Origin of the sequence: Lactiplantibacillus paraxiangfangensis, from assembly GCF_036246185.1 — a bacterium.
GTDB classification, from domain to species: Bacteria; Bacillota; Bacilli; order Lactobacillales; family Lactobacillaceae; genus Lactiplantibacillus; species Lactiplantibacillus paraxiangfangensis.
In genome coordinates, this window is sequence record NZ_BTPW01000021.1 from 1 (window position 1) to 51876 (window position 51876).

The 51876-nt window shown below is 46.5% G+C and carries 44 protein-coding genes and 1 tRNA gene; 33 read left to right on the forward strand and 12 right to left on the reverse strand.

Features of this window, described 5'->3' with window-relative positions:
- Positions 1-413 precede the first annotated feature (413 nt).
- A complete protein-coding gene (locus AAA939_RS11425) occupies positions 414-1391 on the reverse strand; it encodes a Gfo/Idh/MocA family protein (protein WP_338210188.1) in 978 nt (325 codons plus the stop codon).
- Positions 1392-1542: 151 nt separating this feature from the next.
- Here AAA939_RS11425 and AAA939_RS11430 point away from each other — a divergent pair, with 151 nt between their 5' ends.
- The 12 genes from AAA939_RS11430 to rlmD all read left to right on the forward strand — a co-directional run bounded on the left by AAA939_RS11430 (position 1543) and on the right by rlmD (position 16854).
- On the forward strand, positions 1543-2190 hold the full coding sequence (locus tag AAA939_RS11430; protein WP_338210187.1) for a glycoside hydrolase family 73 protein: 648 nt from the start codon (positions 1543-1545) through the stop codon (positions 2188-2190).
- A gap of 45 nt (positions 2191-2235) precedes the next feature.
- Complete coding sequence (locus AAA939_RS11435; RefSeq protein ID WP_338210185.1) at positions 2236-2820, forward strand: xanthine phosphoribosyltransferase; 585 nt, start codon at positions 2236-2238, stop codon at positions 2818-2820.
- 21 nt (positions 2821-2841) lie between these two features.
- On the forward strand, positions 2842-3387 hold the full coding sequence (locus tag AAA939_RS11440; protein WP_338230887.1) for a DUF2179 domain-containing protein: 546 nt from the start codon (positions 2842-2844) through the stop codon (positions 3385-3387).
- A 269-nt stretch (positions 3388-3656) separates the two neighbouring features.
- Positions 3657-4829 (forward strand): 5-(carboxyamino)imidazole ribonucleotide synthase, encoded by a 1173-nt coding sequence (locus tag AAA939_RS11445; RefSeq protein ID WP_338210213.1) that lies wholly within the window; start codon positions 3657-3659, stop codon positions 4827-4829.
- Positions 4830-5407: 578 nt separating this feature from the next.
- Complete coding sequence (gene pcrA / locus AAA939_RS11450; RefSeq protein WP_338210182.1) at positions 5408-7675, forward strand: DNA helicase PcrA; 2268 nt, start codon at positions 5408-5410, stop codon at positions 7673-7675.
- Positions 7676-7694: 19 nt separating this feature from the next.
- Positions 7695-9737 (forward strand): NAD-dependent DNA ligase LigA, encoded by a 2043-nt coding sequence (gene ligA, locus AAA939_RS11455; protein WP_338210180.1) that lies wholly within the window; start codon positions 7695-7697, stop codon positions 9735-9737.
- Complete coding sequence (locus AAA939_RS11460; RefSeq protein ID WP_338230888.1) at positions 9734-10909, forward strand: CamS family sex pheromone protein; 1176 nt, start codon at positions 9734-9736, stop codon at positions 10907-10909. Before ligA ends, AAA939_RS11460 begins: the two co-directional genes overlap by 4 nt.
- Before the next feature lie 32 nt (positions 10910-10941).
- Positions 10942-11271 carry an Asp-tRNA(Asn)/Glu-tRNA(Gln) amidotransferase subunit GatC gene (gatC, locus tag AAA939_RS11465; RefSeq protein ID WP_057705197.1) on the forward strand — a complete coding sequence of 110 codons (330 nt, stop codon included), beginning with the start codon at positions 10942-10944 and terminating at the stop codon, positions 11269-11271.
- Entirely contained in the window at positions 11271-12734 is a 1464-nt protein-coding gene (gene gatA / locus AAA939_RS11470) for an Asp-tRNA(Asn)/Glu-tRNA(Gln) amidotransferase subunit GatA (protein WP_338210176.1), read from the forward strand. The genes gatC and gatA overlap by 1 nt, the downstream gene beginning before the upstream one ends.
- A complete protein-coding gene (gene gatB / locus AAA939_RS11475; RefSeq protein ID WP_338210174.1) occupies positions 12734-14158 on the forward strand; it encodes an Asp-tRNA(Asn)/Glu-tRNA(Gln) amidotransferase subunit GatB in 1425 nt (474 codons plus the stop codon). The genes gatA and gatB overlap by 1 nt, the downstream gene beginning before the upstream one ends.
- 169 nt (positions 14159-14327) lie before the next feature.
- A complete protein-coding gene (locus AAA939_RS11480) occupies positions 14328-15344 on the forward strand; it encodes a diacylglycerol kinase (protein ID WP_338210173.1) in 1017 nt (338 codons plus the stop codon).
- Positions 15345-15483: 139 nt separating this feature from the next.
- Complete coding sequence (rlmD, locus tag AAA939_RS11485) at positions 15484-16854, forward strand: 23S rRNA (uracil(1939)-C(5))-methyltransferase RlmD (RefSeq protein WP_338210172.1); 1371 nt, start codon at positions 15484-15486, stop codon at positions 16852-16854.
- Positions 16855-17418: 564 nt separating this feature from the next.
- Here rlmD and AAA939_RS11490 read toward each other — a convergent pair.
- Together AAA939_RS11490 and AAA939_RS11495 are read right to left on the reverse strand one after the other, a co-directional pair.
- Complete coding sequence (locus AAA939_RS11490) at positions 17419-17760, reverse strand: MmcQ/YjbR family DNA-binding protein (RefSeq protein ID WP_338210170.1); 342 nt, start codon at positions 17758-17760, stop codon at positions 17419-17421.
- Positions 17753-18697: a zinc-binding dehydrogenase gene (locus AAA939_RS11495; RefSeq protein WP_338210168.1), complete on the reverse strand. Its 945-nt coding sequence runs from the start codon at positions 18695-18697 to the stop codon at positions 17753-17755. Before AAA939_RS11495 ends, AAA939_RS11490 begins: the two co-directional genes overlap by 8 nt.
- Before the next feature lie 93 nt (positions 18698-18790).
- On the opposite strand from AAA939_RS11495, the gene AAA939_RS11500 reads away from it, so the two are divergent.
- Positions 18791-19603 (forward strand): MerR family transcriptional regulator, encoded by an 813-nt coding sequence (locus tag AAA939_RS11500; RefSeq protein ID WP_338210166.1) that lies wholly within the window; start codon positions 18791-18793, stop codon positions 19601-19603.
- 78 nt (positions 19604-19681) lie between these two features.
- On the opposite strand, the gene AAA939_RS11505 is transcribed toward AAA939_RS11500, so the two are convergent.
- The 3 genes from AAA939_RS11505 to AAA939_RS11515 form a co-directional block, all read right to left on the reverse strand.
- A complete protein-coding gene (locus AAA939_RS11505; protein ID WP_338210164.1) occupies positions 19682-20344 on the reverse strand; it encodes an MmcQ/YjbR family DNA-binding protein in 663 nt (220 codons plus the stop codon).
- A 146-nt stretch (positions 20345-20490) separates the two neighbouring features.
- The gene (locus tag AAA939_RS11510; protein ID WP_338210163.1) at positions 20491-21243 is read right to left on the reverse strand and encodes a DUF4811 domain-containing protein; all 753 of its coding nucleotides are present in this window, start codon (positions 21241-21243) and stop codon (positions 20491-20493) included.
- Positions 21240-22685 (reverse strand): DHA2 family efflux MFS transporter permease subunit, encoded by a 1446-nt coding sequence (locus AAA939_RS11515; protein WP_338210161.1) that lies wholly within the window; start codon positions 22683-22685, stop codon positions 21240-21242. Before AAA939_RS11515 ends, AAA939_RS11510 begins: the two co-directional genes overlap by 4 nt.
- Before the next feature lie 168 nt (positions 22686-22853).
- Between AAA939_RS11515 and AAA939_RS11520 the strand changes: the two genes are divergently transcribed.
- The 6 genes from AAA939_RS11520 (at position 22854) to AAA939_RS11545 (ending at position 30846) form a co-directional block, all read left to right on the forward strand.
- Positions 22854-23420 (forward strand): TetR/AcrR family transcriptional regulator, encoded by a 567-nt coding sequence (locus AAA939_RS11520; protein WP_057705186.1) that lies wholly within the window; start codon positions 22854-22856, stop codon positions 23418-23420.
- 270 nt (positions 23421-23690) lie between these two features.
- Positions 23691-26030 carry a cation-translocating P-type ATPase gene (locus AAA939_RS11525; RefSeq protein WP_338210157.1) on the forward strand — a complete coding sequence of 780 codons (2340 nt, stop codon included), beginning with the start codon at positions 23691-23693 and terminating at the stop codon, positions 26028-26030.
- Positions 26031-26200: 170 nt separating this feature from the next.
- The gene (locus AAA939_RS11530; protein WP_338210155.1) at positions 26201-26560 is read left to right on the forward strand and encodes a PadR family transcriptional regulator; all 360 of its coding nucleotides are present in this window, start codon (positions 26201-26203) and stop codon (positions 26558-26560) included.
- Complete coding sequence (locus AAA939_RS11535; protein ID WP_338210154.1) at positions 26544-27911, forward strand: DUF4097 family beta strand repeat-containing protein; 1368 nt, start codon at positions 26544-26546, stop codon at positions 27909-27911. Before AAA939_RS11530 ends, AAA939_RS11535 begins: the two co-directional genes overlap by 17 nt.
- Before the next feature lie 729 nt (positions 27912-28640).
- Positions 28641-29972 (forward strand): PTS transporter subunit EIIC, encoded by a 1332-nt coding sequence (locus AAA939_RS11540; RefSeq protein WP_338210151.1) that lies wholly within the window; start codon positions 28641-28643, stop codon positions 29970-29972.
- Entirely contained in the window at positions 29956-30846 is an 891-nt protein-coding gene (locus AAA939_RS11545; protein ID WP_338210149.1) for an alpha/beta hydrolase, read from the forward strand. The genes AAA939_RS11540 and AAA939_RS11545 overlap by 17 nt, the downstream gene beginning before the upstream one ends.
- Before the next feature lie 126 nt (positions 30847-30972).
- On the opposite strand, the gene AAA939_RS11550 is transcribed toward AAA939_RS11545, so the two are convergent.
- On the reverse strand, positions 30973-32463 hold the full coding sequence (locus tag AAA939_RS11550; RefSeq protein ID WP_338210147.1) for a gluconokinase: 1491 nt from the start codon (positions 32461-32463) through the stop codon (positions 30973-30975).
- A gap of 120 nt (positions 32464-32583) precedes the next feature.
- On the opposite strand from AAA939_RS11550, the gene AAA939_RS11555 reads away from it, so the two are divergent.
- Together AAA939_RS11555 and AAA939_RS11560 are read left to right on the forward strand one after the other, a co-directional pair.
- The gene (locus tag AAA939_RS11555; RefSeq protein ID WP_338210145.1) at positions 32584-33462 is read left to right on the forward strand and encodes a MurR/RpiR family transcriptional regulator; all 879 of its coding nucleotides are present in this window, start codon (positions 32584-32586) and stop codon (positions 33460-33462) included.
- A gap of 22 nt (positions 33463-33484) precedes the next feature.
- On the forward strand, positions 33485-34261 hold the full coding sequence (locus tag AAA939_RS11560) for a GH25 family lysozyme (protein WP_338230889.1): 777 nt from the start codon (positions 33485-33487) through the stop codon (positions 34259-34261).
- Positions 34262-34470: 209 nt separating this feature from the next.
- Here the strand turns inward: AAA939_RS11560 and AAA939_RS11565 are convergent, their stop codons facing one another.
- Entirely contained in the window at positions 34471-34854 is a 384-nt protein-coding gene (locus AAA939_RS11565; RefSeq protein ID WP_338210142.1) for a DUF4828 domain-containing protein, read from the reverse strand.
- A gap of 341 nt (positions 34855-35195) precedes the next feature.
- Between AAA939_RS11565 and AAA939_RS11570 the strand changes: the two genes are divergently transcribed.
- The 4 genes from AAA939_RS11570 (at position 35196) to AAA939_RS11585 (ending at position 38062) form a co-directional block, all read left to right on the forward strand.
- A complete protein-coding gene (locus tag AAA939_RS11570; RefSeq protein WP_057705176.1) occupies positions 35196-35399 on the forward strand; it encodes a cold-shock protein in 204 nt (67 codons plus the stop codon).
- A gap of 166 nt (positions 35400-35565) precedes the next feature.
- On the forward strand, positions 35566-36576 hold the full coding sequence (locus tag AAA939_RS11575) for a Gfo/Idh/MocA family protein (RefSeq protein ID WP_338210140.1): 1011 nt from the start codon (positions 35566-35568) through the stop codon (positions 36574-36576).
- Positions 36577-36588: 12 nt separating this feature from the next.
- Positions 36589-37938, forward strand: coding sequence for a DEAD/DEAH box helicase (locus tag AAA939_RS11580; RefSeq protein ID WP_338210138.1), 1350 nt, complete (start codon positions 36589-36591; stop codon positions 37936-37938).
- Between the two features lie 51 nt (positions 37939-37989).
- Positions 37990-38062: transfer RNA gene (locus AAA939_RS11585), tRNA-Arg, on the forward strand.
- Between the two features lie 125 nt (positions 38063-38187).
- Here the strand turns inward: AAA939_RS11585 and AAA939_RS11590 are convergent.
- Both AAA939_RS11590 and AAA939_RS11595 read right to left on the reverse strand, forming a co-directional pair.
- A complete protein-coding gene (locus tag AAA939_RS11590) occupies positions 38188-38715 on the reverse strand; it encodes a hypothetical protein (RefSeq protein ID WP_338210136.1) in 528 nt (175 codons plus the stop codon).
- Positions 38716-38908: 193 nt separating this feature from the next.
- Positions 38909-39349 carry a universal stress protein gene (locus AAA939_RS11595; RefSeq protein WP_338210134.1) on the reverse strand — a complete coding sequence of 147 codons (441 nt, stop codon included), beginning with the start codon at positions 39347-39349 and terminating at the stop codon, positions 38909-38911.
- A 137-nt stretch (positions 39350-39486) separates the two neighbouring features.
- Here AAA939_RS11595 and AAA939_RS11600 point away from each other — a divergent pair, with 137 nt between their 5' ends.
- The gene (locus tag AAA939_RS11600) at positions 39487-40800 is read left to right on the forward strand and encodes a PTS transporter subunit EIIC (protein WP_338210132.1); all 1314 of its coding nucleotides are present in this window, start codon (positions 39487-39489) and stop codon (positions 40798-40800) included.
- A complete protein-coding gene (locus AAA939_RS11605; protein ID WP_338210130.1) occupies positions 40790-41653 on the forward strand; it encodes an alpha/beta hydrolase in 864 nt (287 codons plus the stop codon). Before AAA939_RS11600 ends, AAA939_RS11605 begins: the two co-directional genes overlap by 11 nt.
- Positions 41654-41850: 197 nt before the next feature.
- Here AAA939_RS11605 and AAA939_RS11610 read toward each other — a convergent pair whose 3' ends face one another.
- Positions 41851-42051: a hypothetical protein gene (locus AAA939_RS11610; RefSeq protein WP_338210128.1), complete on the reverse strand. Its 201-nt coding sequence runs from the start codon at positions 42049-42051 to the stop codon at positions 41851-41853.
- A gap of 195 nt (positions 42052-42246) precedes the next feature.
- Here AAA939_RS11610 and AAA939_RS11615 point away from each other — a divergent pair, with 195 nt between their 5' ends.
- Both AAA939_RS11615 and AAA939_RS11620 read left to right on the forward strand, forming a co-directional pair.
- Complete coding sequence (locus AAA939_RS11615; protein WP_338210126.1) at positions 42247-42699, forward strand: hypothetical protein; 453 nt, start codon at positions 42247-42249, stop codon at positions 42697-42699.
- Between the two features lie 409 nt (positions 42700-43108).
- Positions 43109-43672, forward strand: coding sequence for a hypothetical protein (locus AAA939_RS11620; RefSeq protein ID WP_338210125.1), 564 nt, complete (start codon positions 43109-43111; stop codon positions 43670-43672).
- A gap of 67 nt (positions 43673-43739) precedes the next feature.
- On the opposite strand, the gene gdhA is transcribed toward AAA939_RS11620, so the two are convergent.
- Entirely contained in the window at positions 43740-45086 is a 1347-nt protein-coding gene (gene gdhA, locus AAA939_RS11625) for an NADP-specific glutamate dehydrogenase (protein WP_338210123.1), read from the reverse strand.
- 219 nt (positions 45087-45305) lie between these two features.
- On the opposite strand from gdhA, the gene AAA939_RS11630 reads away from it, so the two are divergent.
- The 4 genes from AAA939_RS11630 to wecB all read left to right on the forward strand — a co-directional run bounded on the left by AAA939_RS11630 (position 45306) and on the right by wecB (position 51653).
- Entirely contained in the window at positions 45306-46481 is a 1176-nt protein-coding gene (locus AAA939_RS11630) for a serine hydrolase domain-containing protein (protein ID WP_338210121.1), read from the forward strand.
- 133 nt (positions 46482-46614) lie between these two features.
- Positions 46615-48435 carry a glycoside hydrolase family 53 protein gene (locus tag AAA939_RS11635; protein ID WP_338210119.1) on the forward strand — a complete coding sequence of 607 codons (1821 nt, stop codon included), beginning with the start codon at positions 46615-46617 and terminating at the stop codon, positions 48433-48435.
- A gap of 130 nt (positions 48436-48565) precedes the next feature.
- The gene (locus AAA939_RS11640; protein WP_338230890.1) at positions 48566-50386 is read left to right on the forward strand and encodes a glycoside hydrolase family 53 protein; all 1821 of its coding nucleotides are present in this window, start codon (positions 48566-48568) and stop codon (positions 50384-50386) included.
- A gap of 145 nt (positions 50387-50531) precedes the next feature.
- A complete protein-coding gene (gene wecB / locus AAA939_RS11645) occupies positions 50532-51653 on the forward strand; it encodes a non-hydrolyzing UDP-N-acetylglucosamine 2-epimerase (RefSeq protein ID WP_338210115.1) in 1122 nt (373 codons plus the stop codon).
- Positions 51654-51876: the final 223 nt, after the last annotated feature.

The window sequence follows — 51876 nt, forward strand, 5'->3', positions numbered from 1 at the left end:
CTTCAATTACATTGACCGGACAACACAAAGAAGCGGCTTCACCGCGGTAGAATACCGCGGCAAAGCCGCTTAGACAGAACTCGAAAATTATATTATTTCACCTGTCAACTTGACAGGGACTAGTACATGGATTGGTGTGCTTTAGCTTAATAATTATGAAAAATAACCGGAAATTAAGTGTTGTTGGCTTAATACAAATTGTCGATTTGAAGTTATTTTAGCGGAGGCAGACAGTGTTGTGTGCTGTGCCGGCAAGATTGGCGGGTGGTTTTTGCGCCAATCTTGCGGGGCGATTCAAAGACGTGGGCTGTCGGCTTGGAATTGAGGGAGCAGACCGCACTGTGGCTGCGACCGTCCCCCACAGCACGCAACGCTGTCTGACGGAGCGGCTTTTAGATAATAACTTATTTGAATTAGTTATTTTCGAATGGATAACGGTAATCCCACTGAGCACGCGCAGCGGTCATGATATCCATGACGTCCGTAGTTTTGGCTAAGCCGGTATTGTGAAGTTCGCCGGCAATCATCTTCTGCATGTCGGCAATTTCATAATTCATGGCGTTAGTTGAGTCGCCCGCTTTGATGATTTCACTGTGACCAGTGTTGTCGGTAAACGTGGCTTCGTCAGCACGAGGGTAAGCGTCAATGGTGAAATAGCCGTTTTCATAGGCGACGATGCCACGTTTCGGCATCTTTGCTCGGAAAGTCAGCGCAACCGTTGCGAGTTCATCGTTGGCGTTACGTAACGTAATCGTTTCGGATTCATCGACGCCGCTACTGAAGCGGTGCATGGTGGATCCCGTGATGTAGGGTTTAGCCGTTAAGAATTCTTCTACGAAAGCGAGGGCGTAGACGCCAATGTCGAGTAAGGCGCCACCAGCTAAGTCTGGATTGAAGAAGCGGTTAGTCGGATCCGCTTCCTTAAAACTCCCAAAACTTGCTTGGATCATTTTGAGATTGCCTAAGTGTCGTTCGGCTGCAAATTCGTGCAGTTTTTCGTACAGTGGCATGTGATAGAGGGTCATGGCTTCTGCTAAAATCAGGTGGTTGCTAGCAGCGACTTCCTTAGCAATGTTCAGTTGGTCGCTGGACATGGTGATGGCCTTTTCACTGAAGACGTGTTTACCTGCTCGTAACGCTGGTAAAATGGTGTCGATATGGTAGTTATGGGGCGTTGCCACGTAAACGATGTCCACCTTGTCGTCTTTTAATAAATCATCGAGGTTCCCATACGCCTTGGGGATTTGGTGATCCTTGGCGAACGCGTCCGCTTTGGCTTGTGAGCGTGAGCAGACGGCGTAGATCTCGCCGTCGGGTTGGTCAAAATATTTCACGAAACTGTGGGCAATGTTGCCTAAACCAACAATGGCCCACCGGTAAGTTTTTGCCATAAAAAATTCCTCCTAAGAATCATTTGAGAACACTTACATTTTAGCAAAAAAGTAAGGCGTTGGGGGGCGCATTCCGTTTAATTTTCGAATGAAAATCGGTAAAATAGAGTATGATTCACTAGTGGTTCATTTACATAGAAGGGGGAAAGCCATGGCAACCAAACGCAAACGTCCGCGACGACGTTCAAAAAAACGGCGGAGTCCGTTTGTGAAAAACGGGCGCATTCAATGGCTGAACCTATTACTAGTCTTGGGCGCCGTTGTGGTCCTCGGTGGGATTGCCAAACGTAGTTTTGACGCGCAACCGACGACTTCGACACCGGTGGCGGTCACAACCCATAGCGGCTTTATCCAAAAGCTAGTACCGCCTGCCCAAGCTATTCAGAAGCGTTACCACGTGTTAGCTAGTATCAGTTTGAGCCAGGCCATCCTCGAATCTGATTGGGGACGCAGCACGAATGCCACGGAAAATAATAACTTGTTTGGCGTCAAAGCTTACGCAACCCAGGCGGGCCGGTTGATGACGACGCAGGAGTATTATGATGGGGCGTACCACACCGTTAAACGGCGCTTTGCCGTTTACGATAGCTGGCACGACTCCCTCGTGGCCCACGCCAAGAAGCTCGCTAACGGGACGCCCTGGGATGCGCAGCACTATTCAGCAGTCATTCACGCTAAGGACTACCAAACGGCCGCTAAGGCGCTGCAAACGGCCGGATACGCCACGGATCCTAGTTACGCACAAAAAATAATTAATATTATTCAAAAATACGACTTACAAAGGTATGATAGAGAGTAATAGTTGAATTAGACATACTTATTATTATTAGGAGGTTATTTTTGCATGCGAGAACTTGAAGAACGCATTTTAAAGGATGGCCGGGTCTTACCTGGCGAAGTGTTGAAGGTTGACAACTTTTTGAATCATCAGGTCGATCCCGATTTGATGTTTAGTATCGGGACTGAGTTTGCCCACTTGTTCCGCGATGCCGGCGTGACCAAGATTCTTACGGTTGAATCATCAGGGATTGCTCCCGCAGTGATGGCCGGGTTAGCACTCCACGTTCCGGTTGTTTTTGCCCGCAAACACAAGTCTGTGACACTAATTGACGACTTGTTTACCGCAGAAGTTTATTCATATACGAAGAAAACGTCTAACCACATTTCAATTGCCAAGAAGTTTTTGAGTGCTGGTGATAAGGTCTTACTAATCGATGATTTTTTAGCAAACGGTCAAGCCGTTCAAGGTCTCTTTGAAATTTGTGACCAAGCTAAGGCTGACGTCATGGGTGTCGGAATCGTCATTGAAAAGGTCTTCCAGACGGGGCATCAATTGGTCGAAGACCGGGGCGTTCGGTTAGAGTCATTGGCCCAGATCACATCATTCGATGATGACCGGGTACACTTTGCATCGGAACAAACGGACTAGATCAAGAAAGCGGGGGTAACCATGCGGATTGATATTGGGATGTTAGGCTTTATATTTGTGATTAACTTTGTTTACATTACGTTAAACACGTTGCGATTTTTACTCGTCATGCGCGGGTATCGATATTTTGCAGCTTTTACCAGTGTGATTGAGATCACAATTTACGTTTTAGGACTGTCACTAGTTTTAAATCGGCTCGATAATCCAATCAACCTGGTGGTTTACGCCCTCGGCTATGGTGTCGGGGTCTACGTCGGCATGGTGATTGAAGATAAGTTGGCACTAGGGTATACCATGATTTCGGTTATCTTACCTGACCCGAAATCCACGTTACCGGGAGTGTTACGCGAAAATGGCTTTGGGGTCACCCAGCATATCGCGTACGGCCTAGAAGGTGAACGGCTGCAACTGGACATCTTAGCGCCACGGAAGAATGAACGGCGGTTATACGGTTTGATCAAGGAACAAGAGCCCAGTGCGTTCGTCATTGCCTACGAACCACGCTATATTTCTGGGGGCTTTTGGGTCAAGCGGGTCCGTCATCGAAATGCCCGGCGAAAAATGTAAGCTGGGACTTGCATGCATTCCGTGCACCAAGTATTATTAACTAACGGAACCAGCGTGAACTCAAGAAGCCGTGTTCCGGCGTCGCTAAATAGTCGCTGTTTGCAGGCGGTAATTAGCGAATCAAGCTCACGATAATAATAAGCAATTTTTGAAATTAAAAAACGGCTGGGTGTTTGCCCGGCCATGACATATAGACTCAAAGCTGAGTGTTAAACGGGTTTTAGCATTCGGTGGTAATCGTTAAATGGATTAAGAAAGTAGGGACTGAAGTGGACAACTCGATTTTAAACCCAGGTGGTACGCTAGGCATCATTGGGAGTAGTACTAATGGTGTTGGTTTGGTGATTGCCGCGCGCAATGCTGGTATTAATGTCGGCGTATACGGGGACAATGAGAATACCGAGACCATGGAATTGGCAGACTTTCGCGTTGTCGGAGCGCGCAATGATCAGCAACAATTACAAAACTTTGCTGAACGTTGTGACATTGTGACTTACGAGTCTGAAAGCGTCGATGCGTCGGTCATCAACTTTTTATCAGCGCATACCCGGGTCCCTCAAGGTGGCGACGCGCTGGAAATTATGCAGGACCGTTCGCTTGAACGCGCCTTCTTTAGTCAGTTGAATTTGAACGTGGCACCGTCCGCAACGATCGTTAGTTTGGACGACGTGTACCAAGCCATTGGTTCGATCGGGTATCCTAGCATTTTAAAACCAATTCAAAAGGGACTTGGTCAAAATCGGCAGTTAGTGATTAAGACGCAGTCGGACATCGTGAAGGCCGCGGACCTCTTAGATTGGGGAACGTACCTGTTAGAATCCCTAATTCCTTATGACAAGGAACTCTCCGTTTTTGTTGCGAAGAGCGCCACGAGTACGGAATTCTTCCCGAGTGTGGAAAACCGGTACCGTGACCACGAACTCTTGGCCACGATTGTTCCGGCCCAAATTGATCAGGCCGTCAACGATGAAATGATGCGAATCACGAAGGAAATTAGTGATAACCTCAGCTACACGGGGATCTTTGAAGTTGCGTTCTTCCTGACTAAGAGTGGTAACCTCTACGTTAAGCGGATCGTACCCGCAATGCATCAAGCAGGGTACGTCTTTGAGCGTGCCACAAACATCAGCATGGCCGAACAGCATTTGCGGGCCATTGCGGGCTTACCTTTGATGCCGGTCAAGCAACTCATGCCGGTCGTTGCGGTCTACTTTACCCCTGCTCAAGAAAGTGGCATTCGGACCCAGTGGCAGCTTAAGACGAACTGGTTCTTTAATTTTTACCACCGGACTTTATTACAAGCCGACAAGACGCCGGTTGCGGGCCACGTGTTAGTGGAAGCACCAAGTGTCAAGGAAGCCTTAGAACAAATTGATGATACGAACATCTGGAATTTTAACGCGCCCAGCTCAGAAAATTCGGATGAAAGACCAACTGAATAAAAAATTGTCGTCAGTATCGTACTGACGGCTTTTTTAGTTAGTCCGGTTGGCACTGATGACATACAGTCGTGGGACCGGGGCTAGCCTGGGGGGCGGTCTAGCCCCTCGCCCGGAACGATTGCAAAATGCGCAATTGTCCCGGACCGTCCGCAGTGTAAGGGCGGTAAAAAACGTCGCCCCAACACTGCCGTCACGACTGATGTTATCAGTGCCAGCCTCTGACTATCCCAACGATAATAGCATTAGTAATGATACTTTCAATGGAGCGGATAATTTCGGAATAACTATCGGTACTGTTACGGTGTTGAAGGTGACTTCAGACTTTTTAATCTTTGGTTACTGATTATATGTAGTCATGGGACTGGGGTAAGCCAAAAATGCAATTGTTTTGGGTTGTCCCCCATAGCACACTGGTTCTGACCGCCGGAGCGGGCGGATATGATTGACCGAACAAATACGAACACGGTTTCAAAAATAAGTGGGATTAATGTGAGTGATAGCGCCTTAAAAACCAGCAATCACGCCGAAAATTTGCTATAATATTTGGTGACTGATTTTTAGAAAGGGTGGCGAACAGCGTGTCGAAAGAAAGCCTATTGGCAGGAATGAATGACAAGCAACAGGAAGCCGTTTTAGACACTGAAGGACCGCTACTAATTATGGCCGGTGCTGGCTCGGGGAAGACCCGAGTTCTGACACACCGGGTAGCATATTTAATTGAAGAACAAGGGGTCAATCCCTGGAACGTCTTAGCAATTACGTTTACCAACAAGGCCGCACGTGAAATGCGTGAACGGGTCGGTAAACTATTGGGAGAATCCGCACGCGATGTGTGGGTCTCAACGTTCCATGCGCTCTGTGTCCGGATTTTACGTCGTGACATTGAGCAGATTGGGTACAACCGGGCATTTACGATTGCCGGGACGAGTGAACAGCGGACGCTGGTCAAACGAATTTTGACGGAACAAAATATTGATTCGAAGAAGTTTGATCCCCGGTCGATTTTATCAGCAATCTCAAACGCTAAAAACGATTTGCAGACGCCGGAAATGTATAAAGAATCGGCAGCTAGTCCGTTTGAAAGCGTTGTGGCTGACGTTTATTTACAATATCAACGGGAATTAGCTGCGGACCAAGCCGTCGACTTTGATGACTTGATCATGCTGACGATTCAGTTGTTCAAACAACATAAAGAAACGTTGGAATGGTACCAAAATAAGTTCCATTACATCCACGTTGATGAATACCAAGATACGAATAACGCGCAGTACACGCTGGTCAACATGTTGGCCGACAAGTCCAAAAACTTGTGCGTTGTTGGGGATGCCGACCAATCTATTTACGGTTGGCGGGGTGCCAACATGGAAAATATCCTAGATTTTGAAAAGGATTATCCACAGGCTGACACGGTGATGTTGGAACAAAACTACCGGTCAACGAAGAATATTTTGACCGCCGCAAACGAAGTGATCAACAACAACACGACGCGCCGGCCGAAGAAGTTATGGACGGAAAACACGACGGGTGATTTGATCTCGTATTACCGTGGGCAGAGCGAAAGTGACGAAACCCACTTTGTCATTTCTAAGATTCAAGAAAATATGCAGGAAAAGAAGTTCGATTATGGTGACTTTGCCATTTTATATCGGACCAACGCGCAGTCCCGTGTCATGGAAGAATCGCTAGTCAAGGCCAACATTCCTTACACCATGGTCGGTGGTAATAAGTTCTACGACCGTAAAGAAATTCGGGACGTCTTGTCTTACCTGACCTTAGTTGTTAATGACCAGGATTCAATGAACTTTGAACGGGTCGTCAATGAACCGAAGCGTGGGATTGGGCAAACCAGTGTCGAAAAATTGCGGCTGTTTGCGGATGAAGCCGGCTACTCAATGTTAGAAGCTGCTAGCAACGTGGACATGGCGAACGGGATTTCGACCCGTGCCAAGGGTTCGCTTGCAAAATTTGCAACGACGATGAACGAGTTACGTGCAATGCGCGAATACTTGTCAGTAACCGATTTAACGAACGAAGTTTTGGACCGCACTGGCTACATGAAAGCCTTAAAGGACCAAGCAGCTTCCAAGTCGTTAGAAGCCCAAACGCGGATTGAAAACATCGAAGAATTCTTATCCGTCACGAAACAATTTGATGACAGTTATCAGCCAGAAGAAGAAGACAGTGATAAATTCGTGGACTTCTTAGCTGACTTAGCCTTAGTTTCCGACGTGGATAACGTTGAAGAAGAACCTCAGGCGGTCACGTTGATGACGTTACACGCCGCTAAGGGGCTGGAATTTCCAGTGGTCTTCCTGATTGGGATGGAAGACGGGATTTTCCCTCTATCGCGTGCCATGATGGACGAAGATGAGCTGGAAGAAGAACGGCGTTTGGCTTACGTGGGAATCACGCGGGCTGAAAAGAAGCTCTACTTAACGAACGCTTACTCACGGATGCTCTATGGTCGGCGGCAAAACAACCCGGCTTCACGGTTTGTTGAAGAAATTGATCAGAGTTTAATTAAAAATGAAAATACGTTGGATGGCAGCAGTAGTACCGGACCGGCCGTGCCATTTGGTGACAGTCGTGAACGCCGGGCCTTTACGCCAACGTATAAAAAGAACCCAGTTGGGACTCGGGCAACGGTTAAGAAGGCCGCTGGAACCGGTGCGGATAAGAACAGCTGGCGCATTGGCGACAAGGTCAAACACCGCAAGTGGGGCACTGGTACGGTCGTTAAGGTGACTGGTGCCGGTGAAGATGCTGAATTAGACATTGCCTTCAAATCAGAAGGCATTAAACGATTATTAGCGGCGTTTGCACCGATTGAAAAAGTTCAAGATTAAGTACTAGGAGGCTAGGCTGATGGCAGAACAACCAATCACCGCAATGGATGCGTCCACGGCGGAAACTGAAGCAGCGGGTTTGCGGGTCCAATTGAACCAGTGGCGCAAGGATTATTACGATAACGATGCGCCCAACGTAGAAGACGACGTTTACGACCGGAATTACGCGCGGCTCGTTGCGTTAGAACAAGCCTTTCCACAGTTGATCACACCGGATTCGCCGACGCAGTTAGTTGGTGGGACGGTCAAAGCCGGCTTTACGAAGGTGCAGCATGAAATTCCAATGTTGTCCTTAGGGGATGTCTTTTCCCAAGCAGAGCTACAAGAGTTTAACGATCGGCTCGTCCAAAACGTTGGTGAACCGGTTGATTACAACTGTGAGTTAAAAATCGACGGGTTAGCCTTATCCTTACGGTACGAAAACGGTGTGCTGGTTCAAGGCTCGACGCGGGGAAACGGAACGGTCGGTGAAGATATTACAAAAAATATCATGACGATCGAATCCATTCCGCATCAGCTGACTAAACCGCTGACGATCGACGTTCGGGGTGAATGTTACATGCCCAAAGCGGCGTTTGCCGCGTTAAATGAACGCCGGGAAGCCGCTGGTGAAAGTGTCTTTGCCAATCCGCGTAACGCGGCAGCGGGCTCACTGCGCCAGTTAGATACCAAGGTGACGGCCGAACGGCAACTCAGCACGTTTATGTATAACATCGCTGACTATGAGCCCATCACGGCCCGTACTCAGAGTGATATGCTGACCGAATTTGCTGATCTGGGCTTTGCGATTAATCCAGCATTCAAGGTTGCACACTCCATGGACGACGTTTTCCAATACATCGACCATTATCAAAACGAACGGCCAGACTTGGCGTACGGGATTGATGGAATCGTCATTAAGGCTAATCCGTTGCCATTGCAGCGACAATTAGGTGCGACCGTTAAAGTGCCACGCTGGGCCATCGCCTTCAAGTTTCCGCCAGACGAACAGCCGACGTTGCTCAAGGACGTCGAATGGACGGTTGGCCGGACCGGCGTTGTAACGCCAACTGCCGTGATGGATCCGGTTCAATTGGCCGGGACCACGGTTGCGCGGGCCTCGTTGCACAATCCTGATTACGTGGCTGCTAAGGACGTTCGGATTGGGGATACGGTGCTCTTGCATAAAGCGGGGGACATCATCCCTGAAATTTCGGCGGTCGATTTAACGAAACGGCCCAAGGATGCCGAACCATTAGCGATTCCGACAAATTGTCCTTCATGTGGTGCACCACTAGTCCATTTAGAAGATGAAGTGGCGTTGCGGTGTATCAACCCGAAATGTCCGGCGCAAGTCCAAGAAGGCTTAGTCCACTTTGCGTCTAGAAACGCGATGAACATTGATGGGTTGGGGCCACGGATCATTGCCCAACTTTATCAAAACCACCTCGTGACTGACGTTGCCGGGTTATATCGTTTAACAAAGGATCAGTTACTCACTTTAGATAAAATAAAAGATAAATCTGCAGAAAATCTCTTGACAGCGATTGACCGTAGTCGCAATAATTCACTTGAACGTTTATTGTTCGGCCTCGGTATTCGACACGTGGGTGCGAAAGTCGCCCGCTTGATTGCGCAGCACTTTGTGACCATTGAAGCCTTGATGGCCGCGGGACAAGAAGAAATCGCCGCGATTGATTCGATGGGCGATATCATTGCAAACGCGGTCGTTCAGTATTTTGGAAGCGACGATGTGCATACGTTGATTGCGGAATTACAAGCTGTGAATGTCAACACAACGTATCAAGGTCCGAGTGCCACGGTTGCCGAAGACAGTGACAGTTGGTTTGCCAACAAGCGGGTCGTGTTAACTGGTAAGTTGCAAAGCTTTACTAGGGGCGACGCGACCGCTTGGCTACAAGCTCACGGTGCCACGGTAACGGGGAGCGTTTCAAAGAAGACGGACTTAGTTATCGCCGGGACGGATGCGGGAAGCAAGTTGCAAAAAGCACAACAGCTTGACGTGCCCGTCTGGGATGAAGCTAGGTTCGACGAGACAATGAGGGAGGATCAGCAAGCGTGAATGTAAAACGCATACGCACGATCGGTTTGGTGGCAGTTGTTGCCATCGCACTAGCCGCCTGCGGTAATTTAAAGAACTCATCTTTTGGGTCAAGCAGCAATAATACAACGACGACGGGTTCGAAAACGACCACGACGACGGGCTCGACCGGCAGTGACTTTTATCAAGGGGTCATTAAAAATGGGCAGTACCGGACGAGTAAGTCACGGGGCGTTAACGTATCACAAAATGATAACGTGATGAACCTAAAGAGTTTTGAAATGGGCTTATTAGACGTTTCAAAGAAACAATTCCCAACGAATAAATATGTCTTCCAAGAAGGGCAATATATTAGTTCGTCAACGGTTGAAAATTGGTTAGGTCGTTATTCTAAGAATAATAAGACCGGTTTAAACCCTAAAAATAACGGTAAGAAGGATCCCAATACGCGGAATCCAATCTACCTACAACAACTTGAAGAACAAGATTACATGATTCAAAACGGAAGCAAACTGAGCCTCGGTGGGGTCACCATCGGACTAGGGATGAATTCCGTGGACTACTACACCAAGGTCCAATACGGCGCAACTTACGAAACCAACATTTCGACGACTGAACTAACGGCTAAAGGGAAACAGTACGCCAACACTGTTTTGCAACGGTTACGGCAGAAGTCTGCGTTGAAAGACGTGCCAATCGTCTTAGCGCTTTACAAGCAATCGTCAAATGATAGTCTAGTAGGTGGGAACATGATCGCCTACGGAGTGTCTAAGAGTGGTTCAACGTCAGTTGCTAAATGGAAATCATTGAACTGGAATAATTACGTCTTCCCAGCAACTTCGGAATCGAAGAACGCGGGTGCGAATAACAACGATGAATCTGATTTCAGTTCGTTCAAGTCGCACGTTCAAAACTTCTTCCCGAACTTGTCAGGTGTGACGGCTAACGCGCATTATAAAGACAAGTCTTTGAGTAAGCTCAGCGTTAATGTCACGACGAAATTTTACAGTGAGACCGAAATTATCAGCTTTACGCAGTACTTGGCAACGGCGGCAAAACGTTACTTACCATCGGGCGTACCAGTTGAAATTACGGTTAAGAGTGCCAATGGCGATGTCCAAAGCTTCTTAGCTCGAACCGCTACGGGGAGTTCTTATTACACCCACGTATTTAGTGATCAAGGGAATAACTAAATTAAGTAAGATCTGAGAAAGAAGGAAATTTGATGGCTGAAGAACGTATTAATGCCGACCAAGTTCAACACGTTGCGGGGTTAGCCAAACTTGAATTTACCCCCAATGAACTTGAGACTTTTACGGGTCAACTTGAAAAAATTATTGGAATGTTTGAAGAATTAAGCAAAGTTGATACGACGGACGTTCCCGCAACGATGCGGTTGAGCGATGACACGTTACGTGAAGCAACGTTACGTGAAGATAAAGCCGTAAAGAGTGACGACCAACTTCGCCGCGCATTACTAAACAACGCACCGGAAACGGCCAATGGCTTAATTAAAGTGCCAACAATTATCGATGAAAGTGGGGACGGCGAATAATGAATTATTTCGACCAAGATTTGACCAGCTTACATGCTGATTTAGTCGCAAAAAAAATCAGTGCGGTAGCACTCGCTAAAGCCACTTTTGAAAACTTACGGGAAGTTGACCCCCAACTTGGGGCCTTCTTGAACTTAAACGAAGAAGCCGCTTTAAAGCGGGCTGCTGAAATTGATGCTAAGGGGATCAACCCCGATAACATCATGGCCGGAATTCCGGTTGCCGTTAAAGATAACATTGTGACCAAGGACTTAACGACGACCGCAGCGTCTAAAATGCTGGAACATTTTGTCCCAGTTTACGATGCAACGGTTGTTGAAAAGATGGAAGCTAACGACGCTGTCATCATTGGTAAGAACAACATGGATGAATTTGCCATGGGTGGTTCAACTGAAAACTCCGCGTTTAAAGTGACACGGAACCCTTGGGATGTTAGTCGCGTTCCTGGTGGCTCATCCGGTGGTTCAGCCGTTGCGGTGGCTTCTGGCCAAGTCCCAGTTGCCTTCGGTTCCGATACCGGTGGCTCAATTCGCCAACCTTCTTCTTTCAACGGGGTTGTCGGGATGAAGCCAACGTACGGTCGGGTTTCACGTTGGGGCTTAATTGCCTTTGCGTCGTCACTAGACCAAATCGGTCCGATGACGCGGACGGTGAAGGATAACGCCGCGGCCTTAAACATGATTGCGGGTTACGACCAACACGATGGCACGTCTTCTAAGCGCGAAGTTCCTGATTTTACGGCCGGATTAGACGGTAATATCAAGGGCATGAAGATTGGGTTGCCTAAAGAATACATGGACGAAGGGATTGATCCTAAAGTCCGTGAAGTAATCAACAACGCCGTTAAGAAGTTTGAAGAATTAGGCGCAACGGTGGAAGAAGTTTCCCTACCAAATAGTCGTTACGGTGTTTCTGCTTACTACATCATTGCTAGTTCAGAAGCGTCATCAAACTTACAACGGTTTGACGGAATTCGTTATGGTTTCCGCGCAGACGACGTTAAGAATTTGGAAGACGTCTATGTTCGTAGCCGTTCTGAAGGTTTTGGTGACGAAGTTAAGCGCCGGATTATGCTGGGGACGTTCTCATTGTCCGCCGGTTACTACGACGCGTACTTCCACAAGGCTGGGCAAGTACGGACAATGATCATTAACGACTTCAATAAGGTCTTTGAAGACTATGACATGATCATGGGACCAGTTGCCCCAACGCCAGCTTTCAAGATTGGCGATGAAATCTCCGATCCAATTACGATGTACATGAACGATGTCTTGACGATTCCAGTTAACTTAGCTGGATTACCAGGGATGTCAGTTCCAGCGGGCTTTGCGGATGGTCTACCAGTCGGCTTACAATTGATTGGGAAGGCGTTTGACGAAAGTACGCTCTATAAAGCAGGTTACGCTTTTGAACAAGCCACTGACGTTCATAAGCAAACCCCTAAAGTCGGAGGTGCTAACTAATGAATTTTGTAACTACGATTGGTCTGGAAGTCCACGTTGAATTAAAGACGAATTCCAAAATTTTTAGTCCGTCACCCGTGCAGTTTGGTTCCGAACCAAACGCCAACACGAACGTGATCGATTGGGGTTATCCTGGGGTATTACCAACGCCAAATAAGGGTGTTGTTGAAGCTGGTATCAAGGCAGCCACTGCTTTGCATGCGAACATTGAACACCACACTTATTTTGACCGAAAGAACTACTTCTACCCAGATAACCCGAAAGCTTACCAAATTACGCAACATGACAAGCCAATTGCACACGATGGTTGGATTGAAATCGAAGTTGACGGTAAGAAGAAAAAAATCGGTATCGAAGAAATGCATATCGAAGAAGATGCCGGGAAGAACACCCATGAAAGTGACTATTCCTACGTCGATTTAAACCGGCAAGGCACGCCACTGATTGAAATTGTTTCAAAGCCAGAAATCGCCTCACCAGAAGAAGCTTACGCTTACTGTGAAGCATTGCGGCAACGGATTCAATTTACCGGGGTTTCCGACGTTAAGATGGAAGAAGGTTCCATGCGGGTCGACGTTAACATTTCAATTCGTCCAGCTGGTTCCGATAAGTACGGTGTTAAGACCGAAATGAAGAACTTGAACTCCTTCAACTACGTCCGTAAATCGTTGGAATACGAAGAACAACGGCAACAACGGGTCTTAATGTCTGGTGGCCAAGTTCAACAAGAAACGCGTCGTTTTGACGAAACCACTGGAAAGACCATCTTAATGCGGGTCAAGGAAGGTAGCGATGATTACCGTTACTTCCCAGAACCAGATATTCCTGCTTTAGATATTGACGATGACTGGATTCAAGAAGTTCAAGCAACGATTCCAGAAATGCCAGGCTCACGGCGGGAACGTTACATCAACGAATTCGGCTTGACCCCTTATGATGCGGGCGTTTTGACGCAGACTAAGGAAATGTCAGACTTCTTTGACGCAACGGTTGCACAGGGTGCTGATCCTAAGCTTACTTCCAACTACTTGCAAGGGGACGTTAACGCCTACTTGAACGATAAGAAGGTCGGTTTGTTACAAACTGACTTGACACCAGAACACTTGGCGGGCATGATTAAGATGATTTCTGATGAAACGATTTCAAGTAAAATCGCGAAGAAAGTCTTCAAAGCAATCATGGCTGGTAGCGAACCAGTCAAGTGGGTCAATGACAAGGGCTTGGTTCAATTATCAGACCCTGCTAAGTTACAACCAATCATTGACGGTGTATTAGATAACAACCAACAATCAATTGATGACTTTAAGAATGGGAAAGACCGGGCAGTCGGTTTCTTGGTCGGTCAGATCATGAAACAGACGCACGGCCAAGCTAATCCGAAAGTGGTCAACCTGTTGTTGATGACATCACTAAAAGCACGGTAACACCTAGTATTAGGTGACGACACTGACGATTAAGCGAACCGGTCACATGCGGCTTTTAGCATGGGGCCGGTTTGGTGCTGAACAGGGTCGCGTTTGTCACAAGCCGGTGTAAAAGTGATGATGTATAACGGCTTAAACGGCAAACACTGTGTATTCGGAGGAAAGAAACATGCGTAAACGGGCACGACTTATCTATAACCCAACGTCAGGACGTGAAGCATTAGCGCACGACCTGGTGGAAATTCTTGGCATTTTTGAACAAGCTGGCTACGAGACCAGTGCGTTTGCAACCACAGCGACACCGAACTCGGCAGCTGACGAAGCGCGTCGGTGTGCTAAGGATGGGTTTGAATTGATCATTGCAGCTGGTGGTGATGGGACCATCAATCAAGTTGTCAACGGCTTAGCCGGGTTAAAGCGGCGGCCTAAGATGGCCATCATACCGGCGGGGACGACCAATGACTATGCGCGGGCCTTACGGATTCCCCGTGAAGATCCAGTTGCGGCGGCCAAAGTAGTCTTAAAAAATCAGACGGTCAAGATGGATATCGGCCAAGCCGGTGAGCAATACTTTATTAACATTGCGGCTGGTGGTTTGTTGACTGAACTGACCTACGACGTCCCATCACAGTTAAAGTCAATTTTTGGGTACGCGGCGTACTTGGCCAAGGGTGCCGAGTTACTGCCACGGGTGAAACCCGTTGAAATGGACTTAAAGTATGATGGGGGCCACTTTACGGGGAAGGCATCGATGTTTTTCCTAGCGTTAACGAATTCGGTGGGTGGTTTTGAACAATTAGTTCCGGACGCCTCACTGGATGATGGTAAATTTACCATGATTATCGTGAAGACTGGGAATTTGGCAAAGATGCTACACCTGATGACCTTAGTGCTCAATGGTGGTAAGCACATCAATGACCCAAGCATTATTTACGTTAAGACGCACAAAGTGGTTGCCAAGTCACCTAAGGACCGGTTAATGATCAACATTGACGGGGAATATGGTGGCGACGCACCGATGACGTTTAGAAACTTGAAGCAACACATTGAAATGTTTGCGGATACCGATCGGATTCCAGACGATGCCATTACGGATCCCGAGATTGAAGATGCGGAACGTCATTTTGTGTCAGCGGTCGATCAGTTGCCAAAAACGGACGCTGAAACTGAATCAAAATCTGAATAACTTGCTTAAATTACCGTTTACCTTTAAAATGGGGAACGGTAATTTTTTTAACAAACGGGTGCGGGTATGACCGCACCGGAAGACAAATTTAACCTAATTGGCAAAACCATTAGCCAAAAGAAAGAAAAATGAGGGACCAATGAAAACTAATTTACCAGTACACAATGGTGAAGAACTCGATGTCACCATCATTGATTTAACGTATCAAGGCATGGGGGTTGCCAAGGTAGATAACTACCCAATCTTCATCGAAAACGCCTTGCCCGAAGAAAAAATCACGGTCAAAGTCACGAAAACAACCAAGAACTTTGCGTTTGGTGACGTGGTCAAGATTAACCAAGTGAGTCCTCACCGGGTTAACCCCAAGGGACGGGTTTATCGTCAGACCGGGATTGCACCATTACAACATTTAGAATACAGCGAACAATTAAAGTTCAAGCAACACCAAGTCGCTGAATTATTTGCGAAAGTTCACATGGATGACGTGGAAGTTTTGCCAACCATTGGGATGGAAAATCCAACGCAATACCGAAACAAGGCGCAAGTTCCTGTCCGCCAAGTTCAAGGCAAATTAACGACTGGTTTTTACAAGAAGAACAGTCACCAATTGATGCCAATTGAAGACTATTACATTCAAGATCCTGAAATCGACAAGGCCATCGTGGTTATCCGCGATATTTTACGGAAGTATCACGAAGCAGCCTACGATGAATTCCACCATAGCGGAACGATTCGGACAATCATGGTCCGCCGCGGTTACTACAGCCACGAAATGATGGTTGTCATTGTCACACGGACGAAGCACTTGCCAATGGCTGACGTGGTCGTACAAGAGATTCAAGCGGCATTACCAGAAGTCGTTAGTGTGGTTCAAAACATCAACCAAAAGAAGACTAACGTCATCCTAGGGCCTGATAACAACGTGTTGGCAGGTAAGTCAACCATTGATGATCAATTACTGGGCTTAACGTTTGCCGTTTCGGCACAGTCTTTCTACCAAGTGAACCCACAACAAACGGAAAAGCTTTATCAATTAGCCATTGACCAAGCTGGACTTACGGGTAATGAAACCGTAATCGATGCCTATTCTGGGATTGGGACGATTTCATTAACGATGGCGCAACACGCTAAGCAAGTTTATGGTGTTGAAATTGTGCCAGCTGCCATTGAAAATGCCAAGCAAAACGCCAACAAGAACGGTATTACGAACGCGAAGTTTGTGCTCGGAAGTGCTGAAGATGTTATGGCTAAGTGGCAAGAAGAAGGCATCAAACCGGACGTTGTGGTTGTTGATCCACCACGTAAGGGTTTAGACGCTGAATTCATCAAGAGTACTGGTGAAATGGCGCCTAAGAAGGTGGTTTACATTAGCTGTAACCCATCAACCTTAGTTCGTGACGTGCAACGCTTTGGCGAATACGGCTACGAAATCAGTGCGCCGGTTCAACCCGTCGACCAATTTCCACAAACCCCACACATCGAATGTGTGACGGTCTTGACGCGCAAGTAAGCGTTCAAGTAATTTAAGATAATAAAATCAGCTCAGACTTGCGTTTGCAAGTTTGAGCTGATTTTGGTTTGGAAACGTTTTTTATATTTTCCGGTCGGTGCTGATGACATGCGGTCGTGGGACCGGGCCTAGCCTGGGGAGCGGTCTAGTCCCTCGCCCGGGACACTTGCGCCTTTTGCAAGTGTCCCGGACCGTCCGTGGTATTTGGCCGAAAATCACCGGCCAAATACCACCTTCACGACCGATGTTATCAGCGCCAACCTCCGAGTATCTGACAGTAATAACAGTCCATTGTGTTGATACTCAGACTAATAAAAATTAAACAGTTAGTAGCTAGTCAGAATATTTAATGATTGAGAATAGCCATTCTTAATAGTAAAGCAAAGTTTAGCGAAGTCAGTCAGAACCGGTGTGCAGTGGCGGCAAGATTAGCCGGTGATTTTGGCCGACTAATCTTGCGGGGCGCTTCAAAGACGTGGGCTGGCGGCTTTGAAGTGAGGGCCCAGACCGAACTTTGGCTGGGGCCGTCCCTAACAGCACACCGATTCTGACTGACGAAGCGGATTAATTTGTTAACCGGGCACTTTCCAGAATGATATTGGTTAGCTCCGTGGGTGAGACGACGGTGTCATTTACTTTAATCGTGGTCCAGTACCGGTTATTCAGATGGTAGCCGGGTTCGACACCCGCTGATAGGCGGAGTTCGTCATTTTGAGCCGGCGTCAATTTAACGTCAATCAGGACTTGGTCAGTCTGGGTGTACACCATGGCAATGATTTTATGATTACTACGGTGCTTGATGACGGAAAAAATGACGGTCGACTTTTGGCCGGGACGATTAAAGGGAAAGCCCAGTTCACCATCCGTGTGGTCGAGAACTAATTGAATCAGTTCCTTTTCAGTCATTGTCGACAATGACTTGCCCTAATTCACGGCTAGCCATCACGTACTTGTGTGACGCCACGATGTCTTCAAGTTTAAAGACCTTGGCGATTGGAATTGATAAGTGATTTTGATTGATTAATTTAAACATCTCATCGATTAGGGATTGTTTGACGTCCGTTGAATCAAAGCCGGTCAAAAATTTGCCCGCCAAGGTGAACGGGTTGAAGTTCTTAACAATCCATTCTCCGGCCAACAAGCCAATTAGTGAAACGCCGCCACCTGGATTGAGGTGCGCAATCGAGTTTGTTAACGTGACCGTCCCGACTAGGTCAACGATGCCATCAAATTGTGCGTCCGTAACTAGCTGGTTGTTAGTATCCAAGACCGATTGGTCCGCACCATTAGCGATTAGGGCATCCAATTGATTTTGTCGACGGGTCGTTGCGGTGACCGTGAAGCCCATGGCCTTGGCAAGTTTAATCGCTGCTAAGCCCACGGCACTAGTGCCGCCGCGAACCAATAACGATTGACCTGACTTTAATTTCAGGGAATCAATGGCGCCCATCGCCGTGTAAAAGTTTTCTGGGTATTGCGCTAAGGTGACCCAGTCGCCATCAAAATCAACCGGATATAAATTGGTGTCGGCGACTAAGGCGTAGTCTTGATAACTACCATCGACTTCACGGCCAAAACCGCCCATCATCGTCATGACTTTCTGACCAACTTTTAAGGAACTATTCTTGGATGCTTGATAAATTTCACCAACGGCTTCAACGCCAATGACCCGTGGAAATTTCACTGATGGCGAACCACCGGCCCGGGTCAACGCTTCGTAACGGTGGACCCCAAACGCGTGAATCCGCATGACGGATTGGTCCGCGGTGGCCTCTGGAATTGGGCGTTCAACTAAGTGCATCACGTCTGGATCTCCGGGTGTATCAATAACAACTGCTCGCATAAAATTCATCCTCCAATTATTTTTGTTTTTTCAATAAACTAAGTATAGAGTATGACGTAACGTTACAGTCAAGTTTTAAGTCGAGGTGTTTTGATGTTAACGATTCAGAAATTCGCACAATTAGCGGGGACGACGCGCCGGACCTTAATCTTCTATGACCAAAAGGGACTGTTTCAGCCCAAGCACGTGGCCGAAAATGGTTACCGCTATTACGATTACGACCAGCTTTATGAATTAACTTTTATTTTGGAATTACGGCGGTTAGGTCTGTCCATCGCTGAAATCCAACAATTGAATAACGACAAGCAGGCCAAGTCACTAGATACTGATTTGAAAGCCGTTTTAGCAAAAATCGATGATCAAATCGACAATTTAAGCTTGCTTAAGACGACACTCCAGACCCGGTTTGATCAAGCGGTACCAACCGAAATCATCACTAAAAATCAGCCGTTTGTCACTACCGTCCCGGCTACTCAATTTTGCCGTTCCCGGCAGTCGGTTGCCTGCACCGAAGCGGAAGTCGCTGAAATTTATGCCGACTTTTATGCGCAACTAGGGAAGCTCAAATTAGTTAACCAGCAGGATTCCGGCTTTTTGACGCAGTTACCGCAGAGCGAGGCAAACGACTACCCCACGGCGTCTTTTTGTATTTTAAAGGCGGTCGATGCCCGCACGGATACCGGCGACTTGCCGCTATTGCAAAAGCCCGCCGGCAAATACGTGTCAATCGACACAACTAATGACATGAAAAATATTTGTATTTCCTTACAGATCTTAGCCGAATATATTCAAAAAGAGCAGCTAAAAATCAATGATCAGCTTTGGCAGATGAATTTGGATGAACAGTTCACCAGCAAAGGGGCTTCTGATTTAGTCCGGTTGCAATATCAGCTCCAAACGGTTTAAATATAGCTAAACAAACAAGCAGCGACGCATCTTTGCTGATCAAAAATGCGTCGCTGCTTGTTTGATTGTCATGTACCACTATTTAGCTAACTGATAGCTAGCTTGGAGTCGGTCGACGATGGTGGGCATCGGGACTGAGCCGTCTAAAATAATGGTGATCCAGTTGCGTTTGTTCATATGGTAACCCGGGAAATAAGTGACGTTATCAACCAGCTGTTCAACGACCTCTGGCTGTGCCCGCATGTCGAGTACCGTGACTTCTTCAGCACCATCTAGCCCCAATTTTTGACGCTGAACGGTCAGCAAAGCGGCGTACCACTTATGGGTGTCGGCTCGCCGCCAAACGGCATTTTTAGGAAACTTTTTCCATAAAAATTCCAGTTGATCGCCATAGGTTTGCTCAACGTGGGTCATGACCGCTTGGACCTGGGCACCTTGAAAAACGTTGTTATCCATGCAATCCGCTTCAATTTGATCAAGGACTTGCTGGTAGGCGGTCGCCACTTTACCCACGAATTTTCCGTGAGCTTGGGGTGTCAGGTGTAACACGTATTCCTCATTGGTGTTCATATCGGTCACGTGAGTTGTGAGCTGGTTAGGTTTAGTGGCCGTAATGGTGAGTAAGAACTGGTCATCAACAATTGGCGTTTGATAAGTATAGCTAGTTCCTGATGCTTGAAAACCAAATGTGACTAACCGGTTGAAATCAATTTTTTTATCTTTAAAGGTTAATTCTGCCAAAGTATTTTCCTCCGTAACTCAGATTGATTACTTTTATCATACGCCCGCTAAGGCCTAATATCTTAATAAAAATAATGATAATACCAAAAAAACGTTCAGGACGATCACCCAATCAAGCGGGTAGTTATCCTAGAACGTTTTTTGAACTAATCGTAAATTGATTGGTGCCGAGCCTGTTTCAATAGCTTTGGTAAAGCCGTCTGGGCCTGCTTAGCCGCTTGCTTTTTAGCCGCGGCTTTGACCTTTTTAACGAGGGCAGCCGTTGCGGCCTTACTCATCTGTGGGTTCGCCATTTTGGCCGCTTTGACTTGGTTAGTGACGGCTTTAGTTGTGGCGGTTTTACTTTTAGCCTCAAGCTGTTGGGCGCGTTTGGCTAGCCACTTGGCTTGTGTGACGCTGAGAATTTGCCAGGACGAGGGTAACTCAAAGGTGTTTGTCTCCTTGACCAACTGATTGTGATGTCCTGTCCAGCTAAATAGCCAGCGCCAAAATTGATTCTGATACGTCCAACGACGTTGCTGGTTGACCAGCTTTGCCGTCTGACTAGTTGTCCGGGTGACCCGGTTAGTTGTGGTTAAGCGGGCCGCTGAGTGGTGAAGTTTAGCTTGTCCCGGGGCGCGGTACACGTAGACTTTTTCAGTCTTAGCATGACGCACTGGGGTGTATAACAACAGTGAGGCGTATGGGTTAGCGGCACTCGACTGTAACGTGGTCGTCTGAGTCGTTGTACTTTGACGCATGCCCCAGTGCCACGTATCGTTACCAATCATTAGGGTAGCGGCCGTCACCATCACAATTAGGCTAAGTCCCCCAACCAGCCATTGCAATCGGTGACTAGGCATCGCTAGAAAGCCGACGATAAAACCAATTAAGCTCAATCCTAAAATAATTAAAATCATACCGGCTGACCTCCCTTAGGCGTGCGCTTAACGAATACCGCGAACACCATTGCAACGACCCCCAAGACCGTTGCGACTAGGAAAGCGGCGTGAAAACCGCGCATGGCGGCGTTGTAAGCCGCATTTTGGTAAGCCAGTGGTGCGGTCGTCAGTAAGTGTTTTGCGGGTTGCGCACTGCTGGCAACGTTTGTCAAAACGCTACCGAGAACCGCGGTCCCCATGGAAGTCATGATTTGACGCATCGTACTGTTGATTGCCGTTCCGTGACTGAGCTGAATGCCCCGCAGGTCGATTGAACTTGCAGCGGTCAGCGGCATGGCAACGAGTGCGACCCCGCTCATGAGCACGACGTATTCCATGATGATGGTCGGATACGGTGTCTGGCGGGTTAACATGGCGAACGGTAACGTTCCTAAAGTCAGTAGGAAGGTTCCCATTAGCGCTAACCGGCGCCCACCAATTGAATCGTAAGCGCGACCGCTAATGAGACTGATAACGCCGTAGAGTAGCGCGCCTGGTAAAATCATGAGCCCGGATTCGAGGGGCGTGAGTCCGCGCACGTTTTGCAAGTACATCGGTAAGACTACTTGAATTCCAATCATTGCTGTGTTGGCCAGGGCTGTAATCATGGACGCGATGGTAAAGGATGGAATCTTAAGTAGCCGAATGTTTAACAGTGGCTGTGATTGTGGCCACTCGCGCCAAACGAAACCGGCAATAAAAACGAGACCGATAATTAAACTAATAATGACCAGTGGCGAAGACCAGCCGTGTTCGCCGACCGATGAAAAACCGTACAGTAAGCTTCCGAATCCCGTTGTTGAAAGAACGATTGCCCAGGCATCAATGGGTGATTTTTTCAGTGGAATGACGGGTTTCACTGTAAAAAGGGCAATTAATAAGACGATTGCGACTGGTGGTAACATCATCCCAAATAGGTCACGCCAGTTAGCATTATCTAAAATCCAACCTGAAACGGTGGGCCCAAGTGCCGGGGCGAGGCCAATCACGATGCCGCCAAGCCCCATCATCGTGCCCCGTTTTTCGGGTGGGTAGATGACGAGTAGAACGGTTTGAATCGTTGGAAAAGTAATCCCAATCCCGACGGCTTGAATTAGCCGACCAGCTAAAATAAGTTGGAAGTTGGGCGCGGTATAACTGACGAGTAATCCAATCAGAAAACAGCTTAAAGCAGCAATATAAATCAAACGCAGGCTAAAGTTATTGAGCAGCCAGGCACTGACGGGAATCATGATTCCCATCACGAGTAACGATCCGGTGGTTAGCCACTGGACGGTGGCACTCGAAATGGAAAAGGTCTTCATCAATGTTGGATAAGCGGTAACGAGCATGTTCGTCGTTAGCGCAGTACAAAACGTCCCTAAAACGAGGGTGAGCGTCAGTGCAAGTTGGCTGTAGTGCTTGCCGTTGGTATCAACCATTTGAATAGCACTCCAATATAAGTTAAAATTAAACTGATTCAATCAGCTTAGTGGAAATTATAATCCTTTTTATATTTTATTTAAACTGTTTCATGCCGTTTTCTAAAAAATCTAGTTTGTTTTTGAGTTATAATAATAATCGTATAAATTTAAAAACGGGGGAGAAGTATGGTAAAGAGAAGAACACTAACGCAAGCTAAAGTTCTTGCCACAGCGAATCAGTTAATTGAGACTAAGGGAATTACCGGGTTAACAATCCGTGATTTAGCACTCGTTTTAGATGTGCGACCACAATCTATTTATAATTATGTTGATAGTTTAAGTGACTTGTTAGATCAGGTGGGGCTCCAATTTGTCCAAACGGTAAAGGATCAGTTGACCGAAAAAATTGCGGACGTCACCGGGGATGACGCCTTAATGGCCTTTGCACAGGAATTTCGTTCAGCTTGTCTGAACCATCGGGGACTAGCACCAGTTTTGCTAGATTTAAATGACAATTTAAAGATTCCGCGGACACGGGCAGCGATGGTTAACTTGTACCAGGCTATGTTCACACCTTTACAGTTGAATGATGCGGCGCGGGTCGAAAACACGTTGTACCGGTCGACCTTGTTTGGCTTTATCATTCAAGAAATCGGGGGCTTCTTTACGATGTCCAAGGCTGAATTAGACAGCCGGTTTACGAAGACGATGCAGTTGGCCATTGACCAAACGCATTTGCCAGCAGAAAAATAAGTGAGGAGTGGTCCAAAAGCGGAATAAACTGCCTTTTGGCCCACGTTTCAACCATAATAATAGACAAAACCGTTCAGGATGATTTCTGAACGGCTTTTTTGTGTTCTCTCCCGGACGTGCTCGTTTTGACTAATTAAGACCTAAACAATTGGGGTGTGCTAATAGAATTACTTAGTTTTTACTAAAAGTGAACGAATTCAAGTGAAATTGCGGTAATTTTCCGTTAAAATCGTTTACAATAAAAATAGATTAATACTGAGGGGGCGCGACATGTCAGACCGTTATTTACCACCAATTAAATTGGGCTTAACCACCGATGAAGTTAAAAAACGGGTGGCAGCGGGCCTTAAAAATGAGCCGTTACCACCGTTAACACGTTCCGTTAAACAGATTTTCCGCGATAACCTCCTGACGCTCTTTAATTTGATCAACGTCGTGTTGGCCGGACTGGTTTTACTGACGGGGAGCTATAAGAATATCCTGTTTTTATTTGTCGTGATCATGAACACGGCCATTGGAATTTTCCAAGAAATCCGGGCAAAACGGCAAGTTGATAAATTGTCACTCCTGTCAGCGGCAAAAATTCATATTTGCCGGGATGGTCAGGTTGGGGATTACGCGCAGGACGCGGTGGTTCAAGATGACCTTATCATGGTCACGCGTGGCGACCAACTACCGGTGGACGGGGTGGTTCGGACAACTGAGGGCCTCGAAGTCGACGAATCCCAAATCACTGGTGAAGCGGATCCGGTCATTAAGGGACCGGGCGACATGATGATATCTGGGAGTGTGATTCTCGGTGGCCACGGTGTTGTGCAAGCGACTGAAGTTGGCCACGGGAGTTTCATTAAGCAAATGGCGAAAGCGGCTAAGCAGAAGCACCGGACGCCGAGCCAACTTCTTACAATTATTAACCGGATTATTAAAATTTTGACGATTACGATCATTCCGTTGGGCGCGGGCTTGTTTATTTCCACGTTGTTGCGGGGTGAGTCACAAAACCGGGCCATTTTAGGAACGGTTGCTGCAATGGTGGGGATGATTCCAGAAGGGTTGGTCCTATTGACATCCGTAGCGTTAGCGGCTGGGGCGTTCACCTTAGGGCGACACCAAGTACTGGTCCGGGAACTGCCAGCCATTGAAGCGTTGGCGCGGGTCGATACGCTATGCTTAGATAAAACGGGGACCATTACTAGCGGTCAATTGAAGTTTGACCGGTTAGAACCTTGGGGCCAAGTCCCAGCCAAAATCGCTGAAGCCCGGTTAGCGGAACTAGTTACGGCGATTGATGATGATAATGAAACGGCGCAAGCCATCAAAGAAGCGTTTGGGACGCCCACCGTACACGCAGACGCGGTATTACCGTTTTCGTCCGCCCGTAAGTGGAGTGGGGCGCAGTTTAACGGTCAGTCCTACGTCATGGGGGCACCGGAGTTCATTTATGAAACGGTTCCGACAGATTTACAAACTCATATTCAAACCCTGGCTAAACAAGGTTATCGGGTGTTACTATTTGCCCAAGTTAAGGCGTTAACGACGCCGAAGCCAAGTGAACCCCAAGCAGTCGGACTAATTTTAATCACGGATGAATTACGTCCCCGGGCAAAAGAGACGTTTGGTTTTTTTGCGAATCAGGACGTTGCGTTAAAGGTGATCTCGGGTGATAACCCGGTCACGGTCGCTAGTATTGCCAAGCGGGCTGGAATTGCGGGCGCGGACCAATTAGTCGACATGAGCCAAGTTGGGTCGACGCCGGATTTTGATCAGCTCGTGGCAGATTACAACGTCTTTGGTCGGGTGACGCCGCAACAGAAGGAATCTTTGATCAAGGCGTACCAGGCGGCTGGTCACACGGTTGCAATGACTGGTGACGGGGTGAACGACTTGTTAGCCTTAAAGCAGGCTGATTGCAGTATTGCCATGGCGACTGGGAGCGAAGCGACGAAGAGCTTAGCGGACTTTGTCTTGATTGAATCGAACTTTGACGCCATGGTGCAGGTCCTAAATGAGGGGCGGCGGGTGATTAACAATATTGAACGGGTCGCCGCGCTGTACCTGATTAAAACGATGTATTCGGCGGCACTAACGCTGATCTTTATCTTTATGAGTCACAGCTATCCGTTTGAACCGATCCAGTTGACGCCAATTTCAACGCTGATGGTGGGGATTCCGACATTCTTCTTGGCGCTAGCACCGGACTACACGCGAATCACGGGACGCTTTATGAAGCAAGTCATGGAAATTGCGGTACCGTCCGCGATTTGTGTGGTGGGCTACATTTTGACGATCATGTTACTCGGAAGTAAATTCCAGCTGAACTTTGCAACCACGTCGACGTTGAGTGTCCTGATGACGGGAATTATTAGTTTAAATGCGCTACTGATTGCGGCTCGGCCGCTGAACCGATTTAAAATTGGACTGGTCGTCTTGATGGCAAGTTTGTTCTTACTCGTCTTTCTGTTTGGCGGACAAATCTTCTCACTTGTGAGTCTCTGGCACTGGTCACTGGCTTGGATTTACCTGCCACTTGTCATCAGTGCTTACCCGGTCTTCGTCCTACTCCAAAATGGGTTAGGCAAACGGGTTTTAAGTAAGATTCGGTGGCGTTGACCACTACTATCAAATCAATAATAAGTTAGGTTGTGCGCTCAAGAGTTCCTTGGGCGTTTTTTTGTTGCTGTTTTTTTAAAACAATTACTTTGACACACATAGTAATTGATGCTATATTATTCTCATCAAATTACTATGTGACACAAAGTAGTATTGAAAGGAAGTTGACTATGAAACCCGAAATTTCCAAAGATACGATTCGCGGGCACACGACCACGATTGTGCTAAATATTTTAAGCCAGGGGGACAGTTATGGCTACGAAATTGCTAAGACGATTAAAAGGCTGAGCCAGGAAGCTTACGACATTAATGAAGCGACGCTCTACACCGTGTTTCGACGGTTAGAAAAGAATGGCGATATTACCAGTTACTGGGGAAACGAGACCCAGGGCGGTCGGCGAAAATATTACCAGATCACCACTCAGGGACGCGCCACGTTGGCTCAAAACGTGACCGAATGGAATTTTGCAAAGCAAGTTATTGATGAATTAATATTAGGAAGGATTGACGCGCATGTCAGCAAAAACTGAACAACTGGTCGCAATGCGACTAAATAGTTATTTTAAAGATCAGCCACAAACACCAGCATTGGTTGAGCTCAAGGCGGAACTAACTAGTGATTTAAATGAAGCGGCTGCGGATAAGCAACAAGCCGGTTTAGCCCCTGAAGAAGCCGTTGCGGAAGCGTTTAGTGATTTTGGGGATATTAATGAATTAATTCGTCAGATCAACGCCGAAAACGGCACGACCAAAACGATTCGGGGTCACCACGTGGTTATGGACGATGATGGCATTCGGGTCGACGATGGTGAGACGCTCAATATTAATAATGATGGTGTTTACGTGAAGGGCGGCCGGGCGTTTAAAGCTGATTCTGAAGGGGTCTCCATTAATGATGGGGCCATTAAGGCGGATAGCCACGGCTTGAAACTTGGGAGTTGGACCTTCAACGAAGATGGCATTAATTTGAACGGTGACGCCCAGGCGCAACCTGAATTTAAGATGCCCGCTACTCCACTCAACTTAGCTGGTGAATATACAGAAAACTTGCCGCTTGTGAACGAACAGCGTTTTGATGCCAAGACGATTACAAGTTTGGCCATCCACTATAAATCGGCACGGGTTAAAATTTTACCTACCCAAGGGGATACCGATGAAGTGATTGTGCGGGAATACATGAATCATAATAATACGGCTTATCAGGCGCAAGTCAGTCAGAACGAAAAAGAATTGAAAGTGACCCAAGGAAAGGTCCCGTTTTTAATTCCCCTGCGCGTTCATGTTCAAATTCACGTTCCGGTCAGTTTTATGGGCAACGTTGCGGTAACTAGCCGTTCTGGGAGTGTTTTAGTTGCTGGCTTGTCGTACTTGGATACGGTCAACTTACAAGTCATCAGCGGTGGCGCTCGGGTCGCTGAAGTTGGTAGTCAAGCGTTTAGCGCCGATGTAACTTCTGGGAGTTGTGACCTGAATGGGGTCCAAGTGACGAACCAACTCGGGATGCTGGTTAAAAGTGGTCGGATTCGAATGCACGCCGTTACGGCTGGGCAGTTTACGATCAGTGCCACCAGCGGAACGGTTACCGGTGACGCCTTGAATGGTGGCGGTAGCTGGTCAGTGAAGTCGGGGAGCTTGAAGCTGGCATTTGCCAACATTGCCGGTGACATTAACCTCAACGCGAAGAGTGGCAGTATTAAAGTTGGGGTGCCGAGTGACGCCAGCTATGCTTATGAATTAGAGGCGCAGAGTGGCCGGATTACCGCACCAAAAAATGGGTCGGCAACGCACTTTGCGGATGGCTATCAAGCCGGACAAGTCGGCATTACCGGAACTTATACGATCAAGGGCCGGACGACATCAGGAACGATTCGATTAAGTTAAGCGCCGGCGGTTAGCATAAAAATTTAAAACACATTAAAGCAGTCCTTTGTATGAAATCTTGCATACAAGGGACTGCTTTTGACTCAATAAAGATTGGCACTAACGTTGTAATGATCGTTACTCTTAAATTAGTTGCTTCGTCGGGCAGCCTTGGTGTAGCTGTGGGGGACGGTCCCAGCCATGGCGCGGTCTGGGGCCTCGATTCAAAGCCGAACCCCGCGTCTTTGAATCGCCCAGCAAGATTAGCAAAAAAATCATCTGCTAATCTTGCTGACACAGCAAACCAAGGCTGCCCGACGAAGCTGAAAATAGCTTTATTTATTGTTATTGTTGTCGGATATTCGGAGGCTGGCGCTGATAGCATCGGTCGTGAAGGTGGTGTTGGGACCGGCGTTTTTTCGGTCCTTACACCACGAACGGTCCAGAACAATTGCGGTTTTTGCAAGTGCTCTGGGCGAGGGGCTAGACCGCTCCTCAGGCTAGGCCCGGTCCCGCGACCGTATGTTATTAGCGCCAACCGGACTAGAGTATAAGTAACGAAATTTCAGTAGGATGTTGATACAACAATCAAAGCGAATGATGGCGTCATACTAGTCAGAGTGGCTTTTTTAAATGGGTTAAACCTTGTTAGCTTTAAGACAATAAAATTTATAGACGAGTTTGGTAGTCCTAAACTTAGAGATAGCCGTATAATTAGACCAAAGAAGTCACTGAAGGGGGATGGACAGCGTGGGGATTAGTGAACAACGGGTGATTCAACGAATGGTACCGACACTATTAAAGTTACGGAAAACAAACTTTTACCGGGTGATTCAGCGAACGTTGATGCTGACGTTCCCGTTTATTTTGATTGGGACGTTTAGTCAGATCATTCAGTCAACGGTGCTAACGAAGCAAGGGTTCTTTGCGAGTGTTTTCCATTTATCCAAGTGGGTCCCGTATTATAAATACTTACACTATCCGTTCGACAATTTGACTAACCTGACACTGAATAGTGTCGCCGTCATTGCGGCGTACGGGGCAGCGAAATACTTGGCTAAACTACATAATCGTGATGAACAGCTGGCCGGGCTGACGGGGGCTGTCGCCTTACTCATTATGGCTTATCAGTATACGAATCAGGCGCAGCTAGGAATCTTTAACGCGCTAATGTTAGGGACCAATGGACTTACAGGCGCGCTGATTACGGGTGGCATAACCGGACTATGCTTCAAGTGGTTCGGCAAACCTGGCGACGAACCCCAAGCCCCGCACACGACGCAAATCTTGCAACGCACGTTTGGTTCGTTACTGCCAATGCTGATTGTGTTTTTACTCGCCGTTGTGGCTAGCTTAGGTGTGCACTGGCTGATGGTCGCGAGTTACTCTGAAGAAACTTGGGAAGCATTTCAGAAATTTGCAACGACCAGCCATAGCGTTTGGCTTACTTTGGACATATCCATGTTGACGTTGTTCTTGGAAATTTTAGGGCTGTTTGGGCCGTATCAACAATTAACGTCCAATACACCCGCGATGAACACAAATCTGAATTACGCTTTAGCCCATCATTCAGCTTATAACGTCCCGTACCCGTTTACGGCCGATACCTTGTACCACGCGTTTGGGACTTTTGGTGGCACCGGGATGCTTTTAGCACTAGTCATTGCAATTTTTATTAGTAGTAATAATCATAATTATCATGTCGTGGCACGGTGGGGATTACTCCCGGCGCTATTTAATAGTAACGGGCCAATCCTAACCGGGTTACCGGTCTTATATAATCCAATCTATCTAATTCCATTCACTATAGCACCGGTGGTCAATATGGGAATCGCGGCTATGGCGATTGCATTTCACTGGATGCCACCAGTCGTCTATCCGGTACCGATTGGGACGCCGGGCCCGTTGATTGCTTTTATTGGAACAAACGGGAACGTGGTTGCCCTGTTAATCGGAATCGTGTGCTTAATTATTTCGACGGCCATCTATTTACCGTTCATGCACTTAGCGGAAGCCATCGTTAATGCGGCTCAAGTGGAAGTTGCCCGGAAAGGGGGGAACGACCATGTCAAAGAAGCCTAGTGGGTCACGCCGACTGCGGAGTTTGATCGTTTTAGCATTGGGAATCCTCTTCTTAGGCCTGCTAATCGGACCATCTTACCGGTGGACGCGTGCCAACGTGACGGCGATGACTGGTCGGCACGATTCGCCAATGTCTCCCATCATCATGATTCCGGGGAGTAGTGCGAGCCAAAACCGGTTTGATACGTTGGTTACTCAGTTGAACAAGGCGGATAAACGGAAACACAGTCTCATTAAATTAACGGTCAAAAAAAATGATCAAATCACGATGACGGGGACGTTGCGCCCTCGTGATAACGAACCGGTCATCGTGGTGGGGTTTGAAAATAACAAGGACGGTTACGATAATATTAAGAAGCAAGCTCGTTGGTTCTCCCTGGCCTTTAAGCAGTTAACGAGTAAGTATCAGTTCAATAATTTTAAAGCGATTGGCCATTCTAACGGTGGTCTGATCTATACGTATTTCTTTGAGCATTACTTTAATCGGACGGACATTAAGGTCAAACGAATCATGACGATTGGGTCACCGTACAACTTCTCGGAAGCCAATCTTGATCATAAGACCCAAATGCTAGCTGATTTTATTAAATATCGTGATAAGCTTCCCAAAAACGCAACGGTCTATTCGGTTGCCGGGACGGAGAACTACGATACGGATGGGTTAGTTCCTGCGCGCAGCGTCGAAGCGGGCAAGTACGTTTATCAGGGACAGGTTAAACACTACACTGAAATTACCGTGACGGGCAATAATGCGCAACATTCAAGCCTGCCACAAAATCAGCAAATTGTGACGTTGATTCGGCAATACATGTTGGATAAGAAACCTAAGCGCAGCCGGACTTTAATTAATACTACGACGACTAATTCGGAATAGTAAGTTTAATACTACGACGACTAATTCGGAATAGTAAGTTGGAAATTAAAATAGAAAAATCCAAGCGGTAACCTGATGGGGTTAGCGCTTGGACTTTTTTGGATGTCTCAATTTAACAAACTATCATTATTTGAAATCGGCCAGTTGTTTAAATAAAGGTTGATAGGCTTGTGCTAATTGTTCGTATAGCGGATAGAGTCGTTGGTAGACGGCCACGTTGGCGGCAATTGGCTGCCGAGGTGCGTCATTCTCAACGAGGTCACTAACGGCTTCTAAGTTAGGTAACAAGCCTAAGCTGACCATTCCTAAGACGGCGGCACCGAAACAGGAGCTTTCCACGTTTTTAGGAATCCCGACGGGGGCGTTAAAAATATCGGCCACAATTTGTTGCCAAACGGGTGATTTAGCAAAGCCACCGGCGGCTTGTAGGCTGGTGAATGGACCGGTCAGAGCTTGAACCATTTGGGCGATATGGGCGAGGTTGAAGGCGATTCCTTCAAGCGCCGCGCGGGTCATATCCACCCGGGTATGTTGCGCGGTGAGCCCGAAGAACGCGCCCCGGGCATTTGCATCCCAGAGTGGGGCACGTTCGCCGTTGAGGTAGGGATGCATCAATAGCCCGTGGCTTCCAGCTGGTACTCGAGTGACCGCGGCGCTGAGTTGTTCTAAGGTGACTGGCGGTTGAACGTCTTTAAACAGGGTATCGTGAACCCAGGCCAAGACGTTACCTCCGTTGTTGGCGGGGCCACCAATGACCCACGCGCTGGGAGCTAAGTAATAACAGAAGAGCCGTCCTTGGGGGTCGAGCTGGGGTTGATCACTGATGACGCGAATCGCGCCCGATGTGCCAATCGTCAGCGCGGCCTGCCCGGGACGAATGGCGTTTAGCCCGAGGTTTGAAAGGCAACCATCACTAGCTCCGGCAATTAGTGGGACACTGGTTGCTAAACCGAGCATATCGGCGGTCGCAGTCGTCATCCCAGTAACTTGGGCAGTCGTATCGACTAATTGGGGCAACTGGTCAGCTTTGACGTGGGCCAATTCTAAGGCCTGATCGTCCCACTGGAACGTATGCAGGTTAAAGAGACCCGAAGCGTTAGCGATGGAATAGTCGGTCACTAGTTGGCCAGTTAACCGGTATAAAATGTAGGCCTTGATGTCGACGAACCACCTTGTCGCGTGGTGTAAAGCCGGTTGGTCGTGCGCGAGCCAGCGCAATTTGGACAAGGGTGTCATGGGATGCAACGGGGTTCCGGTCCGTGAGTATAACGCGTGCGCATCGGGGCGGGCCCGTAAGTCATCGGCGGCGCGACTAGCCCGGTTATCGGCCCAGGTATACATCCGGCTGATAGGTTGATACTGATTGTCTAGTAAAATTAAGCTGTGCATGGCGGCCGAAAAGCTGATGCCGGCAATCGAGTCTTGAAATTGCGCGACTTCTTGAATGCCAGCGATAACGGCTTGATAAATGTCGGCGGGGTCTTCTTCAGCCATTCCTGGTTGATCTTGGTATAGGGGGTAGCCGTGGTTGGCGCTGGCAACCACTTGGCCGGTTTGATCGTATAAAACGACTTTGGTACTAGTGGTGCCAATGTCGACGGTAAGAATTTGTGTCATAGCGGTGTCCTTTCTCGAATTCAATAATAATAGTGTAAACATCTTTGATAACGGTTGCAATGACAAACCTAGGGCGTTTTTGCAAACTGTGGTAAAATTTGGTCATGGAGGTGGCGAAACGTGTCCACACAAGCACCCACACATCGTAATCGGGTTTTGACACTTATTCGGTCGTATTACCCGAATTTAAGCGTAACGGACCGTAAGATTGCGGATTATATTATCAAGGACCCCGTAAAAACGGCGGCCCAATCAATTTCGGATTTGGCGGCGGCGGTCGGTGTTTCGACGGCCACGGTTTCACGCTTCGTCAAACGGATTAGTTTTAATAGCTTTCGTGACTTTTCACGGGAGTTGACCGCGGCAGAACCGGTTGAACGGACAACGGCCGAGGCCTTTCAAGACGTTGAAAAGCAAACGACCTTTAAGGGCATCGCGACGTCCACGTTTAATAGTATCCGCAGTTCCTTGGATCAGACGAGTCAAGTAATGACTGAAGCTGACTTGAAACAGGCGGTTCACCTATTGCTACACGCTAAAACGATTGGCTTCTACGGCCTTGGCGGGTCGGCCGTTGCCTCACTGGATGGTTATCATAAGTTTGTGCGGACGGGGATTCCCTGCGCGCATAATAGTGATTATGATATGCAGCTAATGCAAGCGGCGCAGATGACATCAAAGGACGTCGCCGTGGTGATTTCACACACGGGACGTAACCAGCAGACTTTACAAATTTTAAAAACCTTGACCGGGCAAAAGGTACCGGTCATTGCCTTAACGAGTTTTGGCAATTCACCACTGGCTAAGGCTAGTACGGTAGCGTTTATTTCGGTGGCCGAGGAAATTAATTACCGTTCGGAGGGACTGACGTCGTTAATTGCGCAGATGAGCATTATCGATAGTTTGTTCTTGATGACGGCGGTCCACGGCAACATTAAGATGGCGGCTAGTTTAGGTCGGGTACGCGAAGCGATTAGCGAGACGCGGACGGAATTATAAAGTTGGTAAGGATGGATGAGGAATGGCAAAACAGCAGCGCTTAAGACCAGTATATGCGCAAACTAGGGGCGCGCGGTGGCGGCGTCGACTGACGTGGCTGTTGGTCTTGCTGATTATGATTAGTAGCGTTTGGGGCGTCTTGGCATTGATTCAATGGCAGCGCGCTGAAGTCGTGGACGGGTTTAACGTCCGCGGGGTAGCGGTCTCCCAAAATGATGGGTACCTGGACTTTGCTGCGCTAAAAAATAATGGGCTAAAATTTATCTACTTACACGCGACGCAGGGGGCAAGTTACTCGGATGACAACTTTTCCAGCAACTACCAGCGAATCGTGGGGACTGACTTGGGCGTTGGGGTCGTGCACGTTTTTAGTTTCTCCAGTTCGGCCAATGCCCAGGCGGCGTACTTTGAAAAAACGGTCGGCAATAACATCGGTAACTTACCGATTGCGATTCAAGTTCAATATTATGGCAATTATTCAGCTAAAATGGTCAAGGTCAAGCAGGCGCAGGCCAAGTTACGGGCGTTAGTTTTAAAATTAACGGCCCACTACGATCGCCAGTGTGTGGTTTGGTCCACACCGGGAGTGGCGACGAGCTTAGTCAAACCGGTGATTAAAAAGACGCCCTTGTGGTACGACACAACTTCAACGCACCACCGGTCAAAACGGGTGCTCTTCATGCATTATTCTGACCGCGCGGTTTACCGGCAAAACGGTACGTGCCAAGAGTTTACCGGTCTCATTTATAATGGAAGCGTCAAACAGTTCGATAATTTGATCGCGTTTGACCTCGAATAAGTGACAAAGAGTGGGCCAAAAGGCGGTTAAGCGGAACAAATTGCCTTTTGGCCCACGTTTCGACCATAATAATAGGAAAAACCATCCAGAAATTGATTTCTGAATGGCTTTTGAGTTCTGTTCCAGACTCTAATATTAAAATAATTATAATGGCTAAAAATAGCAGGAGGGATCACGACGGGTGTCGTGGTCCCTCAATTCCATTGGTGTTAATTGGTTGCTTGGTCTAACTGCTGTGGGGATAAAATGACATAACTGTGATTATCCGCTTCGTCAAACAATGCAACGGGTCGTTGCTCATTGGCTTTGATCTCTAAGTGAAAGCCGTATTTATCCAGTAAAACGAGTTTACTTGGAGAAATTGATTCAACGGTTGCTGGCATGGAATGGCCGTCGATGCGAATAAGCATGCTAGGGTCAATCTCAAGCTTGTGGTCCCGGTGATGTTCTTCGTCACGATAGGTCCAAGTGCCCGCATAAAAGACGGCTAAATCGCCGCTTGCAAGTTTGCTGGGGTGCTGCTTACGTACCAATGTACTTGAAAGTCCTGCTAGTAATGATAGGCCAAATAAAATGGCGCCACGTCGCTTCACCGGATCAACCTTCTTTCGTTAACATTTATACTTAGAATATACCACTAACGGGACAGGCTCGTCACGAAATAGCCCGTTCTTAGCAAAGCTTTTAGATGGTTGTTACCCGCAGGTAATGTACGTAACCGTTTGTTAATTTTAATGAGATATTCCACGTAAAATTGGAATAAAAATCGGCATCACTTGTCATCGGGTGGGTGAGTGTGTTAATCTATAATATGTAATTGGCATTTAACAGGAGTTCAGAAGTATCATTAGTTTGCTACCTTGCAAATTCTTTTAGGTGTTGATAACATAGTTTCGTTACTTTAGATTTGATAATCCTAGGAGGATTTGTATTTATGAAAAATGGTACTGTAAAATGGTTTAATGCTGATAAGGGTTTTGGTTTTATTACTGGTGAAGATGGCAACGATGTATTCGTTCACTTCTCAGCTATCCAAGTTGACGGTTTCAAGACCTTAGAAGAAGGCCAAAAAGTTACTTTTGACGAAGAACAAAGCGATCGTGGCCCACAAGCTACTAACGTTGTTCCTCAACAATAATCAAACTTTTAAAAAGTTGCCCGCTGGGCAACTTTTTTTTTTGCCATTAAACAGGCCATAAATTTCAAAGTTCCAAGGTCCTATTTCGTGCACAAAACTGGTAGAATAAAAGTATCAGTAAGCGCAACCAGTCACAGCGGTTGCCGGTAACGAGAGGGGTATACGCATGTTAAAATTAGGAATCATTGGAACCAACTGGATCACACAACAATTTATCGACGCAGCGAGCGAGTCGGGTGAATGGCAGCTGACGACGGTTTATTCACGGCACAGTGAGACGGCCCAAGCATTTGCGAACAAGAACCATGCCGGGGCAATCTTTACGGATTTAGAGCATTTCTTCAGTCAAGGTGACTTTGACGCCGTATACATTGCGTCACCAAATAGTTTGCATTTTGCTCAAGCAAAGCTCGCCATTGAGCACGACAAGAACGTAATCGTTGAAAAACCAGCTGTGGCTAATCAGGCTGAATTTGAGCAGTTAGACGAATGCTTAGCTGCGCATCCAGACGTATTGCTGTTTGAGGCGGCGCGCCAGATTCATGAAGTTAACTTTAAACGGGTCAAGGATCAAATTGACCAGCTTGAACAGGTCCAAGGCGCTACTTTAACGTACATGAAGTACTCTTCACGGTTTGACGCTGTGCGGGCGGGCGAAGAACCTAACATTTTCTCACTGAAGTTCGCTGGTGGGGCTTTGCAGGACCTCGGCGTTTACCTGGCCTACGATGCGGTTGGTTGGTTTGGTATGCCGGATGAAGTGGCCTATTACCCAACCTTGTTGTCAACGAAGGTCGATGGAAAAGGAGTAGCAGTTTTACGCTACCCAGCCTTTACGGTGACGTTGAACTTGGGTAAAACCAGTAATTCATTTTTGCCATCTGAGATCAACGGCCTGCAAGATGCCATTGTGATGGATAATGCGGCTGAGTTGGGCAAAGTCACTTATCACGATGTGGACGGTCAGTCACATAACATCGGTGTTCAGCCAGACGCTAACCCAATGCTCGCGGAAGCTCGCGACTTCGCAATGGTGATTAATGATCCAGCTGGTCATCAAAAAGAATATCAAGCATGGCGGCAGTTGAGTCGCAATGTTAATAAACTATTATTTAATTTACGGCAGTCCGGACACATCTATTTTTCAGATGACGAACGCGATTTAGCCGATAAATAGAAATGAGGCACTATGTTAGACGTATTTAAAACAAAGTTTGCAGCGCAGGGCTTTACGGAACCGTCACCCATTCAAACGGCGGTAGCGGAACCCATGGCTGCGGGCAAATCAATTTTAGGATTGGCACCGACTGGGTCGGGGAAGACATTAGCCTTTACTTGGCCAATGTTAGAAATGGTGCGCCCTGGTGAAGGGGTCCAAGCCTTAATCTTGGCACCGTCACAAGAGTTGGCCATGCAAACGACCAACGTTGTCCGTGATTGGGCGCAGTTAGTCGACGCAAAGGTCTTAGCCATTACTGGTGGGGCCAACGTGAAGCGTCAGACTGAAAAGCTCAAGAAGCATCCAGAAATCGTCGTTGGGACGCCGGGACGGGTCACTAACTTGATTGCGGATGGCAAATTGAAGCTTGGGCATTTGAAGCTCATGATCGTTGATGAAGCGGATGAATTGCTGACGGATGAAACGCTTGATCAGATTCGCGAAATCTTAGACGCAACCTTTGCTGAAACGTTACAATTAGGTTTCTTTTCAGCAACTGAAACGAAGATTTTGGACGAACTTCCCCGTTGGTTTGGCCAAACGGTTGAAAAAATTGACGTACGGGCCATTGACCAGACACAGGGTGTCGTTCGTCACCGCACGATGGAAGTTGGTAACCGGCAACGGGTTAGCTTGCTAAAGCGGATTAGTCGAGTGGACCGTCTGCGGGCCCTAGTGTTCTTTAACAAGATGCAAGAGTTACAGCACGTGGCCGTTGAATTGCGGCACCAACACGTTAACTACGTGGCGTTAACGAGTAATCAGCGTCAGGTTGAACGTGAAAAGGCGTTACGGCTGTTCCGTCAGGGCAAGGTCGAATTGTTATTGACGACTGATTTGGCTGCCCGGGGACTCGACGTGCCCGAATTGCCAGCGGTTATTAATTACCAGCTGCCAAAAGACGTGACGACTTATATTCACCGCAGTGGTCGGACTGGTCGGATGGGCGCCGAGGGGTTAGTCTTGACCATGGGCGATGATCACGATATTCGTGACTTCAAGAAGCTGATGGCGGAGACGGACTACGAAATTAAACCCGGTTACTTAGTTGGCTATCAAATTGTGGATACTAAGCCTGATCGGGTAGTGCCACCGTTGACCTTTGATCATCCAGAAAAGGCCGGGGAAGCAGCGAATGGTCGCCACCGGGTCGGTGATGCTGGGCATCCTGATAAGGTTAAACGTGTCGCTGAGACTAATGATCAATTAGTGAAACCGGCTAAAGCAGAAAAAGCCATGCCAAAGAAGCATAAGGGGCACAATAAGCATTCCAAGAAGAAGGGAATGCGGAAAAAGAACCGTGACCGTTTCAGCAAATAGGTAATTGCCAAATGACGCAATCCGTGAGATGATATTTTACGGATTGGTTATGGTCTCATAGCACAACTGGATAGGGCACCCGCCTCCTAAGCGGTTGATCCCGGTTCGAGTCCGGGTGGGATCAATAAAATCAGACTAAAACTGCTTCATATCGGCGATTACGTTGGTTTGAAGCAGTTTTTATTTCGAAAAAAATCTATAAACATTAGGCGACTGAAATTGATTATGCCAATTTCAGTCGCCTAATGTTTATAGATTATATTGGTGGTACGATTCCTGACAAAATTGGGCCAGTTGTTCGGTCAGTTTAAGTTGGTGTGGTGCAAACTGTTGCAATTGGTCACGTAGGGCGGCGGGCAGTAAATTATACTGGCGTTGCTCATAATCGGTTACCGCAACTACCGTGACCGGGACAAGCTGGCCGGCGCGGTATTGATGACTGGTTGTGGCGTTATAAGCATTAATCGTCGCCGTAAATTGACCGTGACGGACGCGTGACCAAGCGGTGGTGCTACTTAGTGAGCTGGCGACTGAGGCAACGTCCGTCGTACCCAGGGCGATAATCTTAGCCCCGGACGGCGCGCTCGTCGTTCCCGTGACGCGCCATTCACCGTTGTCAGTGGCCGTGATCCGTGTTAGCCGAGTTTGAAATAGGCGCTGATCACCGACACTAGCGTCGGAATTATCGTAACCGATGAATAAAAAAGATAAGCCTAAAATGACTAAGCCAATGAGTACAATCAGGCTTCCCAAATAACGTGGTTGTTTATGTCGCATGCTAATTTCCCCCAAAGATTTAAGCACTGTGATAATCGCTTGACGCAGGAATTAATTGGTTACTTAATGATACTATGGATACACATCATTGTATTTAAAACTTCAGTGAGAATTTGGCGGTCATTTGAACGTCGATAAAACAAAATAAGGATTCAGAAATAGCCAAACTTTTCTGAACCCTTATTTTTAAATTTTAGCGAATGACCATCACGTTGCAAGGGGCGTGGTCGACCACGTAGCTAGTTGTTGATCCCACGGCCACCCGGTGGGGTGAATCTTTGCCGGTGGCACCCAGCACAATCAAATCAATTTCAGCGTGTTGTTTAGCGTAGTCTTCGATGGCTCGTTTAGGAATGCCGTACGTGACTTCAGTTTTAAAATCGGAAATCGTGGTAGTGGTTACGAACTGCTGTCGTTGTTGCATCGCGTCGTGAGCGTGCGCGGCTTCGGCGTCGAGTAATTCGGAAAGGACCGGATCAAGCGCTGGCGCATGGTAGGCACTGTCATCCACAACGTACAGGGCGGTCAGTTGGGCCGCGTGACGCTGGGCGATGTTGACTGCTTCGGTAAAGGCCGCCTGTGCAGCTTCGGAACTGTCGACAGGAACTAAGATGTGCGTGTAACGACTTGGCATAGAAACCACCTCCATTTATATTTATTATAATTATAAATGATAGTAAGGCGAAGACGAAATCAAACGCACTTTATAAGTGGTGGCAGTAGGCAGAGCTAGTGGATTGGCGTATATTTAAGATAATTAAGTTTTGGGGGATGGGTACCATTAAAAAGATACAACGCGGATTATTAAATTTTGAGCGGGTCGTCGAACACAAACGGTATTGGCGCGCGTTGCGAGACTCCTTAACGTTGCTGTTTCCATTTGTGCTGATTGGCACTTATATTAGTTTAGTTAACCAAGCAATCTTTCAAAAAAATGGCTTTTTAAATCATATTTACGGCCTGAGTCACTGGGTACCTGGTTTTTCGCAGCTAACAACTTATACGAGCATGCTAAGTCAAAGTATTAACGGAATTATTGCAGTCATTGCAGCGTTTGCGGCCGCTAATTTTGTGGCCCGTTCGGCTCAACGGGATAACTTATTAGCGGGAATCAGCGCGGCCATTAGTTTTATGATGTTGAATTTTAACTACGCCGTCTTTAATCGACGTGACGCAAACGTTTCTCAGTTTTTAGAAAATAATTTAGGTACGCAGGGTATCTTTTTAGCCTTACTAGTGGGACTGGTGACGGGGTGGCTATTTACGCACTTGGTCCGCCGCCCACATACGCACCAAGCCATCGAGACGCAGCAACACTTGCTGTTACGGGCACGGTACAACTGGTTGCCCCTCGTTGTGGGTGTGATTTTATTTAGCGGCATTGGGTACGGGGTTAGCTTCGTGAGCAAGTACGGCTTAAACGGTCTATTTTACAAAGTCTTTACGTTACCGTTCATCAATCCCGGTTCCATGTTGAGCACGATGCTTGGGACCACGGTATTAAGCAATTTATTTTGGTTGATTGGGATTATTGGACCTGTTGATTACAGCGGTAATAGCGCCATTAGCACGGTTCAAAACTTACAGTACGCCTTGCAACACGGCTCGGCGTGGGGGGCGCCTAATCCAATCACACTACACACCGTTTTTGATAGCTTTGCAAACGTTGGGGGTCCCGGGATGACCTTGGCGTTAGTCATTGCCATCTTATGGCGTTCCCATAATCAAAGTTATCGCGCCGTGACAAAAGCAAGCTGGTTACCAGCGATTTTTAACTTTAATCAGCCGTTATTGGTCGGCTTACCGATTGCGTACAGTCCAATTTTAGCGATCCCGTTTGTCGTAACGCCGATGGTGACCATGGTGATCAGTTGGGCAGCGCTAAAACTACAATTGATGCCGCCGGTCGTTTATCCGGTTGACCGCACAACGCCGGGATTTTTAATTGGCTGGTTAGGGACTGGTGGTGACTGGCGTGCGTTGGTTGTCAGTCTAATTAACCTACTAGTAGCGACGGCGATTTATTTACCATTTGTCCTACTCGCTAACCAAACTGAGGGGACGGTGGTCAAAGATGAAGCGTAATTGGTGGAAATGGGTGCTCGGTCTCGTTGTGCTAGTTGGGGTTTGCTGGCCAGCCTATACGTGGTCGCAGGCCAATATTAAAACGCTAAAAAATGCGGACCGAAGTCAGATGGCCCCGGTTATTATGATTCCTGGATCGAGTGCGACGCAGAACCGGTTCGACAGTTTGATTACCGAGTTGGGGAAAGAAACGCCGAAGAAACACAGTGTTTTAAAGCTAACGGTTCAAACAGATGGATCGATTAAGTACAGCGGAAGCATTGACAATCGCGATAAGGAACCGTTCATTGTGATTGGCTTTGCCAATAATAAGGACGGCAAGGCCAACATTGATAAGCAAGCCGTTTGGTTGAATACTGCGCTGAAGGAATTAATTAAGACTTATAAATTTAATCATTTCTCGGCATTAGGACACTCTAATGGTGGCCTGATTTGGACATTGTTTTTAGAGCGGTATTTAAAACAAAGCCCGAAAGTCCACGTTGATCGCCTAATGACGATTGCGTCACCGTATAACATGGAATCCACGAGTACGACGGCAAAGACGAGCATGTTTAAAGAACTATACAAGTACCGCAGCGGGTTACCAGAATCACTCACCGTGTATTCGATTGCGGGAACTGAAAATTATTCCAGTGATGGGACGGTTCCGGCCAATAGTGTCAATTACGGGAAGTACATTTATCAAAATCAGGTTAAACACTTTACCGAAATAACGGTGACCGGCGCGAATACGGCCCATTCGGACTTACCGCAAAATAAGCAAATTGTGGCGTTGATCCGGCAATACCTCCTGGTTGAAAAGGTGCCAGACAGTGTTCGGCGGCAAAATCAGCAACAACCTCGGAATTAAGCCTGAGATAAAAGGCGACTAGTTTGTGAGCATTAACGTGTTATCAGGGATTATTCCCGGGTTTGGAATGGGCCCTGATACCGGGTTAAGCGGAGCAAATTGCCTTTTAGCGCACATTTCGGAAGGAAAAGCTAGCGACTCAGAAATCAACTGATTTCTGAGTCGCTAGCTTTAGTGTTATCTCAATTTATTTTTACTTAACGTCGATGCGAGTATTTCTTATTGTGATGCTGCTTAGCATGGTGACGCTTTGAAACGTTTCGTTTGAAGCGCCAACGTAAGAAGGTTCGGGGGGCGCGGACACGCATTGCCTGTGCGGTGACACCGGGGGTCGCAAGTAAGCCGGTTCCCAAACTCAAAATAATAATGGCGGTCATCAGTTTGCTCTTCTTAATCATAATCACTCCCTAATCAAACTCATTGATTAGTTTAAGGGTTATAACGAAATTCGTCAATCAATCTCAGATTAATGGCCTTTACGGCAAGTTAATCAAATCTTGATGAATTATTCACGAAAAGCACGGAAATTTGATTGTATTTTGGCCCTATTTCCTTTATGGTGAAGGTATTATATAAAAGGGAGTTTCCAATCTATGAATATTGAAATTTTAAACTCAGCTATCCAAGATTTACATTTCCAAATCGTCTATGATCGCGATGAATCAAAAGACGAACCTGGCCAAGGTCAATTCAGCTACACGCCAGCTAATCCCGACGTTAAGAAAACTTTTGGCGATGACGTGGTCCAAGCCCAATTAAACGTCACTTATAAAGAAGACATGTATGACTTATCCGCAACGGTTTTTGCAATCGTACGGTTGAGTGGTGAAATGGTCGGCATCATCGAACGCCAAGCAGACGACAAGGGCGTTGAAGATGACGAACAGGATATGTTGAATAACCTTAACGGTGCAATTATCCCTGCTTTATCAGCTAAAGTCCGTGCTTACGCCGCTTTACTTTCAACTGAAGCAAGCAATTTTGCGATTATGCCCGCTGATTTTGATGATAGTGAAGCGAACCAAGACGACCAAGATAACGACTAATAAAGAGAAGCTTGCCTAGTTGGTAAGCTTTTTTTATTATCAATAAATTTATCAGCCATAATTGTGTGAGCGCTCACAATGATGATATAATAGGCATAGACCTGATTAGGTCAAGCAACTTAAAAGTTGTGAATATGGTGTCAAAGGGTGTAGTTGAAGTCAGTACGTCACTGATTTCGTGAGTGGTGCTTGTGCTTAGTTGTCTGAATCGGGGATGGCGAGTTAAATTAATTTTAAATTGTCAGCGCACATATTTGTAATGAGATATTATTCAAGCACATAAATGAGAACTAAACGACAAGCTAAAACAGGGTCTAATTATAATCGTAATTAGACCCTGTTTTGACCCACTTAAAGGCTGTTATTTTAGTGATGAAAGCGTATACTGACGGTGAGGGGAGTGACCGTAATGTTTAAACCAATGACGTCTGTTTTTGCTAATCATCAGATTGCTGGCCATTACCGGGCGATTGATCGTGCTCAGAAGTGTATTGTGCCGTTTCACTTTGAAATTCAGGGGCAAGAGTATCCTAAACCTGAGCCTGAACGTAACTGGCTTCGGCGGTTATCCGGCACTCGGAGTGAAAAATATGCCATGGTAGAGCTGACACCACGGCAAGTTGTTTTGTGGTCGCCAGAGGGCCGTAACCTTGGCGAAATGCCGTTGAGTGCGGTACGGCGGATTCAAATCGGGGCGATTCGGTGGCACGTGAGTCAAGGACTGGATCCTCGGCATGCTTTTCGGGCCACAATCTTTGTTTTAACGGATACCGGTAATTATTATTTTGCTAATTCTGATATGGAAGTTTTACCTGCTATTTGTAAATTTGCACACGAACACGGTATTCCGGTTGAAGATCCGTTGCGGCTGATTCCACTATTGAAGCTTGGCTGGAAAGTCGCAGCACTGACTTTACACGAGACTTATTCTCAGCTAGTGGCGCACACGGGTTATCCAGATGATAAGGTTTAACGATATCAAAAAGCGCAGTTCAGAAATTTTAGATTTCTGAACTGCGCTTTTTTAATTCTAGAACCGCTTAAACTAAACCTTGTGCGAGCATTGCGTCGGCAACCTTGGTGAAGCCGGCGATGTTGGCTCCACTAAGGTAGTCGCCACTAACGCCGTACTTGTCAGCAGCTGCCACGGAGTTTGCGAAAATGTTTTGCATGATGGTCTGCAAGCGACCGTCAACTTCTTCGAACGACCAGCTGAGCCGCATACTGTTCTGACTCATTTCGAGGGCAGAAACGGCAACGCCACCCGCATTGGCTGCCTTAGCTGGGCCGTATAGAACGCCAGCTTTTTGGTAAGCGGCAATGGCTTCAGGGCTACTTGGCATGTTGGCCCCTTCAGCAACGACCTTGGCACCGTTAGCGATAATCGTTTGGGCCTTAGCGCCGTCAATTTCGTTTTGAGTGGCACATGGCAAGGCGATGTCGTAGGCTAGTTTGGCGTTCCAAACGCTACCTTCAACGTACGTTGCGGTCGTTACGCGGTCGGCATATTCCTTGATCCGCCCACGTTCAACTTCTTTAATTTGCTTAACTAATTTGAAGTCAATGCCGTTTTCGTCAATAACGTAGCCGTCAGAGTCTGAACAGGTAATCACCTTACCACCGAGTGCTTCAACTTTTTGAATGGCGTAGATGGCGACGTTACCAGCGCCTGAAATGGCAACGCGTTTACCCGTAAACGATGAGTCGTTGGCTTTTAGCATTTCGTTGGTGTAGTAAGCCAAGCCGTAGCCGGTCGCTTCGGGACGTGCGAGGGAACCACCGTAGCTGAGACCCTTACCAGTTAAAACGCCCCGGTCTGCGCCGCGTAAACGTTTGTATTGACCGTATAGGTAGCCGATTTCACGGCCACCGACACCAATATCACCAGCGGGAACGTCGGTATCAAGACCGATGTACTTGCTAAGTTCAGTCATGAAGCTTTGGCAGAAGCGCATGATTTCGTTGTCTGACTTCCCCTTAGGATCAAAGTCAGAACCACCTTTACCCCCACCGATAGGGAGTCCAGTTAAGGCGTTTTTGAAAATTTGTTCGAAGCCGAGAAATTTAACGATACTTAAATTCACGGAAGGATGTAAACGCAAGCCACCTTTGTACGGGCCAATGGCTGAGTTGAATTGAACTCGGAAGCCCCGGCTGACCTGAGCATGACCGGCATCGTCTAACCATGGGACGCGGAATTGAATGACGCGTTCGGGTTCCGTTAAACGTTCCAAAATATTAGCTTCGATGTATTCGGGATGTTGTTCAAAAACGGGCGTCATGGTTTGTAAGAAGTCGTGAACGGCTTCTAAAAATTCAGCTTGATTGGGATCACGGTGTTCGATGACCTCATAAACGTGTTGTAGGTAGCTAGTTGCTTGACTCATATAATCATCCTTCCATGTTATAAGTTAACTATGGAACTAAGTTTAATGGTTTTGTTCGGTAATTGCACGAGCTAAAATGACTAAAATATAGTCTTTTTTTAGTCATTATGATTAATCCTGGCCTGAATCTTGGTTTGGTCGACTAACGTTAACGTTACTCTGCGTGCTTTTTTTTCGGGTGCGTCGTACGCTATGGATACAAGATTGGGGGGCTTTGGGATGAAGAAAAAGTCGTGGTTAGTTGTGCTTGGAATACCGGGATTGTTACTGATAATTGGATTGGGCTTGTGGGGGAATCAGCAATTTAATCGCCAAACCCAACCCGCCCCTAAAATGGCGCGGATTAACAGTACCCGGGCAGTTCCAAAGAAGAAGAAGTCCACACCGAAAAAACAGCCAGTACCAAAGCCCCTTCCAGGGCAACTGACCGAAGCACAGGCGATGAGTAAGATTGATGCTTTAATTAAAAGTCATAATATTATGGGCACGTTGCTGGTGACGACGAACGGTCCGGCCGGGGTGAAGACGAAAACGTACGGGTACGCCGACCTTTCGAAAAACACGCGGAATATGGCGACGGAAGTTTATCCGTTAGCGTCACTGCAAAAAGCAGTCACGGCAACCGTGGTTCAACATTTGATCAATAAGGGGCAACTCAGTATGACAACGCCGCTGAGCAAATTTTATCCGCAGGTGCCGTACGCTAATCAGATTACGATTCGCGAACTGTTAGACCACCGTTCGGGAATCCGGATGACTGAAACGACACCAAGGTCGATTTTGCCAACTGAAAAGGCGCAGATTGACTTTACGTTGAAACACATGCTCTCAACCGGAAACCACGCGTATTTTTATACGAACGCGAACTTCACAATTTTGGCGGGCGTAATCCGGAAGGTGTCGCATAAATCTTATATGACAATGCTACAAAACGTGGTCATCCGGCCACTGGGACTAAAGCACACGTTTGGGTATGATGAGATTCCTGGTAATATCGTCAATCCGTTGGCGTACCGCTTAACGAACGGGCTTTCACAGGGGACGATCTTATCTAAGCCGCTGCAGTCCAGTGAGCTAGGCTGTGGGAGTCTATATATGAGTGTAGGGGATTATTATAAGTTTATGTATCAGTTACAGAGTGGTAAGTTGCTTGGGCAAGCAGGGTTGGCGGAGTTAACGAATAATTTTGCCTTCCAGTATTCGGGTGGGGTTTATTACCAGCCTAATGGTCACATTCGGGTTGGGGGAAACGATAATGAATTCCACACGTACTATATGGGAACCCGGGATGGTAAGGTCGCTCTCGTGCTATTCGAAAATCAAGGTGTTTTTTCGACGGATAACCAGGTAGCTTACGAAATTCAGGATATCTTGATGCAAACAGTGAAGTTTTAAGCAATCAGGAAAGCGCAGTTGTTGAATAAATAACTGCGCTTTTTTAGTGAAATGTATTTAAATATAACTATATTTGTGAGATTATAAATGACGTATGATTAATGTAGTTTGTAGAAAGCGGGGAAAATTAGTTATGAAACACAAAGGATTACTGGTTGCGGCCGTTTTATTGGGCTTGAGTTCGATTGGACTCAATGCGCAGGCCAATGCCGATGGGACAACCAATGCCAAGGATGACAAGGTCACAGTTGCGCCCGTCAAAGGGGTCACGAAAGATACGATTCGTGGGGTCGATATTTCTAGTTTGCAAGCTGAGTTGAATGCTGGTGTAAAGTATTACAACTATAAGGGCAAGCAGCAAGATATTATGCAGACGTTGGAGGATGCTGGAGTTAACTACGTACGCCTGAGAGTCTTCAATGATCCCTACGATAAAGACGGTCATACTTATGGTGGGGGAGACTCAACGTTAGCCAACGCGATTAAAACTGGGAAAGATGCAACTAAGCATCATATGAAAGTTTTGATTGATTTACAATATTCTGATTTTTGGGCTGATCCAGCTAAACAAGCCTTGCCAAAAGCTTGGAAGAATTACACTTTCGAACAGAAAAAGCAGGCTGTGCACGATTATACCAAAAAAGTCATGCTTGCAATGGCAGACGCTGACGTGAACGTTGGAATGGTTCAAGTCGGAAACGAAACGACTAAGGGTATGATGCAGGAATCTGATCCGGCTAAGTATATGCAGTATTTAGCTGAAGGCGTCAACGCTGTTCATAAGTATGCACCTAACGCTTTAGCTGCAGTTCATTATGAATCGCCAACCGCCGCTTCTTTTGACAAGATTGCCGGTGAATTAAAAGCTAATAAGGTTGATTATGATGTGATGGGTGCAACCTTCTATCCACACTGGAATGGCCCTGATGATAAGTTAATCGGTGCGGAAAACGTCATCACTAAAAAGTATGGTAAGAAGTTTGCCGTAATGGAAATGAGTTATCCATACACCACTGACGATATGGATGGTCAGCCAAACATTGTTGGGGATATTAAAAATCCACCATTCAAGATTTCTGTTCAAGGACAATCTGATAGTATCAGTGATGTTTGGAAGACAGTGATGCAAAATGGTAATGGCAAAGCTCTTGGTGCGTTCTACTGGGAACCAGCTTGGATCCCAGTCAAAGCTGGTTGGAATAACTACCAATACAACCGCGATATGGATGAAAAGTATGGGACTGGCTGGGCAACTAAGTATGCTGCTGATTATTACGGTGATGCTGGGTACGCTGGTCAAAAAGCTAATGTTGATGCTTACTGGGGTGCTTCTTCCTATGATAACCAAGCGCTCTTTGATCCTAATGGGAACCCATTACAATCTTTGTTAACTTTCAAGCAAATGATGGGTAAGAGCATTACCAAAGAAAAGGGCAAAGTAGCGAACTATTATAAGGTTAAAAAGGCAAGTGTAAGTGCCAAGGCATATGACCTCAACGGTTCGAAGAGTAACTTTACCTTTAAGACTGCGTTTAATCTGAAAGATGTTAAGTCTAAGTATCTTAAAGTTGATAAACGTGCTTATGTTGCCCGGACCAACGGTAAAACATACTTGTACTACCACGTAACATCAGGTAAAAACGAAGGTTGGGTATGGCACAAGTATTTGACACGCTTGGATAATAAGGTCACCAAGAAAACGACGATGAAGGCCAAAAATTACCGGGTTGTTAACGGGAAAAAGTCTAAGGGTGCCGTTTACCAACTTAAAGGTTCTTCTAAGAATTTCCAATTCGTTAAGAAAAATAACTTAAAAAACTATGCTAAAACACGTTTGATTGCGACGAAGAAGGCTCACATTACCAAGTACAACGGTAAGAAGTACCTTTACTACTACGTTCACTCATCGAATAACAAAGTTAAAGGTTATGTTTGGCACAAGTATTTAAAGTAATCATAGTTGAACACCGTTAGCCATTGACACACATCTGGATAATAAGATGTGTGTTTTTATAAATATATTTGTTGAAAGGAAAAGCGGCGTATAATTAAGACAGTTTTGCAGAAAGCGGGGAAAGTAAGTTATGAAACACAAAGGATTACTGGTTGCGGCCGTTTTATTGGGCTTGAGTTCAATTGGACTCAATGCGCAGGCCAATGCTGATGGGACAACTAATGCCAAGAACGACAAGGTCAAAGTTGCGCCTGTCAAAGGGGTCACAAAGGATACGATTCGTGGGGTTGATATTTCTAGTTTACAGGCTGAGTTGAATGCTGGCGTAAAGTATTACAACTACAAAGGTAAGCAACAAGATATTATGCAAACTTTGGAGGATTCCGGTGTTAACTATGTACGTCTGAGAATTTTCAATGATCCTTACGACAAGGACGGCCACACTTATGGTGGGGGAGAGTCAACGTTAGCTAACGCTATTAAAACTGGGAAAGATGCAACTAAGCATCATATGAAAGTTTTGATTGACTTGCAATATTCTGATTTTTGGGCTGATCCGGCTAAACAAGCCTTGCCCAAAGCTTGGAAGAATTATACCTTCGAACAAAAGAAGCAGGCTGTGCATGATTATACAAAGAAAGTCATGCTAGCAATGGCTGATGCTGACGTGAACGTTGGGATGGTTCAGGTCGGAAACGAAACGAGCAAGGGCATGATGCAGGAATCTGATCCGGCTAAGTATATGCAGTATTTAGCTGAAGGCGTCAATGCTGTTCATAAGTACGCGCCTAAAGCACAGGCAGCCGTGCACTTTGAATCACCAACGGCTACTTCTTTTGACAAGATTGCCGGTGAATTAAAAGCTAATAAAGTTGACTATGATGTGATGGAAGCAACTTTCTATCCACACTGGAATGGCCCTGATGATAAGTTAATCGGTGCGGAAAACGTGATTACTAAGAAGTATCACAAGAAATTTGCTGTTATGGAGATTAGTTATCCGTATACAACGGATGACATGGATGGGCAGCCCAATATCGTTGGGAATATCGCTAAGCCACCATTTAAGATTTCCGTTCAAGGTCAATCTGATGCTATGAGTGATGTTTGGAAAACGGTCATGCAAAATGGGAATGGCAAAGCCCTTGGTGCGTTCTACTGGGAACCAGCTTGGATTCCAGTCAAAGCTGGTTGGGATAACTATCAATACAACCGCGACATGGATGAAAAATATGGGACTGGCTGGGCAACTAAGTATGCTGCCGATTATTACGGTGACGAAGGTTATTCTTATGAAAGGACCAATGTTAATAAGTATTGGGGTGCCTCATCCTACGATAATCAGGCGTTATTTGACCCTAATGGCAACCCGCTTCAATCGTTATTAACCTTCAAGCAAATGATGGGTAAGACAGTTACTAAGCAAAAGGGCAAAGTAGCAAACTATTATAGGGTTAAGAAAGCAAGTGTTAGTGCTAAAGCGTACGACTTTAATGGCCCCAAGAGTAACTTTACCTTTAAGACTGCGTTTAATCTGAAAGATGTCAAATCTAAGTATCTTAAAGTTGATAAACGTGCTTATGTTGCCCGGACCAATGGTAAAACGTACCTGTACTATCACGTGAAATCAGGAAAAAATACCGGATGGGTATGGCATGAATATCTGAAACGTCTGGACAACAGGGTGACTAAGCAGACTTCGATGAAAGCCAAAAGTTATCGTGTTCGAAATGGTAAACGTTCCAAAGGTGCTATTTACCAGTTTAAGGGAAGTAGAAAGAACTTCCAATTTGTTAAGAAACATAACTTAAAAAATTACTCTAAGACTCATTTTATTAGGACTAAGAAAGCCCATGTGACAAAGTATAATGGTAAAAAGTCTGTCTACTATTATGTACACTCGGCTAATAACAAGGTCCAGGGTTATGTATGGCATAAGTATTTAAAATGATTGCCTAGATTATCTGAAATTTAAATCAATCTGAATAGTAGTTCTTTGGAAATTCATACAGAGTTGAATGATAGATTAATCCGTATAGTCGGCTAGCGTTTTAAACGGTATAATAAGTAAAGATTAACGAAAATAGGTGAAAATAGTGGTAAAGAAAATTAAAGTTATGACCATTTTTGGGACGCGTCCCGAAGCTATAAAGATGGCACCAATTGTGTTACAGTTGCAGCAGCAGGATCGTTTTTTGCCGGTAACCGTGGTGACGGCGCAACATCGTGAAATGCTAGATCAGGTACTTGATATTTTCCATATCACACCAGACTATGATCTAAATATTATGAAACCCAATCAGACATTGGCGGGGATTACGAGTCGGGTACTAACGAAGTTAGACGACATTATGGATGAGGTTAAACCGGACATTGTCTTGGTCCACGGTGATACGACCACCACGTTTGCAGCCAGTGTTAGTGCTTTTTATCATCAGGTTCCGGTGGGGCACGTCGAGGCTGGACTGCGGACGTGGAATAAGTATTCGCCGTATCCTGAAGAAATGAATCGGCAGTTAACCGATGTTTTAGCAGATATGTATTTTGCCCCTACGGAACTGAGTCGCCAGAATCTACTCAAAGAGCATCACAATGATAAAAACATTAGTGTGACTGGAAACACTGCCATTGATGCACTTAAACAGACAGTTTCGAAGAATTATCAGCACGATGCCCTGAAGTTGATTCAGCCGGGACACCGGATGATCTTATTGACGATGCATCGGCGGGAAAATCAGGGCGCACCGATGGAAGAAGTCTTTAATGCTGTTAAAGCAGTTGTTAAGGCTCACCCGGATGTTGAAGTGGTTTATCCAGTACATTTAAGCCCAGCGGTCCAGACGGTGGCTAAGCGAATTCTAGGTAACACTGATTGCATTCATCTGATTGAACCGTTGGACGTAGTTGATTTTCATAATATGGCAGCGCGAAGCTATTTCATCATGACTGATTCTGGTGGGGTCCAAGAAGAGGCGCCGTCGTTGAATAAGCCAGTACTAGTTTTACGTGATGCAACTGAGCGACCGGAAGGCGTAACAGCTGGAACGTTGAAGCTAGTTGGAACGAATGGACAAAAAGTTACGACTGCAATGAATCAATTGCTAGATGATAAAGAAGAATATCAACGAATGGCTGAAGCAAAGAATCCTTACGGGGATGGACATGCAGCTGAATATATTTTGGACGATATTTATAATAAGATTGGTGAAAATAGTTAAATTGATTTACATTTATATGAATTAGATGTAGTGTCGTCTTTGACATAGTGATAAATATTTTGTATTTGATATGAAATATAAAAGAACATCCAAATATGCTATAGTCCCCTTAAGGTTGACAGATGAAAAACAATAATTCATCTATCAATGCTTAAGGGGATTTTATTATGCCTAGAACTAGATTTACACCTGAAGAAAAGTTAGCAATTATCATAGGTTTATC

Bases quoted from the DNA above. Each gene is read 5' to 3' on its own strand.
- AAA939_RS11430 (WP_338210187.1), top strand. From the start codon at position 1,543: ATGGCAACCAAACGCAAACGTCCGCGACGACGTTCAAAAAAACGGCGG.
- AAA939_RS11500 (WP_338210166.1), top strand. From the start codon at position 18,791: ATGTTAACGATTCAGAAATTCGCACAATTAGCGGGGACGACGCGCCGG.
- gatC (WP_057705197.1), top strand. From the start codon at position 10,942: ATGGCTGAAGAACGTATTAATGCCGACCAAGTTCAACACGTTGCGGGG.
- AAA939_RS11520 (WP_057705186.1), top strand. From the start codon at position 22,854: ATGGTAAAGAGAAGAACACTAACGCAAGCTAAAGTTCTTGCCACAGCG.
- AAA939_RS11635 (WP_338210119.1), top strand. From the start codon at position 46,615: ATGAAACACAAAGGATTACTGGTTGCGGCCGTTTTATTGGGCTTGAGT.
- AAA939_RS11600 (WP_338210132.1), top strand. From the start codon at position 39,487: ATGGGTACCATTAAAAAGATACAACGCGGATTATTAAATTTTGAGCGG.
- AAA939_RS11560 (WP_338230889.1), top strand. From the start codon at position 33,485: ATGGCAAAACAGCAGCGCTTAAGACCAGTATATGCGCAAACTAGGGGC.
- AAA939_RS11480 (WP_338210173.1), top strand. From the start codon at position 14,328: ATGCGTAAACGGGCACGACTTATCTATAACCCAACGTCAGGACGTGAA.
- AAA939_RS11630 (WP_338210121.1), top strand. From the start codon at position 45,306: ATGAAGAAAAAGTCGTGGTTAGTTGTGCTTGGAATACCGGGATTGTTA.
- AAA939_RS11605 (WP_338210130.1), top strand. From the start codon at position 40,790: ATGAAGCGTAATTGGTGGAAATGGGTGCTCGGTCTCGTTGTGCTAGTT.
- AAA939_RS11595 (WP_338210134.1), bottom strand. From the start codon at position 39,349: ATGCCAAGTCGTTACACGCACATCTTAGTTCCTGTCGACAGTTCCGAA.
- AAA939_RS11425 (WP_338210188.1), bottom strand. From the start codon at position 1,391: ATGGCAAAAACTTACCGGTGGGCCATTGTTGGTTTAGGCAACATTGCC.
- AAA939_RS11620 (WP_338210125.1), top strand. From the start codon at position 43,109: ATGTTTAAACCAATGACGTCTGTTTTTGCTAATCATCAGATTGCTGGC.
- AAA939_RS11515 (WP_338210161.1), bottom strand. From the start codon at position 22,685: ATGGTTGATACCAACGGCAAGCACTACAGCCAACTTGCACTGACGCTC.
- AAA939_RS11610 (WP_338210128.1), bottom strand. From the start codon at position 42,051: ATGATTAAGAAGAGCAAACTGATGACCGCCATTATTATTTTGAGTTTG.
- AAA939_RS11615 (WP_338210126.1), top strand. From the start codon at position 42,247: ATGAATATTGAAATTTTAAACTCAGCTATCCAAGATTTACATTTCCAA.
- AAA939_RS11640 (WP_338230890.1), top strand. From the start codon at position 48,566: ATGAAACACAAAGGATTACTGGTTGCGGCCGTTTTATTGGGCTTGAGT.
- AAA939_RS11545 (WP_338210149.1), top strand. From the start codon at position 29,956: ATGTCAAAGAAGCCTAGTGGGTCACGCCGACTGCGGAGTTTGATCGTT.
- gatB (WP_338210174.1), top strand. From the start codon at position 12,734: ATGAATTTTGTAACTACGATTGGTCTGGAAGTCCACGTTGAATTAAAG.
- AAA939_RS11440 (WP_338230887.1), top strand. From the start codon at position 2,842: ATGCGGATTGATATTGGGATGTTAGGCTTTATATTTGTGATTAACTTT.
- AAA939_RS11435 (WP_338210185.1), top strand. From the start codon at position 2,236: ATGCGAGAACTTGAAGAACGCATTTTAAAGGATGGCCGGGTCTTACCT.
- AAA939_RS11575 (WP_338210140.1), top strand. From the start codon at position 35,566: ATGTTAAAATTAGGAATCATTGGAACCAACTGGATCACACAACAATTT.
- AAA939_RS11525 (WP_338210157.1), top strand. From the start codon at position 23,691: ATGTCAGACCGTTATTTACCACCAATTAAATTGGGCTTAACCACCGAT.
- AAA939_RS11550 (WP_338210147.1), bottom strand. From the start codon at position 32,463: ATGACACAAATTCTTACCGTCGACATTGGCACCACTAGTACCAAAGTC.
- AAA939_RS11535 (WP_338210154.1), top strand. From the start codon at position 26,544: ATGTCAGCAAAAACTGAACAACTGGTCGCAATGCGACTAAATAGTTAT.
- gatA (WP_338210176.1), top strand. From the start codon at position 11,271: ATGAATTATTTCGACCAAGATTTGACCAGCTTACATGCTGATTTAGTC.
- AAA939_RS11580 (WP_338210138.1), top strand. From the start codon at position 36,589: ATGTTAGACGTATTTAAAACAAAGTTTGCAGCGCAGGGCTTTACGGAA.
- ligA (WP_338210180.1), top strand. From the start codon at position 7,695: ATGGCAGAACAACCAATCACCGCAATGGATGCGTCCACGGCGGAAACT.
- AAA939_RS11530 (WP_338210155.1), top strand. From the start codon at position 26,201: ATGAAACCCGAAATTTCCAAAGATACGATTCGCGGGCACACGACCACG.
- AAA939_RS11570 (WP_057705176.1), top strand. From the start codon at position 35,196: ATGAAAAATGGTACTGTAAAATGGTTTAATGCTGATAAGGGTTTTGGT.
- gdhA (WP_338210123.1), bottom strand. From the start codon at position 45,086: ATGAGTCAAGCAACTAGCTACCTACAACACGTTTATGAGGTCATCGAA.
- AAA939_RS11590 (WP_338210136.1), bottom strand. From the start codon at position 38,715: ATGCGACATAAACAACCACGTTATTTGGGAAGCCTGATTGTACTCATT.
- AAA939_RS11510 (WP_338210163.1), bottom strand. From the start codon at position 21,243: ATGATTTTAATTATTTTAGGATTGAGCTTAATTGGTTTTATCGTCGGC.
- rlmD (WP_338210172.1), top strand. From the start codon at position 15,484: ATGAAAACTAATTTACCAGTACACAATGGTGAAGAACTCGATGTCACC.
- AAA939_RS11490 (WP_338210170.1), bottom strand. From the start codon at position 17,760: ATGACTGAAAAGGAACTGATTCAATTAGTTCTCGACCACACGGATGGT.
- AAA939_RS11495 (WP_338210168.1), bottom strand. From the start codon at position 18,697: ATGCGAGCAGTTGTTATTGATACACCCGGAGATCCAGACGTGATGCAC.